Raw genomic sequence first — 44,816 nt, 5'->3', positions numbered from 1 at the left:
AGGTTTTACGAAGTAAAACCTACTTCGTAAGCGTGGACTTAGGTTTTACGAAGTAAAACCTACTTCGTAAGCGTGGACTTAGGTTTTACGAAGTAAAACCTACTTCGTAAGCGTGGACTTACTCCCGCTGATTCACGATTATAGTTGCGACATCCGCCGCTTGGGCGATGGTCACGAATATAGTGTATATTATGCCTATGCGTACTTTTGTGTGACAATCGCCTACTTACTTGCGCGCTTGCAGCCGCTTCAGCTCCGATGCGATAATCGTTGCGGAATTAGGCATAGCAAACGTCTTCGACGCCTCAGCCATTTGTTTCATGAGCTTATCGTCCCTCAGCAGCTTCTGAATGCGGTTCAGCAGCGCTGAACCTGTTAGATCCTTCTCCAGAATCATCTCGGCCGCTCCCGCGTCAACGAGKCTGCKAGCGTTCGCTTCCTGGTGGTTATTGGTTACGTTAGGCGAAGGAATTAAGATAGACGGCAGGCCAAGTGCTGTCATCTCCGCCAGCGATGATGCGCCAGAGCGGCTTACGACAATCGTCGCATCCATTAGCACCTCTGCCATATTGTTCAGGTACGGCACAAGTTTTACATTAGCAACACCGCCTGGACTAGCTTCTTCAATGCGGCTCGAAGTCGAAGCATAATAACTGTCCCCGGTCACGAAGACGAAATAAACGTCCGGTATTTGCCCAAGCTGAGGTGCCATCTCGACCATCGCCTCGTTAAGCGCCTTAGCCCCGCGGCTGCCTCCTACAACGAGCACGAAGCGGCTGCGAGGCGGAATGCCTAGCGAAGCCTTGCCTTTGCCTGCTGTCGCTCGTAGTACGTTCGTTGCGCACGGGTTGCCCGTATACAGTGTCTTCTTCGCCTTYGGGAACAGCTTCTCCGATTGCTTGAAGCTAACGCCGATCGTGCTCGCGTAACGAGACAGAAATTGATTCGTTAAGCCGGGAATCGCATTCTGCTCGTGAACGAGCGTCGGAATGCCCAGCTTCGCCGCAGCATACACGACGGGTCCGCATACATAACCGCCCGTTCCGACAACGACATCCGGCTTGAACTTTCGCAGCAGCGCCTTAGAGCGTCTGACGCCTTTTAAGAACCGCAGCACCGTCTTCACATTATCGAGTGACAGCTTGCGGCGAAAGCCTGTAATCTCTATCGCTTCAAAAGGAATTCCTTGCCCTGGTACGATGCGGCTCTCCATTCCTTTGTTCGTTCCGATATAAAGCAGCTGCGTGTCCGGATTGTCCTGCTGCATTTGCTTGCCGATTGCGACAGCCGGATAAATATGGCCGCCGGTACCTCCTCCGGTCAATACGATACGCATATGAACCTTCACCTCGAATAACGGGATATATTAAGTAAAATGCCAAGCGCGGTTAGCAGCAGCGTCAGCGATGATCCCCCATAGCTGATAAGCGGGAGCGTAATGCCTGTTACCGGCATCATCCCGATGACTACGCCAATATTGATCAACACTTGAACGCCGACGATGCCCGTAATGCCGACAGCGAGCAGGCTGCCAAACGTATCCGGAGCCGAGATCGCCGCGCGCATGCCGCGCCATATGAGCACAAGGAATAATAAGATTAAAGCAGCGCCGCCAATGAAGCCCAGCTCCTCGGCAACGATGGAAAATATAAAGTCGGTCTGCGGTTCAGGCAAGTAGCTGTATTTCTGACGGCTCATTCCAAGTCCGAGGCCGACCAAACCTCCCGGTCCAATCGCATAGAGGGACTGAATGATCTGATAGCCGCCTCCAAGCGGATCAGCCCATGGATCGAGAAAGCTCGTAATCCGCTGCAGCCGGTAAGGAGCAGCTAGGATCAGACCTACGAAACCAACTACACCTAGCATGGCAAGTCCGCCCAAATGCGCCATTCGGGCACCAGCCGTAAAAATAAGAATGATCGATGCGCCTAACATAACCGTTCCTGAGCCGAGATCAGGCTGCAACATGATAAGTCCGAACGCAAGACCTACGAGGCCAAGCGGCGGCATAAGCCCTTTCGTGAACTGCGTAATCGTCTGCTGCTTCTCCGACAGCCACTTGGCAAGAAACAAGACCATCGCCAGCTTCATGAACTCAGACGGCTGGATGCCGAACGAGCTAATGCCCAGCCAGCTGCGCGCGCCGCCGCGAACGACGCCTACGCCAGGGATTAAGACGATAATGAGCAGACCGAAGCATACGAGAATCGCTGCCGGCGCCCATTTCTTCCACGTCGAATAATGCGTATTCATAGTAAATAGTAACGCACCTACGCCTAGTCCGGCAAACAAAAGCTGGCGTTTGACAAAATAAAAACGATCGCCGTGCTCATGAAAAGCAAGCACGGCGCTCGCGCTGTAAACCATCACAAGCCCGATCGCCAGAATTAGCCCAATCGCTGTCAGCAGCCAAATATCCGGGGCAGAACGCGCTTTAACCATAGCGAACACACCTCTTAGCATGGGAAAGTAGGGACATGCCCCCTACTTACAAGGTATGCGCTGAATCTTTAAAAATGCGCCCTCTCTGCTCGTATGAGGCAAACATATCCCAGCTCGCGCAGGCCGGCGACAACAACACGATGTCACCAGGCTCAGCAAGAGCCGCCGCCTGCTTAACCGCTAGTCGCAGCGTCTGCTCGGCGTCCTCCACAGGTTCGGCGATTTCGACGTTGCCTAAACCTGCCAGCTCGGCAACGCGGGCCAGCTTGCCGCGCGTCTCGCCAAGCGCGACAAGCCCTTTCAACCGATCGCGGAAGATTGGCAGCAGCTCCATGTAGTCGGAGCCGCGGTCAAGCCCGCCCGCAATCAATACAATTTTACCCGGCAGCGATCCGATTGCCATCATTGTTGAAGCAGGATTGGTCGCTTTCGAGTCATTATAATATTTAACGCCGCCGGCCTCGCGTACGTACTCCAACCGATGCTCAACCGCCTTAAACTGCTGCAGGGGCTCTACAAGCCGCTTTATCTCAGCCCCTGCCGCTATGCTTGCAGCAACGGCCGCAAGCGCGTTAGCAACGTTATGACGGCCTGGAATACCTAACTCATCGACTGGTACGACTACGATGGCGTCATTGTCCGACTCCAAGCCTGAGCGGTATACGATCTTCCTAGCCACGGCCTCGCTCGAGGACGCCGCTTTCTCTTCTTCCCGGCTGAACGGAGGCTCCACATATACGCCTGTCTCCAGTCGTTCATATAACGAGAATGGCAGCAGCTTCGCTGCAAGTCCTTCTGAAATTTTGCGGCAAACGGGATCATCCCAATTAAGGACAGCGACGTCCTTGGCCGTCTGATTCGCGAATAACTTCGCTTTCGATGCAATATAATCGTCCATCCCGCCATGGTAGTCAAGGTGCGTCTCCGCCAGATTGAGCAATAGGCCTATATGCGGCCGGAAAGCGATTGTCCCCTTAAGCTGGAAGCTGCTAAGCTCAGCCACAAGCCAATGCTCTGGCGATGCCTCAAGCGCAGCCTCGCAGAGCGGACGGCCGATGTTGCCGGCGATAATCGGCGAAAGGCCTGCTGCTGACAGCAGCTCGCCAAGCCATGTCGTCGTCGTCGTCTTGCCGTTGCTGCCGGTAATGCCGATGATCGGCGCGGGTGAAAGCCAATAGGCAGCCTCAACTTCAGTAATAATCTCTACGTTATGCTCCAAAGCCTGCTGAACAGGTGCTGCCGTATATGGAATGCCTGGATTTTTGACTAACAGCGCGGTTTCAGCCGTTACGAGATCGTTCGGATGATAACCGCATAGCACAGAAATGCCCAAAGCAGCCAATTCGTCCGCTTCGGGGCATAATTCACGTTTTTTCATATCGTTAACGACAACCTCGGCGCCGAGGCTATGAAATACTTTGGCGACGCTAACGCCGCTTCTGGCCAAACCGAGTACGACGACCCGTTTACCCTCGTAAGCTGACGGATGATTCATAACAGACAGTCCCTTCTATGGATCATAGCGACGCCTTGTGACTAGGGCGCCGCTGAATCTTCTATGTTTAAATAACGAACAGCAAGCCAAGCGCTGCGAAAACTAGTCCGACAAGCCAGAACACCGTAACGACCTTCCACTCGGACCAACCGACCAGCTCGAAGTGATGATGGATCGGGCTCATCTTGAATATCCGTTTGCCGCGAAGCTTGAAAGAAGCGACCTGCAGGATCACGGACAGCATCTCAAGTACGAATACGCCGCCGATTATAATAAGCAGCAGCTCCGTCTTCGTCAGAATCGCCACTGCTGCGATACCTCCGCCGATGCCAAGCGAGCCCATATCGCCCATGAACACTTTAGCCGGATGTTTATTGAAGACTAGGAAACCGAGCACCGCTCCTACCATAGCCGCGGAGAATACAGCCGATTCATGCGACGATGTCTGCAGAGCAACAATGGTGAACGCGCCGAATGCGATTGCGCTTGTCCCCGCAAGCAAGCCGTCAAGTCCATCCGTGAAGTTCACGGAATTGCTTGCCGCGAACATCATAATGACGACTAGCGGGTAATAAAACCATCCGAGATCGACGCCCCAGCCTGTACCGGGAATGGACACCTCGGTACTATGACCCATRCTGTAGAGCAGCGCGCAGACGATAATCGAGAACAGCAACTGACCGAGCAGCTTCTGCCGAGCCGTCAAGCCGAGCGAGCGTTTGAATACGATTTTAATATAATCATCAAGGAAGCCGACGAGACCGAAACCGAGCGATGCGACAAGCAGCACCCAGAACTCATTCGTCTTATCCGCGAACTTCAGGAAGGCGATCATGAGCGCCACCATAATAATGATGCCGCCCATCGTCGGCGTCCCGCTTTTCTTCAGATGGCTTTGCGGGCCGTCCGTCCGAATTTGCTGGCCGAACTTCATGCGGCGAAGCACGGGAATGAACAATGGTCCTAGCAGAACAGCTAGCAGAAAGGAAGCGCCTATAGAGAATAAGATGACCATCATATCCATTTCCTCACCTCGTTTCTAAAGCTTGGACAATCTGTTCCATCTTCATGCCGCGAGAACCTTTGACGAGCACGATGTCTTCCGGCGCAAGCTGCTCCGCGAGCCAACCTGCAAGCTTTTCCTTATCTTCAAAATGAATGACCGACGCATCGGCGCCGCTTTTCGCAAACTGTGTTCTTGCACCGGCTGACGTATGCTCCGACAACGTTCCGAACGTAAGTACCGCATCCGCCTTGTCAGGCGTTATATACGCGCCTAGATCATAATGGAACTGATTCTCGTCAGGACCTAACTCCAGCATATCGCCAAGCACGATCCATTTACGGCGGAAGCCGTCCAGCTCCGCAATCAAATCGATTGCTGCGCGAGCAGCGGTCGGATTCGCATTGTACGCATCATTCAGCATAATAGCGCCGTTGAACGCTCGTACCGGCTGAATACGCATCCCTGTCAGCTTAATCGCGCTTAAGCCTTCTACAATGCTTGCAGTCGGAACCCCGAATAACCTGCCAACCGCAATTGCGGCTAGCGCGTTACTGACGTTATGCACGCCCGGAACAGGTACGCGAATGTGCTGCAGCTCGCTTGGTTCCCCATTATATAGAACAGTGAACGTAGAAGCTTCCGGTTCCAGCACGATATCGGTCGCCGACCACTCGTTCCCGCTGCCAAGACCGAACGTACGGCAGCGCAGCCCATCCGGCAACGTCATGCCGCTAAGCTCTGCCTTGAGCAGGGGCTCATCGCCATTGAAGAATAAGACGCTCGTGTCGCCGAGTCCGGCCGTAATTTCCAGCTTGGCCTTGGCAATGCCCTCTCTTGAACCAAGCTGCTGCATATGTGCGTCGCCGACATTCGTAATGATCGCTGCATCGGGCTGAGCGATCTTCGTCAGCAGATCGATTTCACCGAAGCCGCTCATTCCCATCTCCAGCACCGCAGCTTCAATCTCTTCTTCGAACTCGAGAACCGTCATGGGAAGACCGATCTCATTATTCAAGTTGCCTTCCGTCTTATGGACATGGTAGGTCGTACCTAAGATTGCAGCTGTCATATCCTTCGTTGTTGTCTTGCCGTTGCTGCCGGTAATACCAACAACGCGCACGGGCAGCTCGCTGCGGTACGCAGCCGCAAGACGCTGAAGCGCGACAAGCGTATCGCCCACGATAAGCAACGGTACATCTGCCAGCGCTTCCGGCACTTCATGTCCTTTTTTCCACAGCGAGGCGACCGCCCCGTTCTCCACCGCTTGCGCGGCAAAGTCGTGACCGTCGAACTGCTCTCCGATAATCGGCACGTACAGCTTGCCAGCCGAAGGAAGGCGTGAGTCTTTCGTCACGCCATGTATGATCATATCCTTGCTGCTTCCGGCGTATCTTGCTCCAGCCATCTGCGCTATCTGTTCAATCGTTCTTCTAATCAATGTAATAATCTCCTTATCGCGTCTCTCGCTACACTGCGATCATCGAATGGATGCTTGACGCCTTCAATCTCTTGATAGTTTTCATGACCCTTCCCCGCAATCAATACTACATCGCCTGGGCTTGCCATTTCAACCGCTTTTTCAATAGCGGCTTTGCGATCAGCAATTAGTTCGTACTTATTCGAGCCAATCATGGCCTCTCGCAAACCAACCTCTATATCCTTTAATATCATAAAACGATCCTCTGTGCGAGGATTATCTGATGTAACTAGCACATAATCCGAGTAAGCCGCCGCAATCGCCCCCATTATCGGCCGCTTCTTGCGATCTCTAGCTCCTCCGCACCCGAACACGCACAGTACTCGCTTCTCCGCGAACTGGCGGATAGCAAGCAGCACATTCTCAAGTCCATCGGGCGTATGGGCGTAATCCACGATGACGGCGAAGTCCTGACCCGCATGAACGGATTCGATTCGTCCGGGCACGCCCGGAATAGATTCAAGACTAGCTTTAATGCGCGACAGCTCAACACCCTCGATAAGAGCGGCCGATATGGCGGCAAGCGCGTTATATACGTTGAAGCGGCCCGCCATCTGGAGCGAAATGTCGATCTCGCCCCGGAACGTCGCGACATGAAACGTTGTTCTGCTTGCTGTAATGCGAACATTCGAAGCGCGCACATCCGCTTCATGATCAATACCGTAGGTCACGACATCCACCGAAGTCAGCCTCGTGAAATACGCGGAAGCTTCATCATCGGCATTAAGCACCGCATACGTTCGTTCAGATGCATCAGCCGTGAATGTATTGCCCAGCCTGGAGAAGAACAGCCCTTTGGCCGCCGCGTAACTCTCCATCGTCTGATGGTAATCGAGGTGGTCCTGCGTCAGGTTCGTGAATACCGCTGTGCGAAAACGGCAGCCCTTCACCCTGCCTTGGGCTAGCGCGTGCGAGGATACTTCCATCGCACAATAAGCAGTGCCTGCATCTCTCATCTCTGCGAGATAACGATGCAGCTCTATCGAATGGGGTGTCGTGCCTGACACCTCGAAGGCGCGGCCGCCATATCTCCACTCTATCGTACCGATCACGCCCGTCGCTTGCTGCTGGTCCTGCAATATTTGTTCAATCAAATACGTTGTCGTCGTCTTGCCGTTCGTACCTGTAACGCCGATCAGCTTCATTGCTCGGCTTGGATAGCCGTAATAATGATCAGCGATGACGGCTGCCGCATGTCTGCTATCCTTCACGATCAGTTGAGGAATATCGATATCCAGTTCTCTCTCTGCCACGATTGCGCATGCGCCGCGGCGTACTGCCTCTGGCGCGTGCAGATGTCCGTCCGTCTTGCTCCCCGATAAGCAAATGAACAATTGACCGTTCTCCACCTTGCGTGAATCGGAAGCAATGCCGGTTGGCGCTATTTCTCCGTCTCCTATAAGCCTTGCGGTAATGAGCAGCTCAGCTAGTTCGATAATACGCATCCGCAAAAGTCTCCTCCCTCGATGTAACTCGACAGGATTCAATATATGCAGGCGCGCGCCCAATCGTTAATTGATCGGCAGAATAGAGCAAACGCTCGTTAATTACTCGTTAACGATCCGTATAGTATAATCAATGCGAATGGTTTATATCATCCTCGTCGCCCAAATAGATTCGAATCGTCGATCCGCGCTCTACTCTCGTTCCTGCTGCAGGCGCTTGGCGAATGACCGTTCTGCCAGATCCGGCCGACGTCAGGTTGAAGTTCATGTTCATATCCTCGTAAATGTCCGATACCGTTTTGCCTACAAGATTCGGCACAGCGATAATCGGTGTCTCTCCAAGCTTATACGTTTTGTCGATCTGCTTATCTCTACGAGGAACTTCTAGAATCGTTAGCGCGTCCTCCATCATGTTTCTCACGATCGGAGCCGCTACAAGCCCGCCGAACTGAATCCCTTGAGGATTGTCGACCGCAACATAGATAACGATTTGCGGATCGTCAGCCGGAGCGAAGCCGATAAACGATACAATATGCTCATTCGGCGAATAACGTCCGTTAATGACTTTCTGCGCCGTTCCTGTCTTGCCGCCGACGCGATAACCGTCGATGAAGGCGTTGCGGCCCGTACCCTTGGCTACGACGCTCTCCAGCGCTTCCCTTACCTGTCTTGAGGTATCTTCGGATATGACCTGGCGCACAACTTCGGGTTCAATCGTCTGAACGGTCTCGCCCGTGCTCGGATTGATCCATGATTTTGCCACATGCGGCTTATATAGTGTCCCGCCGTTAATTGCCGCCGACACGGCTGCGATTTGTTGAATCGGCGTGACGGATACGCCTTGACCGAATGCGGTCGTCGCAAGCTCTACAGGGCCAACCTGGTTCAGCTTGAACAAAATGCCATTTTCCTCGCCGCCAATATCAATCCCCGTCTTTTGCCCGAAGCCGAAGTTTTTAATATACTCGAACAGCTTCTCTTTGCCAAGACGATTGCCTAACGTGACGAAGCCCGGGTTGCAAGAGTTTTCTACGACCTCAAGGAATGTCTGACTGCCATGGCCGCCCTTCTTCCAGCAGCGAAGTCTAGCGCCGCCGATCTCGATCGCGCCAGGATCGAAGAAGCGCTCATTCGTCAGATTAACCTTCTTCTCTTCCAATGCCGCCGCAAGAGTTATGATCTTGAACGTCGAGCCTGGCTCGTACGTCATCCAGATCGGCAAATTCCGGTTATACACTTCGGATGCAACTTGCTTATAATTCGCCGGCTCATAGGTCGGCCGGCTTGCCATGCCTAGAATTTCACCGTTTTTCGGATCCATTGCGATTGCAATGACGCTGTTGGCTTGCAGCCCGGTCATCGCTTGATCGAGCTCCCGCTCCATCACCGATTGAATGGCCTTGTCAATCGTCAATTGAAGCGTCAAGCCGTCTTTAGGCGGTATGTACGTATCTGAGGAATTAGGCATCTGCCGACCGGCCGCATCAGCAAGAAACGATACATTGCCCGCGACACCGCTCAGCTCCTCGTTGAACTTAGACTCAACGCCAGTAAGCCCTTGGTTGTCGATACCGGTGAAGCCAAGCACATGCGCCGCCAAGCTTCCGAAAGGATAATATCGTTTGTTGTCTTCGGCTACGACGATGCCGGGAATACTCAAATCGCGAATTTGCTGTGCCTTGTCCAGCGTCATCTTGCGGCCGCCCGGCTTCAAGCTTACAATCATCGTTCCCGGCTTCATTTTGTTATACAACGTTTCTTCGGACATATCCAGAAGCGGCGCAAGCGCCGTTGCGGCTGCTTGCCTGTCCTTAATTTGAGCCGGAATGGCAAAAACGGTTGGCGAGCTTATATTATACGCAAGCTGAACGCCGTTTCGGTCCCATATCTCTCCGCGCTTGGACGCATAAGGAATGTTGCGCCTCCAAGAGTCTTCGGCTTTACTGGCCAGCTTCTCGCCCATCCACAGCTGAACATAGCCAAGACGGACACATAATGCAATGAACAATACTCCGGCACACAGGAGCACGATAAATAAGCGTCTTCTCACCGTTACATTTGATACCTTCATTACATGTTCCCCCTTAAGCCCCGCTGATTAAGACGAGCGTACGCTAACGCTCATTCCCAACCTATTCGGGACAAGGGGGTTATAGAACAAGCTTTTGTGCCGCAAAGCCACATGCAGCAAGCTTGCAAGCTACTCCGAGGTAATCGAGTTCGGCTGTTCGCCGCCGCTTTCGTTACCGCTGTTGCCACTATTACTGCTTCCATTATCGTTTGCGCTATCGTTGCTCTCGGATGTACCTTCACCCTCAGCTTCGCCATCGTTGGTTGAATTCGAACTGCTCTGCTCGCCCGAAGAAGGCTCGTCACCTTTTGATTGATCGCCTGTATCCGATTCAGCAGTTCCATTTTCTTCTACGATCGCATCCGCCCCTGTCTGAGGCGCCAATACAATCTTAAGCGACCGCTTGCCGTTCTTCGTCTCTTCCTTCTGCGAAACGACGTAGCCTTGCCCCTCAGGGATAAGCTGAATGCCAAGCAACGTCGTAATCTCTAGCGCATCGCGCAAGGAGAGTCCTGTCATATCCGGCACTTTAAGCTTGTCTCGCTGTTCCGTTAGCAAGTAGACGCGCTGACTCGGGTTAACGACGCTGCCGGCTGCCGGAATTTGCTGCAGAACGGATTTGCCATTGCCAATAATTTCGAACGTAAGGTTTTTCGGTGCCAATGTCGCTTTCGCTTGTGCAAGCAGCAGATCCGTCACCTTAGGCACGACGATCGCAGCTTCCTTCTTAGCTTCTTCCTTAATTAAACTTGTATCCGGCATGATGCCCATATGACGCAAGCTCTTCAGCATAATTTCGCGGAATGCCGGCGCTGCAACAAAACCGCCGCCGACCGTGCTGTCATCTGGCTCGTCGACCACAATATACAAAACGATCTTCGGATTCTCTACCGGCGCGTAGCCGACAAAAGAAACGACGAACTTGTCCTCCGAATATTTGCCGTCGATCGACTTCTCCGCCGTGCCCGTCTTCCCCGCTATCCGATAGCCTTCGATAAACGCTCTTCTGCCCGTACCAATCACTTGGTCGGATACGACCTGCTCCAAATATTCGCCAACCTTGCGCGAGGTCTCCTTCGAGATGACCTGGCGAACGACCTTTGGTTCAAATACGGTCGTTTTATTCGTCGTCGGATCGGTTATGCTCTTAATGATTTGCGGCTGCATCAGCTTGCCGCCATTCGCAACAGCCGCTACGGCAGCCACCTGTTGGATCGGCGTTACCGCAACCCCTTGCCCGATCGCCGYAGTCGCTACCTCAATCGGATACTGCATGTTTATAACGCCCGTTCGCTCGCCGTTAAGCTGGATACCCGTTTTCTGGGCGAAACCGAACTTAGTCAAATAATCGCGCAGCTTCTCCGCACCCAGCTTCTGATAGCCTAGATTGACGAAGGCGACGTTACTGGAATGCTTAAGGCCGTCTAGATAAGAAATCGTCCCCCAGCCGCCGCGTTGAATATCGCGAATCGTATCGCCGTAGATCGTTACGCTGCCCGACTTATACGTTTCGTTCGGATTGAAAACCCCTTCTTCCACCGCGGCTGCAAGCGTCATGATCTTGAACGTCGAGCCCGGTTCGTACAACGATACGACGCCATGATTATTGTAATTGGCATAATTGCTGTCCCAGTACGAGTTCGGATTGAACTCCGGCATATTCGCCATCGCCAGTATCTCCATCGTATTCGGATCCGCGGCGATAGCCGTAATGCTCTTTGGATTGTATTTTGCAACTATTTCGCGCAGAGCTTCCTCCACATAATTCTGAATGTTGCTATCAATCGTCAGGGCAATATTCTGGCCATCCTTCGGCGCTTGGTACTCCACTTCCCCGTCAGACAGTTGGACACGCTTGCCATCCTTCAGGAACTTAATCTCGCCGTTTACGCCTTCCAACTGATCGTTGAAATAAGCCTCTACGCCAGATTTCGCCTTGCCTTCCCTATCTACGAAACCTATTAATTGCGAGGCTAGCAATTGACTAGGATAATACCGTTTCAGCTCATCCATCAAATAAATGCCAACATCATTCACTCCTTTTTTCTTATCCTTTGCCAGTTGCTCTTTCAGTTCGTCGCGCAACGCCTTGACTTGATCCGCCAGCGCTTTATCGATCTTATAGCCCTCCTGCCGCACTTCCCGCTGACTGTAAAATGTACCGTCCTCACGTTTTGCCGTCACGAGCTTACGCAGCTCGGACTCCGGCTTATTCAATATTTTATGTAGACCCGCTATCACTTCTTCTGTAATTCCGGCATCATTGATCGCCTGCGGGTTAACAGCAACCGTGTATGCCCGCGCATCCATCGCGATCACGTTGCCGTCGCGGTCTGTAACCGTCCCGCGCTTCGCTACAAGTGTCTCCTGAGCCGACCAGCGTTGCTTGGCCCTCTCATACCAATCTGCTCCCTCTACGACTTGCACCCAATAGATTCGGCTTATTAAAACGAGAAAAAGGAGGGTCATTATCCCTCCAAATGCCAAAGTCCTCAATTTAATTCTTTTCTTCATCGTTCAACCACCCTATTCACGCATAGCGGATTGTACGCCGTTTTCGTCCACGCCGGTCTTCACCGTAATACCGCTGTCGGTTATGCTTACCATGCCTTGCGTCTCGGCCATCTTGCGAATGCGCTCAGGAGCGCTTAATATCTCGACTTGCTTCTTCAGTTCTTCCATCTCGATATTCAGCGTTTTGTATTCGTTGTTCAGTTGCTTGATTTGAAGGTTCATATCGTAGATTTGCGCGTATCTGGAAATAATGACAAAGGCCACAACAACGCACATCAGGACAGTGAACAAATAGAGCAGCTTCTCTTGCATCGGTATCGTTTTTTTCTTAACCACTACACGTTTCGTTTCTCGGATAGCCTGTTGCTGCTGCTCCGTCTTGCGCTTCGGTTGTAGTGCCAAATTACCATTCACGTACGCCATCTCAAATCCCCCTCTAGCTTACAATTTTTGAGCGACTCTAAGCTTCGCCGACCTTGCCCGCGGATTCATCTCAAGCTCTCTATCGCTTGGTACAATCGGCTTGCGATTCACTAATTTCAGAACGCCTTCATTCCCGCATACGCATAAAGGAAAGTCTGGCGGACATGTGCATTTCTCAACATATTTCGCGAAAATCTGCTTGCAGATACGATCCTCCAGCGAATGGAACGTAATGACCGATGCCCGGCCGCCCGGACTTAAGCATCTAACCGCCTGCTCAAGCGCTTCTTCCTCTGCGCCCAGCTCATCGTTAACCGCTATCCTCAGCGCTTGGAAGGAACGTTTCGCCGGATGACCGCCGGTCCTTCTGGTCGCTGCCGGAATTGCCATCTTAATCAGCTCGGCTAACTCTCCGGTCTTCTCGATCGGAGCCTTTTCTCTTGCCTTCACGATCGATCTGGCAATATTGCGCGCGAACTTCTCTTCGCCGTAACGATCGAGTATACGGGATATGTCCCGCTCCTCCCACGTATTCACAATCTCATGAGCAGTCAAATCTTCTTCGCGATCCATCCGCATATCAAGCGGCGCATCGTGATTGTAGCTGAAACCTCTCTCCGCTTCGTCAAGCTGTGGACTTGAGACGCCAAGATCGAATAGGATGCCGTCGACCTGAGGTATCCCGTCCTTCACTGGCACTCCGCAGCCAAGCAACTGCTGCTCAAGCTCCCGAAAGTTGCTTCTGACGAGCGTTACTTTATCCATATATGGCGCAAGCCTTACGCGAGCGTTATCCAACGCCAGATCGTCTTGGTCGAATGCGATCAAACGTCCTCCGTCACCTAGCCGTGACGCAATTAACTCGCTATGGCCCGCTCCTCCAAGCGTACAATCGACATAAATGCCGTCCGGCTTAATATCGAGGCCATCAACTGCTTCTTCCAATAACACGGTAATATGCTGAAACACGTATCCGCCCTCCTCATCTTGTTGTCATCTCTAGAAGTTGAAATCGAAATCGACGAGCTTCTCCGCAATTTCGTTGAACGCTTGCTCTGATTGCTCATAGTAGCCGTCCCATGTTTGTTTGCTCCATATTTCCACGCGGCCGGACACGCCCAATACCATACATTCCTTGTCCAGCTTCGCGTAATCGCGCAGATGACTGGGTAGGTTTACCCTTCCCTGTTTGTCCAGCTCGCATTCCGTTGCACCGGAGAAGAAAAACCGGGTGAACGCACGAGCATCCGCTTTCATTAGCGGCAATGATTTAAGTTTCTCTTCCAGTACGGCCCACTCGCTCATCGGGTAGACGAACAAGCAGTTATCGAGACCGCGGGTAGCGATAAAGGTGGAACCGAGTGAATCGCGGAACTTTGCTGGGATAATAATGCGGCCTTTTTCATCGATGCTATGTTGAAACTCCCCCATAAACATAAGTCCGCTCCACCCCTCCCCACAAACTCTCCACTTTCCMCCACTTTTCCCCACTAAGATAAACTAGTTCGCCACCTAAAATAAAAATCCTGCTCTGTGAGCAGGATTTTTGCTAAATTGTTCAGTTTTAGTTATAGAGTCACGAATAGGACTAAATTAACTTAGGAACTAGTACCTATATCCCATATTCGTCAAKAAAGGAATATTTTCGACATCCCGATAAATTCGCGCCCTTACTCCCTTGATCGTCTACAAGGCAGGAGGCAAATGGTCGTCATCTGCCGGCGGATTGTTGCTGCCGCCGCTCGCCCGTCCCCGTTTCTTCTTCATGAACCATATGATCGGAGCGGCAATAATGGCGAGAAGAAGAAGTACGGGGATCGCTCCTGCGATGAATACAAGCAGCAGCTTCAATCCGTCAATTACCGTTTCGGCACTGCCCGTCAGCGCATCCGACATTTTGGCGCCAAGCCCCTTTTTCTCCCCGCTGGCTGTGTATAAGCTTTGATCCGTTTGGTAGAGACGGAGCTCTATAGTGGAATATGCCACATTATGATCCAGATAACGAAGCCGGCCTTTCAATACTTCGATTTCTTCCTGCACGGCGGACAGCTGATCCGAGAACTTAAGCAGATCATCGGCTTTCGTTGCCTGCTCCATCATGACAAGCAGCCTAGACTCCACCAATTGCTTCGCCTTCAGTCTTGATTCCGTATCGACATACTGCTCCGAGACATCCTTGCCGTTCACATTCGTTTCGAAGTGGCTATGCTTAATCTCACCGATCCGATCAATGAACGGCATGAAGCCGTCCGCGGGCACTTTAATCGTATACGTCGAACCAACCTCTCCGCTTTGCTTCGTGTCCTGGAACTGCAAGATATACGAACCGCTCTGATGAATGGCGTTCTTAAGCGCAGTTTTCGCTGCCTCTATCTCTTCTACCTCCATCGTCAGCGCCGCCGAATAAATAATCTTTTGGCTGTTTCCGTCTTCTTGAGCCGCTGCCCCACCAGCAAAGCCGATTCCGGACTGTACTGCTTCGCCGTCGGAATCGCCACCATCTTCCATAGGAGCTTTTGCAACTTCATCTGAGAAGATCATATCCCCACTGGCGGCGATCCCTTCTTCTGATGCTCCGTTGCCATCAGACTTCTGACTGCTGCTGTTCATATCGGCGGATGAGCAAGCCGTGAGCAGCATTAGCATAATGACCGCCAAAGGTGTGAACCAGCGCAAACCCTTTCTTATTCTCAGTACCATTGAAACTCCCCCTTGCTTATTTTTCCATACTGACGTGTAATGGCGGCAAAAGGTTTCCACGCTGGCACGTTAACCGCTTGAAACGCAAAAAAAGCCGCCGGGTTGCCCCGACGACCGTCTTGCCCTATCATCTATTCTTCTTTCCAGCTGTCCAGATACGCCTTCTGCTGTTCGCTCAGCGTATCAATGCTGAAGCCTAGCGATTCCAGCTTCAAACGCGCAACTTGCTCATCCAGCACGTAAGGAACCTTTTCCACATGATTGCCAAGATCCTTGTATTGCTCGTTCACATAACGAAGCGACAATGCTTGAAGCGCAAATGTCATATCCATAATTTCCGCAGGGTGGCCGTCGCCAGCCGCAAGATTCACGAGTCGTCCTTCGGCAAGCAGATAGATGCTGCGTCCGTCCTTCAACTTATATTCTTCGATATTTTTACGAACGGTACGAATGCTGCTCGATAGCGCCGCAAGTTCCGGTTTGTTCACTTCTACGTCGAAATGTCCGGCATTGGACAAGATTGCGCCGTTCTTCATTACTTCGTAATGCTCGCCGCGAATAACATCACGGTTGCCTGTTACGGTAACGAATATTTCGCCGACTTTAGCCGCTTCACTCATTGGCATAACAGCGAAACCGTCCATGTAAGCCTCGACCGCCTTAATGGCATCGATTTCCGTTACAACGACGTTCGCGCCAAGTCCCTTTGCACGCATTGCAACGCCTTTGCCGCACCAGCCGTAGCCGACAACAACAACCGTCTTGCCAGCAACAACGAGGTTCGTCGTACGATTGATGCCATCAAACACCGATTGGCCTGTGCCGTAACGATTGTCGAACAAATGCTTGCAATATGCGTCATTAACCGCCACCATCGGGAATGCGAGCGAGCCGTCCTTCTCCATGGCCTTCAAACGAATGATGCCTGTCGTCGTTTCTTCCGCGCCGCCGCGCAGATTAACAGCGAGATCCTTGCGCTCGGAATGAAGAATCGTTGCCAAGTCGCCGCCGTCGTCAATAATGAGATCCGGTTTTGATTCCAGCGCCTTAATGTTGAGCGCCTTGAACTCCTCAGCAGACGGATTGTATTTAGCGAATACCGTAATTCCGTCCTCCACAAGCGCTGCGCACACATCGTCCTGTGTCGAGAGCGGGTTGCTGCCCGTAATCGTAACTTCCGCACCGCCGGCTTGAACGACTTTGGCCAAGTAAGCCGTCTTCGCTTCAAGATGAAGCGCGATCGTTACTTTCAGCCCTTTGAAAGGTTGGTCCTTCTCGAACTGCTCGCGAATGCGGTTTAGCACCGGCATATGGGCGCTGACCCAATCGATTTTGAGATGGCCTTCCGGCGCTAAAGATATATCCGTAATAATGCTTTTGTCTACAGTGCTCATTTCGTTTCGTCAGCCTCCAGTATTATAGATATACGATTTCATGACCGCCTGAACGGCTATAAGGCGCTTCAAGCAATTTATCCAACCAAATAAGACCGTATCTATTCCAATAGATTACCATGTTAAGCACGCGTTCTTGCGGCTTACCCGCCGGCTTAATGGACAAGCCGATCCGGTCTAATTGCCTAATAGACGCTTCGAACTGTTTATTGAACGTATCCACCGTCTTCGAGCCCATATATTCAATCTGCTCTACGATTTTCTGCATATTCGTGTCACCTAGCTTCGCAAGCGATGGAGCTACTGATGTCGCCAGATCAAGCAGCGGCTTATATAGTTCAATGAACGCTTGCTTCGCGCTATCGAACTGCCCTTCAATCGAGAGACCGTCCTGCTGCTTCAGCCACTCCGCTTTCCGATCCTCGAACTGCTCCATCACATCGGCGAAGCTCAACTCATACTTCTGCATATGCTTCGCGACCGTTCCCTCAATTAAAGTAAACGACATGCGCGGAACGATAATCGGCATCTCCATGCCGAGCGTACGGAATGCACCGCCGGTCAACGCCCAATAGGCGATCTCGCCTGGGCCAAGTACCGTCGCAAGCACCGGGAACAGAAAATCCTGCATAATCGGACGCGTCAATACGTTATTGCTGAATTGCTCTGGACGGCTCTCTGCAAGCTGCAGCAGCTCATCCTTCGTCAGCGATATCGATTGCTTGCGATCTTGGAACGAGCCGCCATGCTTATGCAGCAGCGTACGCTCATCCCCCTTATCCGCTTGGAAAAGGAACAGGTTCGCACTGCCCGCTACAACATCGGCCTGCAGCGAATAACCCAGCGCCGTTACTTGATCAGCAGCAGCCGCATACGCCTGCTCCAGCTCATCGTTTCTCTCGATTATTTGCTTGAATAGAGGAGCTTCAACCTGGCGCAGCGCCGGGTCGTCGGCATCCAGTAGCACAAGTCCCTCGTTGCCGAACAGACGGCTAAGAATTGCAGCGAACATATCCGACAACGACCCCGAATGTTGCGCCATTTCGCGCAGCTCTTCAACGATCGGTCCCTTGAACTCGGAATACGGCAACGCTGCCTCAAGCTCTTGCAGCAGCTGCTCCCATACCTCTTCCGTGATTGTCGTCCGGCTTACACAGGTGCGAGCCCCTTCCGGTCTTGCCAAGCTCAGCTTGCGCAGCTCCTGCTCCGCAGTCAGCACATAAGCATGATTCGCTTCATCCCAATCATGATCTTCGCCGGCAATCCAGAACACGGGCACAATCTTTCTTCCCAGCTGCGCGCTCGCCGACTTGGCGGCGCCGATAATAGATACAGCTTTATGTATAACGAGAAGCGGCCCTGTCCAAAGTCCAGCCTGTTGGCCGCCTATGACGACCGGCGCCCCTTCCGCAATAGCGGCAATATTCGAAGCGGTCTCTGAAGACGGCTTCAACCCCGCCTGATAAGCCGTTAATACGTTGGCAACATCCGTCGCATTCGCTCTTACATTGGCGCTTGCAGCAAGTCTATCGAGCCTCGAGGCCCAGTCCTGCTCATTTCCGGGATGATAGCCGTACAAATCATGAACACGTTCATCTGTCCGATATATGAATGCTTCTGTCAAAGGCTGAGCACTCGTCAGCTTATACGTTTCGTTATTCATAGCGCAGCCAAAACCCTCCTAATTGCTTGTCGTCCGTGCTCCAATTGTACACAAAGGATAAGCCGCCCGTCAAAACAAAAACGCCTCGCGCGCCAGCGAGGCAACTTACGCATTTATATTTTGAAAAAAGCTTGCCCCAGTCCAATGAACATGAGCAGGATATACACTAGTGCCATAGAGAAGAAGCCAAGCCTCCAGATGGTGCGAAAAATTTTTTTCGCGTCAACAACTCCGCGCTTGCGGAATTGCGCATTTCCAAGCAAACCCGCTCCAAGAACCATGACGAGAAGAATTCCGTAAAGCCCGAAGCTGCTCCCGAACTGCTTGTCGAACAATACGGCAACGATGCCGATTAGAAAAACCGTCGTTACGTCCATAGCGAGCCGTACCGCCTTCTTTGTATCCTTCGCATAAATCTTATACGCGAAAAAGACGATGATGAAAGGAATGACCGGGAGTATCGCTAAATAACCGTATATATGTACARTACTATTCCATATCGTATCCATCCTAGCTCTCTCCTTTCGGAATCGTCCTTGCCTGCATCGCTCCAATCATCGCAATGACGGCTAGGTTCAGCGGCGCATCTACTCCTTGCCGCTTTGCAAGCTCCACGATGCCGCCGTTAATGGCATCGATCTCCGTCGCCCGCCCTGCTCTCACGTCGCTTAACATGGAAGATACATTCCCGCTAGTCCGGCTGCACACATCAAGCACACGTTGCCAGCCTTCTTTTATTGGCTTCATTCCCGCCTTCATCAGAACCTGCTCCGATTCCTCATAAAGTGCCCGCATGAGCAATTCACGCTGCGGCTGGAGCGGCAAGTCGCCATTCTTAACGTCGAATATGGATGTGAGCGGATTAATGACGGCATTTACCAGCAGTTTATTATAGATCCGATCCAGCATCTCTTCGGAATCATTCGACAGAAAAGCGGTAAATCCTGCCGTTTGAAGCGCATTCAGCAACATTTTTTGCTCATTTACGCGACTATTATCCCATTTGCTCCTGTTCTCATCTACGGCCCCGAACCAGAGCTCTCCTTCGCCCGTATGGCTTACGGCACGCAAGTCCAATCGTCTGGCGCCTGCCGATATGACTGCGGCATAGAGCGGCACCTCAGGGAGCGTCTGATAAAGCTTCTGCATATGCCCAATTCCGTTCTGCAGAGCAAGTACGGCTGTGAAACCTTGTCGTTCGCGAGCCGCTCCGGCAAGTGATGCAATATGTGAGAGCAGCACATCGTTCAGATGCGTTTGCTTCACTGTGACAATGATCCATCTCGAAGCGTGCCCGTCGTCCGTGGAAGTGTCTGCATCGGTATTCTCAATCCAGTTGCTCTCTATATTTACGACCTGCTCCGTTCCATCTAGCCGATGAAGCAGCAGTCCCTGCTTTGCTATCCGATCTGCTTGTTCCCCCGACCTTGTCCATATCGTCACTTTGGCGCCCGCTGCGGCGAGCATCGCGCTTATTAATAGTCCAATGGAGCCCGCTCCGACGACATGTATATGCACGTTAATGCCCCTTCCGAAATTCCAAAATTCCCCTCTACCGCTTCCGTTACATGGTAACAAACGTCCCGGCAACRAGCAAGAGGCTTGCCGCTATTCGCTCGGCAAGCCTCTTCCCAGGTCCATCCTATAAACTTATTCGATACGTTCCAAATTGCCGTTCGCGTCCATCTTGAAACGCGGTTTAGCTTCTTCTTCATTCGTCAATACAGTCAATCGCCTAGCGCGGTCCATAATTTGAATCAATGTCTTGTAATCGTCATTGACCGCACGGTAATCATGTTGGACGTTATTAACCTCGCGAGACAATCTCTCATTCTCGTCCCGTAGACGATATAACTCTTCGTCCCTGTCTTTCAGTTCTTTCTCAAACAGCTTGATTTGACGCGATAAATCCTGATAGGTCGTCTTCCAGCCGCGCAAAAAACGAATAACTGCGTCTACCGACAAACCTTCTTCCATAGAAACGGTATCGCGTCCAAGACCTAGACTGCGCTCCTCCGTCTCATATACCGCTAGCGATGATACATGCGGCGTTGCCACTATCGTTTGTTTCTTCAAATAATTGCGCTTCTGGCGCTGCTGTTTCGCAATTTGAATCGCTTCCTCGTATTTCTTGCGAACACAGCTGTTCCAGCGGAATCCGCATGCTGCGGAAGTGCGCCCGATACGCTCGCCTACTTCTTCAAATGCTGCGAGCTGGGTACTACCCTCTCGAATATGGCGTAGTGTAACCTCGGCGAGAATTAAATCATCGTCCGGACTCCACGCATCTTGTCTGACTGCTGTCATGCAACCATAACCTCCTAACGTAAAGGCGCTTACTTATCTCTATGCCCTTGGTAGAGTTCATAGAATCTAWTGGATACTAATTTGTATAACCATTTTTTCAAACAATCATACATGTTTGCCGCCATATTGGTGCAAACTAAAGACAGACCGAAGGCTTCGGACAAAAAGTTTGCGATTTCGTCACGCTTGAAGGTTTACACTCCTTTGGGCAAACGTTATAATGATTCTAGAAAATCGGGTCTTAGCGGAAGGGGGATGTTATCATGGCGCGCATGTATCGAGTACTTGGTTTTTGGACCTTGGTAATCGGACTAATGGCTTTCGCAGGCCACATGACGGAGTTTGCGTTATTGTTTTTCGCTCAAGCCGTCGCTTTTGTCTTTTTGGGGTACTTGAATTTCTCCGAGAAAACTTACATAGTGATGTTCTGGGGATATATGGTCATTGCTTTTGTAGGCTTCACGTATTGGTCCGTATTCAAAATGGATCTACCTTTCTAACCAACAAAAGAGAACACAAGCGTAAACGGCTATGCTGCCCTCTGGCGGCGTAAGCTGCCGTTTCGCGGATGAAATATAAGCTTAGTATAAGAGTACAATTTTATACTTTCTTATATTTGAACGAAGAACGACGCCTTCCATATGGACAGGCGTCGTTCTTTTATTATTTTTCAAGCACCAGCACCTTGAACGCTTCACTCATCTGATCGCTAAGCAGCAATTGCCTCACCGCTCTATTCATTCGAGCCTCGGCGCTGAACGGATCGCGTCCGTCATGCTGCTGCAGAACCTCCATAATTCCGTTATCGAGCAGAAATTGTTTTTGAGTCGCATAATAAACCGTCCGCCACCCTTGACGTTCAGCGGCATCCCGTATTTGCGTGTAATTAACATGCGAAGTGATGTCCTGCTCGCCGGGAAAAAGAAGCGGATTATCGCTGGCTTGATGTTTCCGATAACAGAGCAGCGTTCCGTTCATGCGGTGCTCTGACGCATACTCCTGCGCCTCATGACCATAATCGATCACGACAAGCCTTCCTCGCTTAAGTTGTCTTCCCAGCTTGCCCAGCCAAGCCTCGGCGTTCAAATTTACCTCTGTTATCTGTCCCTCGCGAAGCTTTATGCCGCTCCGAGCGAGCGACTGCTCAATACGTTCGTCCGTAAGCGACATTCGAACATAACGAAAGCCATTCACCTCGTTACAAGCAACACCAAGCTCAACGAGCTCTCCTCCATATAGCTGCACGCGATGAACGGGAAAGGCGTCCAGCAGCTCATTAGCCAGAACCATGCTCCATCCGCTCCATTCATCCATAGCCCATGCCTGAGGAGAGGAGAGAATGCTTATTTGCCGTGCGCCAGCTTCCGCCAATTGCAGCTCTGCTGCAGCTGCCGCCGCTTCCCGGTGCACTGGATTATCATCCACGAGTACGTGACTCACCTGATGAGCCCATTCCGCATCGAAGGATCTGCATGCGCTCACTAGTTGAGTTGACAACCGCCCGGTCCCGGCTCCCCATTCCACAAGCTGAAACGGCGGGTCTCCAAGCTCGCGCCTGTAGTTCACCGCATAGGCCGCCAGTGACCTTGCCATAACGCTTCCAACTGCTGAGCTTGTATAAAAGTCCCCTTCCTTGCCGATCCGAACAGCCCCGCTTCGATAGTAGCCATACATCTCGTCATAGAGGCAGCTATTCATATACTCGCGGAAGCTTATGCAAGGCATCGTTCGTCGTATACCGCCTTCATCCGTAATCCAGCCTTGTAAGGCTGATTGGTATATGTTCTGCTCAATTCGACGTTTCAGTTCGTTATCGCTCATTGTATGTTTCATCCTTTTCCAGATGTAAGATATAATAGAATTGATTGCCGCATAAAATGAATGCTGAGGAAGGAGGATGCCGGTGAGACAACCCGCCATTCGAAGACGTATCGCCTTGACAGGCGTTGCCGCGCTGATCGCGGCGCTGCTGTTAATCCGACTCCCCGTTTCGGCCGAGCCTCAGCTAGAGCTGGATGACGACGTCCACTCTGTTCTTGAGAAAAGCTTATCCGTTGTCGAGATTGATAAAGAGATCGGCCGCATTCAAGAGGAGAAACAGACATTGCTGGCGACGATGACCGACACCGAGCAGCAATTGGCTGCTCAGCAGGAGAAGATTGAGAGCAAGCGCGAGCAGGCAGGAAGTGTTCTGCGTGCCTACTATATGGGAGAACGGGATTTTCTATTTACGGCTTTACTGTCGGCTAATTCGCTGCCTGATCTCTTTCAAATTATCGATTATGTAGACATCCTGCTTACACATGACAAGCATACCTTGAACAGCTACGCGGAGCAATACGAGAAGGTAAAGGCAGGGTATGAGCAGCTTAAGGATCGGCAGGCCGCACTCAGCGATCTGGAGGATCGGCTTCAGACGCAGCGAAGCCGAGTGCTTGCACTTGAGGCGCAGTTAGACGAGCAGCTTGCAGGAAGGTCCGACGCCGAACGGCTTCGTCTAATGATGAACGAGCTGACCTCGTTTTGGGAGACGGCCGGGCTTAAGGAAGTAAAACAATATTTCCGCGAGCTGTCGAAAGCGATGCAGAAACTGCCTTCCTGGGTACAGGACAACAAATCGTATTTGGAAATCGAAGGTTTCAACTATACGCTCCGCGTGCCGCAGGACGATCTAAACGCCTTCCTGCGCGAACAGAATGATATGTTCGAACGATTCGCTTTCACTTTCGCAGATAACAAGGTGACGGCTACCGGCAAGCGCGACAACATGGAATTAAGTATTACCGGCACTTATACCGTACAGGACAAACCTAAGAACGGCATTATCTTTCATGTTGAGGAACTGCTCTTCAACGGATTCGCGTTGCCCGATACGACACGGTCATCTCTAGAAGAAGAATTCGATCTTGGCTTCTACCCCGGACTTATTATTTCGTTCCTAAAAGCCAAATCCGTCGAAATTAAAGACGGCGAACTCATCGTCAAGCTGAGCATCAATCTCTGACCCTTACCTTTAACAAAAAAAACAGCGGCTCTCCGTATGTACGGAACAGCCGCTGTTTTATTTATACTTGGCGATATAGTCGCCGAATGCGAAAAACTGCGGCGAACCGTCGATATGAGCTTCCCATTGCGATTGCCAATCCAGCCATTGATCAGGCCAGTTCGTATCGATGGCTGCGGAGCTTTCCGCATTAGTCAAATCATTCATAATCCCAACCCACCAAGAAGGCGGAACGATAGCTTGCTCCGATTGGTAGGTGTTGCTTAGACCGAATAGCGATGACCGGGACGGCAATACACCCGAATCCTCATAGAACTGTTGTTGCGCGTATGAATCCGTCATCTCCTCTATCCATAACAGCGCCTCGTCTTCCGCCTCAGTCCGAGAAGAGACTGCGAAGCTGCGCGCATTAAGCCAAGGACTGACGATCGCATCACGGTCAATCTTCAAGCGGCTCTGAACGGACTCGGTTAACTCCAAGTAGTCGGACCACGGGAGGATCGCGGCAAGCAGCTCATTTTTATTAACCGCATCGCCGATCAAATAACTGCTCCCTTGCGCGCCAATCTTACTAATTCGCGATTCTGCAAGCTGAAGCCAGTTCAATTGCCCGACGAGCGACGCATCCGACTTCAACAGGAACTCGCTATTTGCCCTGCCCTTCGGATCGAAGGTATGCAGCCAGACGAGCAACTGCTGCAGATTGCCCGGCACGAGGTTAACAAGCTTCGCCTCCGGCTTCAGCTCGTTCAGCTTAAGCGCTGTTTCCTCGAAGCTTTGCCAAGTGCTAGGAGGGACGGATAAGCCCGCTTCCGCTAGCAGCTGAGAGTTCCAGAAGACGAGATACGGATTATAGTCCTTCGGCACGCCCCAGACATAGCCATTCCACTTAAGAGGCTCCAGCAGGCCGGACATTTGGTCAGAGAGCGCGTCCCCGGTCAGCAGGCTGTCGACAGGCTTTAGATACCCTTGCATCGCGAACGGCCTAATCCAAGGGCTCGGAAGCAGCATCACATCCGCCGGTGTTCCTTGTCGGCTCTGCTCTAGCCATGATGAATAAGCTTCACTCTCATTCGCTTGATTCAACAATTTAACCTTAATATGTGGATATTTCATCATAAAAGTTCGATTCAATTGACTAAGCGTCATGAATTGCTCAGCGTTAACGGAAACGTTTACAATTAGTTCAATAGAAGTATCAATCGTCTGTTCTCCGCCCGGGGGCTGATCGACTGACTTGCCGTCCGGTTTGCCCGTGCTTGTCGGATCGACGCCAGGGGATAACGGAATGTCTAGCAAAGCAATGATGAGGATAGCTCCGATCACAAGGGGCATCCATCTTCTCAGGGACACAGCTTTCTTCCTCTCCGGCTATTTGATCTCCACACATAGGATAGCAATAAATCCATAATTTGTCCAAAGCCCTTTTTTGCCACTAGGAGAAGATGCCATTGCCTCTTTCTGCTATAAAATGAGAAAAGTGGAGGAGCAGGGCAAACCCTGCACTCCTCCACTTCACAAACACCAGCTCCATCTGCAGTCGTCTACAGCAAGTCGGCAGCGAGCTGCGCAAGCTTCGAACGTTCGCCTTTCTCCAGCGTCATATGGCCGCTAATGCCTTCGCTTCTAAAGCGCTCAACGATGTGTGTAAGGCCGTTGCTTATAGAATCGAGATAAGGATGGTCAATCTGCTCCGGATCGCCCATAAGGACGATCTTGCTGCCCTCACCGACACGCGAGACGATCGTCTTCACCTCGTGTTTCGTTAAGTTTTGCGCTTCGTCAATAATAATGAACTGCCCTGGTATCGATCTTCCGCGAATATACGTTAACGCTTCGACTTGAATACTTCCGAGTCCCATTAAAATTTTGTCGATGTCTCCGGACTTCTTCGTATCGAATAGATATTCGAGGTTATCGTAGATCGGCTGCATCCAAGGACGAAGCTTCTCCTCCTTCTCCCCTGGCAAATAACCGATATCTTTGCCCATCGGAACGACGGGACGCGCAATGAGCAGCTTCTTATACTTATGCTCATCCTCTACCTTGAGCAGCCCGGCTGCAAGCGCGAGCAACGTCTTGCCCGTCCCTGCCTTACCCGTTAACGTGACGAGCGGAATATCGTCATTAAGGAGCAGCTCAAGCGCCATTCGTTGCTGAGCATTGCGCGCCGTAATGCCCCATACGGGATCGTTGCTAAGGAAGAGCGGTTCAAGCTTCACCCCATCCTGGCTCACCTTGAGAAGTGCGGATTTGGATGTGCCCATCTCGTCCCGCAAAATAACGAATTCATTCGGATTCAATCTAATATTCAGATGCATATTGTTAATCGTCAAGAAACGGTAGGAGTAGAATTCGTCAATGACCGCGGGATGAACGTACAATGTCATATAGCCTGCATAGAAGTCTGACGAGACGACCACTCTGTCGGACAAATAATCTTGAGCCTGCAGGCCAAGCACATCCGCTTTAATACGGACAAGCACGTCTTTGCTGACGAGTACAATACTGCGCTTCTCCGTTTCATTGTCTTGTTCATTATGATAATTAAGCGCTACGGCCAATATTCGGTTGTCATTGGACATTTCTCCGAACATTTCCTGTACGCGAATGAAGCTGCGATGGTTCAGCTCTACCTTCAGCAAGCCTCCTCCAGGAAGCACGATGCCTTCATGCAAATGACCGTTCTCGCGCATCTTGTCGAGCAAGCGGGATATCGTCCGGGCGTTGCGGCCAAGCTCGTCGGCCAGCCTCTTCTTCGAATCAATTTCCTCTAGTACAACCGCGGGAATAATGACTTCATTATCATCGAAAGCGAAGATCGCTTGCGGATCATGAAGCAGCACATTAGTATCAAGCACGAATATTTTTTTCATGAGAACCCTCCCGGCGTAGGAAATTCATTAGAAGCTTAGCGAGCCTTGCTAATGGTTTGCGTTGTACATAGTGTGAGCAGCGATCGGTTACACTAGGGCAGACAAGTGTCATTACACTAAGCACGCTTAAAAAGAGGTGGAATTCATGTTCAAATGGCTCGCTTCTGCGTTCATTATTGCGATTGTAGCGACAGGCTGCAGCACCGTCGCACGTAATGAAACATCACCCTCTCCACAAAATAATGGCCGCGTGGAGGCCCAGCAAACCGATCCGCGCAAAAAAGAAATAAAAAGCTCCGAACAGGTTGCGAAGCATTTGGAGCAGCTTGCTGAGGGCGTCGACRGTGTCAAAAATGCCCGTTGCGTCGTATTCGGAAATACGGCAATCGTCGGCATTGACGTGGACGCCAATCTCGAACGCTCTCGGGTAGGCACCTTAAAATATTCGGTTGCCGAAGCTTTCCGCAAGGACCCTTACGGAATCGATGCGCTCGTGACGGCAGACATTGATCTTAACCAACGCATTAATGAGATCGGCGACGACATTCGAAGAGGAAGGCCAATTGCCGGCTTTGCTGAAGAGATGGCCGATATTATCGGACGTATCGTCCCGCAGATGCCAAGAGATCTCATGCCAGATTCTGGCGATGGTCAGCAAGAGCCGAAGTTGAAAAATAATAAAAAGCAATAAAGTTCTTTGAAACAACTTATGAAGATTTTGCAAATACGGTCCAAAAGACGCAAAAAGCCTAGTGAATGCTCACTAGGCTTTCTCTATGGCGGCGGATACTTGTACTTCCATTCTATCTGCTGCAAATTTATCGTCTGCAATGATATGGAACTCTTTGCCTGCGGACAAGCGCAAGCCGCAACGCATAGCATCACGGTCCTTCTCATTCGCTAAATACCAAGAAGGATCAGCGTTCGCTAAGAAGGAAAGGCTGCTTCTAACCTCGTTCTCTCGTCCGAATCGTACTGGAATAGGTATCACCATCGCATAGCCTCCCTTAGATAGGAAATTGGTTTGCGTAGCATTATTATACCCAGTTTATTAAGCCGAGTCTACGGTTATTCAGCCATTTTTGCTTGCAGAGCGGTACGCGCTTCATCCAGCTTTTGCTCATCCAAATATACGTAAGGACTTTTCCAATTACCCTCAAGCGGAATGAACGTAATATCCCCGCCACCCATGCCGAAATAACTTGCAATCATTGCTTTAATCTCTTTGGAAGGCATATCCATCGTCATGTTGTCGCCAACCGCCTCAATGACTTTGTCGATCTTCGAAATCCCGCTTAACGACTTCATCTTGTCGGCAAGTGCCCCTAACACTTCCGATTGTCGTCTATTGCGGTCAAAGTCGCTCGACATGTTCTTGCCGTCATTCGATTGACGATACCTTACGAAATCAAGCGCATTATCGCCATTCAGCTCCTGCAGACCTTTCTGTAGGTCAATGTCCGTGCCGTCCGCGTTGCTCTTGTATTTCATTCGCATATCAACATCTACCTCTACGCCGCCAAGCGCATCGACGACATCGACGAAACCTTGGAAGTTGATGACTGCCGAATATTTGACGTCAATGCCGAAGAATTCGCTCATCATCTCGCGCGAATGGCGTTTCGCCTCCGCGTGAGCAGCTTCCTTCTCCATGCCTTCCTTAATTGCCGTATTATAAAATGCCGCATAATAGCCGTTAGCCTTGCGCGTCTTGTAGCCGTCCACATCGATTCTCGAATCGCGCGGGATCGACACAACTGTCGCCGTCTTGGACGTTGGATTGAATGCCGCAACCATCATGACATCCGTGTTCAAACCTCCGCCGTGAGAGCGCGAATCAAGCCCCATGATCACGAGGCCGACAGGCTTCACCTTAACCGATTCACCTTTAGGTATGACTACAGTGTTGTTGTCTGCCCCAATCTGTTTGATCGCGTCATCCGTCTTGAACACTAAATAAACAAGAGCCGCCGCAACGAGAAGCAGCAGCCCGAACAGCAGAACGAAAAACGTTTTTAGAATCGAACGTTTCTTCTTCGGTTTCTGCTTTTTAGGTTGATTGGACGGCGTTTGACGCGAGCTCGATCTTGGAGGCAATGAAGTCGATCCTTGACTCATAGTATCCACCTTCAAGCTTAGTTGTATTTGGGATTGGATTCGATGTCCGACAGCAGTTGCTCAGCCGCTTCACGCGGAAAGAGCTGCAGCTTCGAGCGTCCATCCTTCTCGTACCTCAGATGAATCATCGTATCGTCCGTCTTCATGATCTCGAAACGGTCGAGCTGATGATCCTCTACYAATATTTGCGCAAAAAAGGCAAGCGTATCGGCGGCCGCTCCATCTTCGGGTCTAGCCGCTGATACGATCTGAATTTGCAGCCAATTGAATAGAGCGTCCTCAAGCTTCATTTGCCAGGCTCCGCCTTCTGCGAGGATGCATCATCCGGCCTATTGCCTTTCCATTTGTCGTAGAGTTGGCGGCCCCGAAGCATAAGCATCATAAGAACGGCAATACCCATGCATTGAATAATCGGCAGCTTATCCACCTGCAAGATCATCAAGACGAAAGAACCAAATGCAATGAGCGCATAAACGAGTATTTCCTTAAACAACGGCAGCTTCTGCTGTGCCCGGAACACCTTGTTGAAAATATAAATTGTAAATCCGAGTATAAGCAGATAAGAAACGAGTTTATGGTCGCTTAGCCATTCCTGCATAATTCGAACTTCCTCCTTAAGTACAAGCTAAGGTTTTGCATGATGCAAAACCTTAGCTCCATCTTCATTATTAAACGCCTGCTTGAGCTGTTTTGCGGTGTTTCTCCGCACGCTCGCGCTCGCTCTTATTCAAGATCTTCTTACGAAGACGAATCGACTTCGGCGTAATTTCGCAATACTCGTCATCGTTCAAATACTCAAGCGCTTGCTCTAGAGAGAATAGGCGCGGAGTTTTCAGCGTAACGGTATCGTCCTTACCTGCGGAACGAATGTTGTTAAGCTGCTTCACTTTACAGATGTTGACGATAATGTCGTTCTCGCGCGTGTGTTCGCCTACGATCATACCTTCGTAGATTTCTGCACCCGGCTCCAAGAACTGGATACCGCGATCCTCTACGCCCATCATGCCGTAGAATGTCGATACGCCGTTCTCGCTTGCCACGAGCACGCCTTGGTGACGTCCGCCGACATTAGAGCCCGCAAGCGGACCATAGCTGTCGAATGCGCTGTTCATAATGCCGTAACCGCGAGTCATTGTTAGGAATTGTGTACGGTAGCCGATCAAGCCGCGTGCTGGAATAATGAACTCCAGACGAACTTGGCCATTGCCGTTGTTGATCATGTTGACCATCTCGGCTTTGCGGGTTCCAAGGCTCTCCATAACCGCGCCCATGYTTTCCTCAGGCACGTCAATTAGCAAGCGCTCGTAAGGCTCTCTCTTCTGACCGTCAATTTCCTTAATAATAACTTCCGGCTTGGATACTTGAAGCTCATAACCTTCACGACGCATATTCTCGATCAAGATGCCGAGGTGAAGCTCGCCGCGACCGGATACGATGAACGCGTCCGGGCTGTCTGTTTCTTYAACGCGAAGCGCTACGTCCGTCTCAAGCTCCTTGAACAGACGCTCGCGAAGCTTACGGGATGTAACCCATTTGCCTTCACGTCCCGCGAACGGGCTGTTGTTAACAAGGAACGTCATTTGGAGTGTTGGCTCATCGATCTTCAGAACAGGAAGCGCCTCAGGGTTCGTTGGATCAGCGATCGTCTCGCCGATATTGATCTCACGGATACCTGCGATAGCGACGATGTCGCCAGCGCCTGCTTCAGCAATCTCAACACGCTTCAAGCCTTGGAAGCCGAACAGCTTCTCGATTCTTGCTTGCTTCGTGCCGCCTTCGCGCGTCATAACGGCAACCGGTTGACCTTGACGAATAATACCGCGGTTTACGCGGCCAATCGCAATACGTCCCAAGTATTCGTTGTAGTCGAGCAGAGTTACCAGAAATTGAAGCGGTTGTTCTACGTCTTCCGTAGGCGATGGGATATGGCTGACGATCGTTTCGTACATCGCTTCCATGTTCTCATCTTGTTTCTCAGGATCAAGACTGGACGTACCCATCAACGCCGATGCGTATACGACAGGGAATTCAAGCTGCTCGTCATTCGCGCCAAGCTCGATGAACAGGTCAAGCACTTCATCAACCACTTCAGAAGGTCTTGCATTCGGACGGTCGATCTTGTTCACGACAACGATCGGAGTCAGCTTCGATTCAAGCGCTTTGCGCAATACGAACTTCGTTTGCGGCATGCAGCCTTCGAAAGCGTCGACTACGAGCAATACGCCGTCAACCATTTTCATAATCCGCTCAACCTCGCCGCCAAAGTCGGCATGTCCAGGTGTATCCACGATGTTGATCAGGTAGTCTTTGTAATTGATTGCCGTGTTCTTCGCTAGAATCGTAATACCGCGTTCACGTTCCAGATCGTTGGAATCCATTGCTCTTTCTTGTACCGCTTCATGCTCGCGGAAAGTACCCGATTGTTGAAGCAGTTTGTCGACCAATGTTGTTTTACCATGGTCAACGTGGGCAATAATGGCGATATTCCGTAAATTCTCTCTTGCTTGCATAACTTGTAATCCACTCCATTTTGTTTTTATTTATTACCTTACCAACGCCTGCGACTTCCTCTGCCGATCGTCATCCATGCGCCTGCCCCGATCAATACGACAGCAATTGCATAGATTCCCCAGCTCCACATCAATACAAGAACCATAAATACGGCCGAAGCGGCTGCAAGCGCAATAGCCGCCCTGAACACAACCTGTTGCCTGGATGAACCGAACAAATAATATTCGTAAAGGCCTGCTGCTACGCCGAAAATGAACAGCGGCCACAAATATTTCAGATTATCCCATCCAAATAAATTGCAAACGACGAACAACAGGGCATAGACGACAAGCATCCCGCCTGGGACAAGAGCAGCTGCTGGTAGAAGTCTGCCGAAATAAAGCACATGCAGCAGAACTCCCGGAATTAAGACGAGCAGCGGCCAAAAGATAGCCCCCATAAAGCTGAATACTCCTAATTTGCCCAACAAAATAACGACCCCGGCTAACAGCAAAATAATTCCAGCGGAATATTTGTTATTAGGCATTCTCGTTCCGCTCCTTACGAGTCATTCGCAGATGTTGACGAAAGACGACAGTTTTTATCTATACTAGTTTAATGGAACGGCGACGAAAATACCAGTGTGAACAATACCTGTTCACAAAAAAAACCGTTCAAGCCGTCTTTGGCTCCGAACGGTAATGACAACAAAGCCTGTTACCACTGCTTTCTGCTGACGGTTGCGAGTGCAATTACGAGCGGGATACACAGCAGCGGAATCGCCTCAGCAAGCACCTTCGAGCCGTGGAATAGCAGGTTATTCAGTCCCGGATCATGCATAAGCATGTCGCCTGCCGCATATCCGAGCAGCGCTGCGCCAATGTATGAAAGTGCCGGAAACTTCTGCAGCAGCACGCCCAGCATTTGGCTGCCCCATATGATCATCGGGATGCTGATTGCAATGCCAAGCAGAATGAGAATGAGATCGCCATTCGCAATCGCTGCGATCGCGAGCACATTATCAAGGCTCATAATGAAGTCAGCAGTGACAATGGTCCAGACGGCTTGTCCGAGATTCCCCGCCTTTTTGACAGCATGTCCGTCATGCCCGCTCCCCGCGTCCGCAAGCAGCTTCACGGCAATATATAGAAGCAATATCGCTCCGGCAGCTTGCAAATACGGAATTTGCAGCAGCTTGATGGCCACGAGCGTAATTATAATCCGCAGTCCGACGGCTGCAAGCGTTCCCCACCATATCGCCCGCTTCCGCTGATGAGGCGGCAGCTGTCCGCTCGCCATCGCAATTACAATCGCGTTATCTCCGCTTAACAACACATTTATCAAGACGATCTGCAAAAAAATAAGTACGCTGTCCAATGCTCATTCCCCCTCTTATCAGTGGTATGAACAAGCTATGGCGAATATGTCCATGATTGATGAATATACTTTCCACAGGGCTGAATTCAGGCGGCAGGCGCCGCAGCAAGATAACAAGTTGGAGGGGGCGGTCAAATGGATCTGTTCTCGGTCGATTTCTGGTCGGCGCTCGCCACGATCATTTTCATTGACCTGATCCTCGCTGGCGACAATGCGATCGTCATCGGACTTGCAGCAAGAAATTTGCCTAAGGAGCAGCAGCGAAGGGCGGTCATTTGGGGAACTGTTGGCGCAGTCGGCATTCGAGTTATTGCGACATTGCTTGTCGTACAATTACTGGCCGTTCCATGGCTGAATTTACTTGGCGGGCTTCTGCTTATATGGATTGCTTACAAGCTGCTTGTTCAGGAGGATGCACACGATAATATTCAGGCAGGCAATACGCTGTGGCAGTCGATTCGCACAATTATTATTGCCGATGCGGCAATGGGCATCGATAATGTTATCGCCGTCGCCGGCGCGGCGCATGGCGATACGCTGCTCGTCATTATCGGCCTGCTCATTAGCGTGCCAGTCGTCGTATGGGGCAGTACGTTGTTCATTAAGCTTATTAATCGCTTCGAGTGGATCGTGTATATTGGCTCAGGCGTCCTCGCCTATACGGCAGCCAAAATGATTACGCACGAGAAATCATTCGCCGAATATTTCGAGCGATATCCGCTTGTTAATTGGGCTTTCATCATCGCTATTATCGTAATCGTTATAGGAGCAGGCTGGCTTACGAATCGCAGTCAGAGGAAAAAGATCCAAAACCTACAAAGCGATAAATAATCCCGAATAAAGTCAAAGAGCCCCGCCATTAGGCGGGGCTCTTTGACTTTATCGTTACGCCTGCGCTTGCGCTTGTGTGTAACGGCGTATTTGATCTTACAGCGCGTAATGAAGTTTGTTTCGGTATCTGTAAGTGCAATACGCTCTTATAGATACCGAGTGCAAGAAGCCATGCTAGTTAGAACCAGTCGTCCTCGCCTTCGGTATGGACCGTCTGTACGCCGCTCGGGGTAAGAACGAGCACCTCTGTCCCTTCAATGGCAGCATCAATCATGTCCCCAAGCTCCGGAATGAGCGATTCGACTTTTTCTACGATGCGCAAATTCGGATTCGTGCTTGGCGACTTCGGCAGGAACAGCGTACAGCAATCCTCATAAGGCAAGATCGATGTCTCGAAGGTGCCGATCTTCTCCGCCTCGCGAATAATTTCTTGCTTGTCCATCATCACGAGCGGCTTGAGAAGCGGCAGCTCCGTTGCCCGCCCAATGACGTTCATGCTAGCAAGCGTCTGGCTGGCGACTTGACCGAGGCTTTCACCCGTTACGATACCGCCGGCCCCATTCCGCTCAGCCAACTTATCCGTAATCCGAAGCATTGCGCGGCGCATAAGGGTAATAATGATATTATCGCTCTTCTGCTGTGCCAGCCTCGTCTGAATGTCGGTAAACGGAACGAGATGAAGCTTGAGCGGCGCGCCGCTGTAATAAGACAACCGCGTTGCTAAATCAACGACCTTATCCTTCGCCTTCTCGCTTGTGAACGGATAGCTGTGGAAGTGAACCGCTTCGATCTCCAGCCCTTTGCGCAGCGCCATCCACCCTGCAACGGGACTATCGATGCCGCCTGACAGCAGCAGCATGGCCTTTCCGTTCGTTGCAAACGGGAAGCCTCCGCCTGCTTGAATCACTTCCCAGAAGACGTAGGTGCCTTCCTCCTGAATATCCACCTTCAATTCGACCTCAGGCTTGCGGACGTCGACTTTCAGATCTTCAATGGCCCGCAGCACATGGCCCCCTACGAGATGATTCATCTCTTGGGAGCTATGGGGAAACCCTTTCCACGCACGCTTCACGCTTACTTTGAAGGTTGCTGGCGGCTTTTCTATAGATTGCATAAGCGTCAAGGCAGCAGCCCGAATCGCTTCCAGCTCCGACTGTACACTGACGACCGGGCTGATCGTCGTAATGCCGAACAGATCCTTCAAGCGATCTGCAACGGGCTCATAGGGCTGGCCGTTCAACAAGACGTACAAGCGTCCGAACGACTTGAAGTACGAGACGCGCTCGAACGGCGTCAATGCCTGCTTCACCTGCTGAAGCATCCGCTTCTCGAACTGATTGCGGTTGCGCCCCTTCATCGTCAAGTCGCCGTAGCGCACAATAATTTGATCGTATAACAAACTTAAGTCAATCTCCTCTCGAGCGGCTTAAGCTCCGCGACAATCTGCCGCAGCGCCTTGCCTACACTATCGATGTCCTGGGTACGGTGTTCATCGCCGAAGCTGAGCCGAATGCCGCTAGAAGCATGCTCCGTGCTCGCTCCAAGCGCAAGCAATACCTGGCTTGGCTTATTGTCCTTCGACGAACAAGCCGACTTCGTTGAAGCCATTATACCATGCTGCTCCAGCTTATGGATGACGACCTCCGGCTTCATGCCGGGATAAGAGAAATGGACGATGTTCGGCGCAAGCGGCGCGCCGCCATTCAGCTTCAGTTCTGGAATGGAAGCCACGATAGATACAAGCTGCTCTCTTAATTCCGACATGTTTGCTCGTCTTACGGATTCGGTCTCACGAGTCATCCGAAGAGCTTTCGCTGCAGCGACAATCGCCGGTACATTTTGCGTTCCTGAACGCATGCCCTCCTCCTGAGAGCCGCCTGTCAGCAGCGGGTACAGCGTTATTCCGTTTCTTACATAGAGCAAGCCGACGCCTCTCGGCCCGCGGAACTTATGCGCCGATCCGCTGACAAGATCGATACCCCACTGTTCAATATCAATTGGCAGCTTGCCTATGCTTTGCACCGCATCAACATGGAAGAATACTTTCGGATATTGCTTCAGCCATTGTCCGATCTGCTCGATTGGCTGAATTGTACCGATTTCATTATTCACATGCATAACACTGACCAGAACCGTTTCATCTGTCAATGCCTCTGCGACCTGTTCCACGCTCACATGACCGCTGGCGCTGACCGGCAAGTACGTAACGTTAAAGCCCTCTTGCTCAAGCTGCGCAAAGGTTTCGGACACAGAAGCATGCTCGATTGCGGTCGTGATCAGATGTTTGCCTCGCCCGCTATATTGTTTGGCGATGCCTTTGATCGCCATATTATTCGATTCGGTACCGCCTGAAGTAAATATCCACTCGCCGCCGCGCGTGCCGAATTGCTCCGACACAAGCGAGCGTGCCCGCTCGATCAGCTTGCCCGCTGCCGTGCCTCTCTGATGCAATGATGACGGGTTCGCATAATGCGCCTTCATTACTTCCATCATCGTCTGAATGACCTCATCATAGGGCGGTGTAGACGCGCAATGGTCAAAATACAGCATCGTTATTCCCTCCTTCTCACGCTCTTCCTACAATAAAAACAAAAAGATCAGCGACAGCCGCTCGCAGCTAGCGATGCGGCAACTGTCGTGATCTCAAGCAGGAGCGACTCCGCCTCCAAGCTGCGGCATGCACAATCGTTCCACGGATAAATTAATTAAATTATTGCATAGCTTGAAGCACTTTTACAACATAACGTTGGGTTTCTTCCGGCAAGCTGTCGATAGCTAATTGAAGCTCTTCGTTCGTTCCGATGCCCAAACGGTCGATTCTGCCCGGTCCGGCATTATACGCGGCAAGCGCGACTTGCTCATTGCCGTTATACTTGCCCAAAAGCAGCGACAAATACTTCGTTCCCCCGTTAATGTTCTGCTCCGGGTCGAACACGTCGCCGACGCCAAGTCCTCTAGCTGTTCCATCCATCAGCTGCATAAGCCCTTTCGCTCCTGAGGAAGATACCGCATCGCTTTGGAAGCCGGACTCGGTCTTAATTACCGCTTCGATCAAGGATGGATCGACGCCGAATCTAGCCGAGGCTTGCTGGATTAGCGAATCATATTGTCCAGAGCCCGTCCATTCTGCATCCGGAAAGCTGTCGGAAAGGCCAAGCTCGGATAAGCTGCTTAGACCGCTAAGGCTGCCAAGCGACGATAGCTGCGATAACAGATCGGTCGGAAGCGTCGAAGCAACATCTGTGCCTGTCTCCGTCGCGCCGCTCATATATTGCGATAATAACGTATCGAATAAGGAAGGTGTGCCGTCCGTCTCCGTCTTCGTAAGCGGATTGGAATTCGCTTTAAAGTCAACGCTCGGAGCAAGCTGAAGCTGCAGTAAAGCTTTCATCTGTCGTGGGTCAATGCTCATAATTACCTCCCTAGCTATGTACCTTCATATGTTAAAGGATATTTACGTATGTCTGTTATATCGGTTTTTATTGTATCGCTTTTTAGAGCGAACCGCCAGTTGCAAATAAAAATCGCCGCTCAAAGCGATCACGCTTCGAACGGCGACTTGATTACTTGAAGATTTTGACACGCTCTTCGATCGGCTTGTATTCCTTCTCTCCTGCAGGTGAGGTTGGTTTGCCGAATGGCAGCTGTGCAACCAGCTTCCAAGAATCTGCAATGGACCATGCCGCCTTTACCTGATMGTCAATGAGCGGATTATAATGTTGGAGAGATGCTCCGAATCCTTCATTCTCGAGCGCTGTCCACACGACAAATTGATGCATGCCGGATGATTGCTGGGACCATAGCGGAAAGTTCTCCGCATAAGCGGGAAAGCTTTTCATAAGACCGTCAATGACTGTCTGATCCTCGAAAAACAATACGGTGCCATAACCGTTCTTAAAGCTATCCATCTTCTGCTGGGTTGGCTCGAAATTATCGGCAGGAACGACGCCTTGCAGCGTACTCGTCGTAAGATCCCAGAGCTTATCATGGTTTGCCCCGAGCAGCAGAACAATTCGCGCACTCTGCGAGTTGAAGGCAGATGGCGTATGCTTAATGGCATCTTGCACGATCTGAGCGATCTTCTCGTCTGAAATATCGGATTGCTTGCTTATGCCGTAAATGCTGCGACGGTGCTTTACGGCTTCCATGAAAGCAGCCGATGTCCCCGTCTCATTCATTGCGGTGTTAGCTGTCATTGCCTCTCCTGCCTTTCGGTTGAATGGTTTAGGACGACAATTTATTTTCCCCAGCCTCTTCGCCATTAGTCTAGAAAGGATAGGCATTCCTCACAGGATTAGATCCGGTCTTTAATGCCTTTCAATCTATAAATCCTGCGAACCAGTGCCACACTCCATAAGAGCAATACACACAGCATTGCAACAACGACCTCCAGTTGCAAAATATACCAAGGCCATGGCGCAAGCATATCCAGCAATGATGCCGTTCCAGGCTTACGCGCCAAAAACATAAAGTTCGTATAGCCCGTCAAATAATTCGTTAACGCCGCCGGAATCGCCAATACGTGCAGCCAGACCCATGCGCGCAAGACGGACTTATATGTCGGCTTGTATCGTTCAATGACAAGGATAAACAATCCAGCGGCAATGATGCCAATATGCGCAATGAAGAAATGGAAGTACCTAAAGTGCGGGAAACCCCAATCGAGATTCGGCGTTATTAACGCTTGCATCGCTCCCAGGATCCCAAGGAAAATGACAATGTCATACAACCGTTTGCTGCCGGTCAAGAGCAGCACGGCCGAAATAAGAAGCGTAATACTGCACAGCTGAAGCGGAAGCGATCCGAATGACCACTCGTCTTCGATGATGTAAGAAGCCTGGAGCGCGAMTTCACAGCTTATAAGCACCACTGCCAACGCGATGCGGAAATATCGGTTAACAGCAGGCACGCGAAGCTTCTTGCGCATCAAGAAGATGCTTGCGAAGACAATAATCGCCGACAGCAACGCAGCGTAGTGCGCGGTGGTAAACATTTCGAACGACATGGCACACGATCCTTCCCTTTACGGATCTCAACTTTGTACTTCTTTCCTTATTTTTGCAATATTAGGGCAAAAAAAATAGTACCAAGTTTATTTGGTACCATCCTCCTTATTTAACAGCCCTAAATCCTTTACTTTCTTCGCCGCTTCCTTCGATCCGGGCAGGTGCAGCTTCTTTAATATATGGTTGACGTGATTTTTTACTGTTCGCAGCGACACGAAGAGCTTATCGGCGATCTGTGTCTGCGAATAACCTTGGTCGATCAAATTCAGGAGCTGCATCTCCGAAGGTGTAATCAAATCTTCGACCTTCTTCACCTCGAACTCACGCTCGACAAGCTTCAGCCTTCGGAATTCCTCCCGCATCTGCTCGGCTGCCGCTGCGCTAATCGTCGACTGCTTCGCGTAAGCTGCCCTAACAGCTGCCGGCAACGTCTCAAAGTCCGATTTGATCTGATAATCGATCGCGCCAGCTTGGAATGATCGAAAGATGAGTTCCTTCTCTTCCATGGATGTCAGCATGATGACGCGGGCCCCTGTTCGCCTGCTAGCCTCGTCGGCAAGCTCAATTCCTTCAGGCCGCCCTTCCATCATAATATCCATCAAGATCACATCTGCGGCATCCATCGTCTGTGACTGAATCATTTGACGAGCTTGCTGCGGATCGGATTCGGTCCATACGACCTCGATATCCTGCTCTTTGTTCAAGAAGGCCGTCAAACCTCGAAGCCAATCCAGATCATCTTCTATTATCCATACTTTAATCGACGGCATGAGCTTCCGCCCCCTTCTTCATGAGCGATTCTGTCTTCGCTGCCTGAATCGCTTTCTTAGGAAACGCCATAAGCACCGATGTGCCTTGCCCCGGTCTGCTCATCACATGAAGCGCTCCCCTATGCTTTCGCATCACTTGGAACGCATATGGCAAACCTAATCCGAAGTTCGAACCGCTGCCGGCTTTCGTTGTATAGAAAGGTTCAAACGCTTTGGCTATTTGGCTTTTGTCCATTCCCGCACCTGAATCACGGACTTCAATGACAAGCTCGCGTTTCTGCTCGCTTAATGTAATGCGCAGTTCGCCCTCGCCCTTCATTGCCTCCACCCCATTTACAACAAGGTTGCCAAGCGCTTCGCCAATCTGAGCCGAATCGATCATTGCGTTCCAACCTTCCGCAAGCGCAAGCTGGAAGCTCGCACGGGGATAGAGCGCCTCAATGGGCTTCACCGTTCGGATCACAACATCCGCGATCTGCTCCCGCTGAGGCTTTAACGTCAAGTCCTCCGTACGCCGATGCACTCTTCCTACCATATCCTGCATATGCTTCGACGCTGACAGCACCGTCTCAATATCTGCCAGCAGCTCCGCTTGATTCGTCTCGATTGCATACGCCTTCATTTTCTCGGAGAACAATCGCATCTTTGCAGCATCGTTCTTGATTGCATGGTTCAAGATCGCCGTGCCTGAAGTGACTGCACGATACGTCGTATCGAATCTTCGCCGGTCAATCAGCACTCTCACTCCCATAAAGCCGTAAGTGAACAAACCTACGACAAATACGGTCGCGCCTAATCCTACGAACCATGTATTATATACCCACATTCGAAGCATCCCCATACTTGGAAGCACATAATTCATCACCATGCTGAACAAGACGGGCGGCAATACAGCCGAACATACGATCCAGTGCTTTCTGGACAAAGCCGCGTAAGGCTGACGCTTCAGCAATATGAGCACTGTTCCGAACAAGATATACGGAACGGCCCACCATACAACTAGCTTGAACGTAATCGGATACATTTCGTTGTAAAACGGCGTGAATAGGATACAGCACAAAATGGGGAGTGCAAGGAGCCATTGCACCAGCTTATATAAAGCGAGAGGCATWCGAATGCGATGATAGGCTATTGCGAATAATAGGAAAAAATACGGCAGACCGTAATAAGACGTCAAGGACGATACGGCCTGCACGTAATAGAGCATCTGCTGGCCGCTGATGCTCATTCCAGCCTCTGTCGCCGCCGGAATCCAGCTTAAATCAAGAACGGCCGCCAGCGCACCTGCGCCGCCGCTGAATGCAACGGCGCCTAATCGACGATTAATGTCCGAGCGGCGATCGGATAACCATAAGATGGCCGCTATGGCCCATAATKCGATTAGAACGAACAGCATGCGTTAGCTCCTTTGCGTATCTGATACTATGAACTGATCTCGATCGTTACCGGCGACCATTCTCCGATAACCGTCTGGCCGTGCACGGAGACACTGCCTTCAGGCGTGAGATCTTTCTCGGTCATAATCCCGAGCGCGACTACGAATTGATTGAACTTAACCGGAACGTTCTGCTCGCGGCGCACTTCTCTGCCGTTTACATAAAACACGACTTCGTCCTTGGCTTGGTTGTATACGATCTTATACGTATTGAACTGTCCGGCATCGAAGTCGGTATCTTCTTTAAATACGCAGAAATACCGCGTCTGATCGGTCTCGGGCACCTTCACACCTGGAAACGGCAATACGGCATACACGCTTGCATACTTGTCCGGCGATGCGAAGAAATCAAGCGCCCCGCCTGTTGTGAAATCGAGCAGGTTCAAGGATACGAAGCCGTCGTACAGATCGTCCTTAGCCGTATTTTGCGCGCGTGCTCGTATTTGAAGCTCGAAGCTGATCTCTCCGCCCTCCGGCACGATAACCGGTTCTGCCGAGTAATACATATGCTTGGCGTTGTCCAGAATTTGGATACGGTCATGGCTTCGGCTGAGCGGTGCCCGTACATAGAGCAGTCCATTGCGGACGATAACTACCGCGTCAGGCTCGCGATATTGCCAAAAGCTGCCGTCAGGCAATGGAAAACCGCCCATTTTCCAAACTTCGCCTTCGTTTAGAATCGTATGAAAGTCGCCTAATACCCATTGCTTGTCCATGATGTGTACCTCTTTCTTCGTTGTGTAATGATATTATTGGATGATGCCTTGAATGAATAACGAAACGATCATAATAACGCCGCATTGCATAGTTGCATTCAAAGAGCCGCCCATTAATGGCAAATACGCCTTCGATTCATTGCGAGTTCCCAGCTTACCGTATACGAAATAAAGCGGAATAGCCGTTAGAATGCCCAGCAGAGYATAAACAGGAAGCGCTTCTTGAATGACGCATATTGCGAGCGCACAATAAGCCAAATACATAAGCACCTGCGAGAAAAGCAGCGCTTTGCGCTCGCCCCAAACGACAACTAGCGTCCGTTTGCCGGCTTCGCGATCAGCCTGCCAATGCAGGAAGTGATGGTTGAACAAGATGAGCGTCGTCAAGAAGCCGATCGGCAGCGACAGCAGCAACGCCCGCGTATCGAGCAGCAGCGTCTGTACATAGTACGAGCCGACTACCGGCAAAATACCGAATGAAAAAAGAATAGCAAGCTCGCTGTAGCCTTTGCCGCGATAACCGAAGCGAATCGGCGGCGCTACATAGAAGTAGGCCAGCAGCGCGCCAAGAACGGCGAACACCATAACTTCCCAGCCGCTGTAAATACTAAGAATGATACCGCACACCGCTGCAATAAAGAACAGCAGCCAAGTGACGAAAGCGAACTTTTTGACGCTCCATGTACCGTTGGTCAAATAACCCGAGTTCGTCGAGATGGCATCCTTGTTAGCATGAGCAGCCTCATCCGTCCCATTGTAGTAATCCCATAGATCATTGATCATATTGGAGAACAGATGCGCGCATGCCGCGCCAATCAAGGTCAATAAGAAGAGCCATACATCGAACACGCCATCCCATACATAAGCAGCCAACGATCCCATAACGATTGGTATGAGCATGACCGGAATTACGCGAATTCGTGAAGCTTTCAAAAATTGTTTCAACATATCGAATCATTACCCTCTCTGCTGTCGTTATTACAATTGAACCACTACCATTCGATTGTCGTCAACAGTCCGATCAATGAGTACGACGCTTCCAAACTTGATTTATCTTTTGCGCAAGCTGGCCCTGACAATAATCATTGCCGTTGCGAGCATCGAAAGCCCTTGCCAGCCTTTCACTTTCGGCTTCTACCCATTCGCTTGTGAAAGAATTGTGAACAACCAGCTTCCTTCTCCGCTTCTTCTCATTCCACAGCGTAAAGAACGCACTGGCCCCGATCAAATATTGGAATCGATTCCAGTCTGTTTTGTTGCTCAATACATATTCGGCTGTGCTCTCCAACAGTTTAGCCGCTTTGTTCAAGTCCGTTGCAGAATAATAACCGATCAGTCTGCCGTATTCTTCTAAGTAGCCGGGGCCTTTCAGCATCCCCGCGCCTTTGCGTGCAAGCTTGGCCGCCTCTTCCTGCTGATCGGTCTCAAGCAGCGGCATGAGGACATGGCTGTACGTATTTTGCGGGATCGAACGGCAGGACATCTTGCCGCTTAATATCGGCTTCAATGTCTGAAGCCCCCTCTTATAACGACCGGATGCTAAGTGGAAGTAGCCGAATAAATTTTGCTCGCAAGCCCGGCAATCGGACATTTGGTCATATGGCGCTTTTTTCCACTGCTCATAATATGTTTGGGCAAGCTCGGCATGCCCGCCCGCTAGCGCATAAAGATGAATTTTCGAATAATAAGGCCGCAGGCTGTGTCCGTATTGTAGGCATTTTCGTTTAAAATCATCAAAGATGTTTTCGATCTGAGCAGCTCCAAATTGCGGAAACCGCCATATGATGCCGACCAGCCACTTGTAATGCCAAATGATCTGGTGACTGTCGTATAGATCCGGCTGTTTCTCGAATTGCGATAAGCACCAGGCGAAGGAGACGATGAAGCGTTCCTCGAAGCCAGACACTAACGCCGCCTCCGAATACGTCATTCTAGCGTGATAAGCTTCTTCCTTCGACATGTACAGATCGGCGATGCGAACAGCCTCTTCCAGCACCGTCACCTTCTGCTTGCCGTCCGGCAGGCTCCAAGCCTCATTGCGCAGCTCATCGTATCGTTGCTTCATCCCTGATGGCCACCTGCCTGACCAAGTCCGATCGAGAGAGAACGCATGAATGACTCGTTCATCAGTTGCATCTCCTCCGAGCTCATTGGATAATGCCCTAGCAGCAGCGACTGGGTATACAACGTCTCGATACTTAGCCTCTGCATCTCCGGGTTGCCGCATGTAATGGCCTGCTGCACGATCGGATTATTGTAATTAAAGCAAAGCCTTGCATAAGGCACATCGTGGATTTGATGAATGACAACATCTAGAACACTGTCGAACAGCTCATTCGACTCGGCTCTCGTCTGCTCCGCCATGCGCAAGAAGTTGAATTCTTCATTCGTATTATATAGAACGGCAAGCTCTTTGGGCTCGAACCGCTTCACCGCGCTGCGGCATTGGAATCGCTCTAGAAGCTTGTCCGCAAGCGCTAGGAAGGGCGAAGCTAAGCGAAGCTCAAGCGCCGTTAAATCTTGGAACAGATTAGAGAAGTTAATCGGATCAAGGACCCCTACCTGGATCTTCTCGTCATACTCCTCCAGCTTGCGCACAAGTTCAAAGTCATGCACGTAGCCGCCATTAATGACCATTACGTTCTGCGCCTTCGCCACGCGAACCACTTGACGGAACTCGTCTAAAGTCGACGAAACAACGATATTGGAGCTGTGTTGCAAAATATCTCCCATGCGCATCATGCCGTAAGGCGTCTCGAACGAGAGATGGCGAATGAACAGCTGGTACAACTCGTTATCCTCTACAGCCAAAGCCTTCAGCGAAACGTAATGAATCTTCACGATTTTCTCGAACAAATCGGGATCAGTCAGAGCCAGCATCATCAGATGGCGCTTCAGACATTGTCCCAGCTCATCTCGGACGGTATAGAACAGCTCGTTCTCAATAAACGACTCCCGCGATGCGGTAGGCTTCAGCCCTCCCACATTCACGATGCATGTGACGAAAAAAGCCCATTCGGGCAATATTTGACTCATCTGATCGGAGAGCAGCATCCGTTTCACATATACTTTATGCTTCTTCTCTGCTTGCAGACTTACCGCATAGGGCAAAATATAGGCCGTGCCTTCCGCTTCACCAATCAGCGACTTGATCGGAACGGCCTCTAGAAACCGGTGGCCGAGCTGAGCCTCGCCATATTCCAGCGCATGCTGAGGGTCCAATTGCCAAGGCGGCAGCGCACCGTTAATATTTCGC

At 51.0% G+C, this 44,816-nt stretch carries 42 protein-coding genes; 4 read left to right on the top strand and 38 right to left on the bottom strand.

The genetic code is table 11. The features are described from left to right. Positions 1-226 precede the first annotated feature (226 nt). The 17 genes from murG to AB4Z33_RS21840 all read right to left on the bottom strand — a co-directional run bounded on the left by murG (position 227) and on the right by AB4Z33_RS21840 (position 20,937). Positions 227-1,336 carry an undecaprenyldiphospho-muramoylpentapeptide beta-N-acetylglucosaminyltransferase gene (murG, locus tag AB4Z33_RS21920; protein WP_442051926.1) on the bottom strand — a complete coding sequence of 370 codons (1,110 nt, stop codon included), beginning with the start codon at positions 1,334-1,336 and terminating at the stop codon, positions 227-229. A gap of 8 nt (positions 1,337-1,344) precedes the next feature. Continuing rightward, on the bottom strand, positions 1,345-2,442 hold the full coding sequence (spoVE, locus tag AB4Z33_RS21915; RefSeq protein ID WP_442051925.1) for a stage V sporulation protein E: 1,098 nt from the start codon (positions 2,440-2,442) through the stop codon (positions 1,345-1,347). Between the two features lie 46 nt (positions 2,443-2,488). After that, positions 2,489-3,937 (bottom strand): UDP-N-acetylmuramoyl-L-alanine--D-glutamate ligase, encoded by a 1,449-nt coding sequence (gene murD / locus AB4Z33_RS21910; RefSeq protein ID WP_442051924.1) that lies wholly within the window; start codon positions 3,935-3,937, stop codon positions 2,489-2,491. 67 nt (positions 3,938-4,004) lie between these two features. After that, the gene (gene mraY / locus AB4Z33_RS21905) at positions 4,005-4,961 is read right to left on the bottom strand and encodes a phospho-N-acetylmuramoyl-pentapeptide-transferase (RefSeq protein WP_442051923.1); all 957 of its coding nucleotides are present in this window, start codon (positions 4,959-4,961) and stop codon (positions 4,005-4,007) included. A 4-nt stretch (positions 4,962-4,965) separates the two neighbouring features. Then, entirely contained in the window at positions 4,966-6,381 is a 1,416-nt protein-coding gene (locus AB4Z33_RS21900) for a UDP-N-acetylmuramoyl-tripeptide--D-alanyl-D-alanine ligase (RefSeq protein WP_442051922.1), read from the bottom strand. Then, positions 6,378-7,865: a UDP-N-acetylmuramoyl-L-alanyl-D-glutamate--2,6-diaminopimelate ligase gene (locus tag AB4Z33_RS21895; RefSeq protein ID WP_442051921.1), complete on the bottom strand. Its 1,488-nt coding sequence runs from the start codon at positions 7,863-7,865 to the stop codon at positions 6,378-6,380. Before AB4Z33_RS21895 ends, AB4Z33_RS21900 begins: the two co-directional genes overlap by 4 nt. Positions 7,866-7,995: 130 nt before the next feature. Further along, a complete protein-coding gene (locus tag AB4Z33_RS21890; RefSeq protein WP_442051920.1) occupies positions 7,996-9,936 on the bottom strand; it encodes a stage V sporulation protein D in 1,941 nt (646 codons plus the stop codon). Positions 9,937-10,065: 129 nt separating this feature from the next. Further along, complete coding sequence (locus AB4Z33_RS21885; RefSeq protein ID WP_442051919.1) at positions 10,066-12,405, bottom strand: penicillin-binding protein; 2,340 nt, start codon at positions 12,403-12,405, stop codon at positions 10,066-10,068. Between the two features lie 57 nt (positions 12,406-12,462). Next, complete coding sequence (gene ftsL / locus AB4Z33_RS21880) at positions 12,463-12,873, bottom strand: cell division protein FtsL (RefSeq protein WP_442051918.1); 411 nt, start codon at positions 12,871-12,873, stop codon at positions 12,463-12,465. A gap of 18 nt (positions 12,874-12,891) precedes the next feature. Beyond that, positions 12,892-13,842 (bottom strand): 16S rRNA (cytosine(1402)-N(4))-methyltransferase RsmH, encoded by a 951-nt coding sequence (gene rsmH, locus AB4Z33_RS21875; RefSeq protein WP_442051917.1) that lies wholly within the window; start codon positions 13,840-13,842, stop codon positions 12,892-12,894. Positions 13,843-13,872: 30 nt separating this feature from the next. Beyond that, positions 13,873-14,310: a division/cell wall cluster transcriptional repressor MraZ gene (gene mraZ / locus AB4Z33_RS21870; protein ID WP_442051916.1), complete on the bottom strand. Its 438-nt coding sequence runs from the start codon at positions 14,308-14,310 to the stop codon at positions 13,873-13,875. A gap of 249 nt (positions 14,311-14,559) precedes the next feature. After that, a complete protein-coding gene (locus AB4Z33_RS21865; RefSeq protein ID WP_442051915.1) occupies positions 14,560-15,573 on the bottom strand; it encodes a DUF4349 domain-containing protein in 1,014 nt (337 codons plus the stop codon). 131 nt (positions 15,574-15,704) lie between these two features. Beyond that, entirely contained in the window at positions 15,705-16,967 is a 1,263-nt protein-coding gene (locus AB4Z33_RS21860; RefSeq protein WP_442051914.1) for an adenosylhomocysteinase, read from the bottom strand. Positions 16,968-16,989: 22 nt separating this feature from the next. Then, positions 16,990-18,630 (bottom strand): bacillithiol biosynthesis cysteine-adding enzyme BshC, encoded by a 1,641-nt coding sequence (gene bshC / locus AB4Z33_RS21855; protein WP_442051913.1) that lies wholly within the window; start codon positions 18,628-18,630, stop codon positions 16,990-16,992. Between the two features lie 113 nt (positions 18,631-18,743). Next, positions 18,744-19,139, bottom strand: a complete 396-nt coding sequence (locus AB4Z33_RS21850; RefSeq protein ID WP_442051912.1) for a DUF3397 domain-containing protein — start codon at positions 19,137-19,139, stop codon at positions 18,744-18,746. 1 nt (position 19,140) lies between these two features. After that, complete coding sequence (locus AB4Z33_RS21845; RefSeq protein ID WP_442051911.1) at positions 19,141-20,148, bottom strand: ketopantoate reductase family protein; 1,008 nt, start codon at positions 20,146-20,148, stop codon at positions 19,141-19,143. Positions 20,149-20,280: 132 nt separating this feature from the next. Further along, a complete protein-coding gene (locus AB4Z33_RS21840) occupies positions 20,281-20,937 on the bottom strand; it encodes an RsfA family transcriptional regulator (RefSeq protein ID WP_442051910.1) in 657 nt (218 codons plus the stop codon). Between the two features lie 263 nt (positions 20,938-21,200). Between AB4Z33_RS21840 and AB4Z33_RS21835 the strand changes: the two genes are divergently transcribed. Further along, on the top strand, positions 21,201-21,437 hold the full coding sequence (locus AB4Z33_RS21835; protein WP_337098605.1) for a DUF2626 domain-containing protein: 237 nt from the start codon (positions 21,201-21,203) through the stop codon (positions 21,435-21,437). A 163-nt stretch (positions 21,438-21,600) separates the two neighbouring features. Here AB4Z33_RS21835 and AB4Z33_RS21830 read toward each other — a convergent pair whose 3' ends face one another. After that, entirely contained in the window at positions 21,601-22,758 is a 1,158-nt protein-coding gene (locus tag AB4Z33_RS21830; protein ID WP_442051909.1) for a class I SAM-dependent methyltransferase, read from the bottom strand. A gap of 82 nt (positions 22,759-22,840) precedes the next feature. Here AB4Z33_RS21830 and AB4Z33_RS21825 point away from each other — a divergent pair, with 82 nt between their 5' ends. Continuing rightward, the gene (locus AB4Z33_RS21825; RefSeq protein WP_442051908.1) at positions 22,841-23,941 is read left to right on the top strand and encodes a coiled-coil domain-containing protein; all 1,101 of its coding nucleotides are present in this window, start codon (positions 22,841-22,843) and stop codon (positions 23,939-23,941) included. A 57-nt stretch (positions 23,942-23,998) separates the two neighbouring features. Here the strand turns inward: AB4Z33_RS21825 and AB4Z33_RS21820 are convergent, their stop codons facing one another. After that, entirely contained in the window at positions 23,999-25,267 is a 1,269-nt protein-coding gene (locus AB4Z33_RS21820; protein WP_442051907.1) for an ABC transporter substrate-binding protein, read from the bottom strand. Positions 25,268-25,485: 218 nt separating this feature from the next. After that, complete coding sequence (locus tag AB4Z33_RS21815) at positions 25,486-26,817, bottom strand: PhoH family protein (protein WP_337098601.1); 1,332 nt, start codon at positions 26,815-26,817, stop codon at positions 25,486-25,488. A 145-nt stretch (positions 26,818-26,962) separates the two neighbouring features. On the opposite strand from AB4Z33_RS21815, the gene AB4Z33_RS21810 reads away from it, so the two are divergent. Continuing rightward, positions 26,963-27,508, top strand: a complete 546-nt coding sequence (locus AB4Z33_RS21810; protein WP_442051906.1) for a YhcN/YlaJ family sporulation lipoprotein — start codon at positions 26,963-26,965, stop codon at positions 27,506-27,508. Positions 27,509-27,580: 72 nt separating this feature from the next. Here the strand turns inward: AB4Z33_RS21810 and AB4Z33_RS21805 are convergent, their stop codons facing one another. The 7 genes from AB4Z33_RS21805 to AB4Z33_RS21775 all read right to left on the bottom strand — a co-directional run bounded on the left by AB4Z33_RS21805 (position 27,581) and on the right by AB4Z33_RS21775 (position 32,802). Continuing rightward, positions 27,581-27,811 (bottom strand): hypothetical protein, encoded by a 231-nt coding sequence (locus AB4Z33_RS21805; protein ID WP_442051905.1) that lies wholly within the window; start codon positions 27,809-27,811, stop codon positions 27,581-27,583. 74 nt (positions 27,812-27,885) lie between these two features. Further along, on the bottom strand, positions 27,886-28,935 hold the full coding sequence (locus tag AB4Z33_RS21800) for an LCP family protein (protein WP_442051904.1): 1,050 nt from the start codon (positions 28,933-28,935) through the stop codon (positions 27,886-27,888). Between the two features lie 17 nt (positions 28,936-28,952). Then, a complete protein-coding gene (locus tag AB4Z33_RS21795) occupies positions 28,953-29,225 on the bottom strand; it encodes a hypothetical protein (protein WP_442051903.1) in 273 nt (90 codons plus the stop codon). Continuing rightward, the gene (locus AB4Z33_RS21790) at positions 29,222-29,533 is read right to left on the bottom strand and encodes a YlaH-like family protein (RefSeq protein WP_442051902.1); all 312 of its coding nucleotides are present in this window, start codon (positions 29,531-29,533) and stop codon (positions 29,222-29,224) included. The genes AB4Z33_RS21795 and AB4Z33_RS21790 overlap by 4 nt, the downstream gene beginning before the upstream one ends. A 70-nt stretch (positions 29,534-29,603) precedes the next feature. Beyond that, positions 29,604-31,445 (bottom strand): translational GTPase TypA, encoded by a 1,842-nt coding sequence (typA, locus tag AB4Z33_RS21785; protein WP_442051901.1) that lies wholly within the window; start codon positions 31,443-31,445, stop codon positions 29,604-29,606. A gap of 38 nt (positions 31,446-31,483) precedes the next feature. After that, positions 31,484-31,972: a hypothetical protein gene (locus AB4Z33_RS21780; RefSeq protein WP_337098594.1), complete on the bottom strand. Its 489-nt coding sequence runs from the start codon at positions 31,970-31,972 to the stop codon at positions 31,484-31,486. A gap of 170 nt (positions 31,973-32,142) precedes the next feature. Next, on the bottom strand, positions 32,143-32,802 hold the full coding sequence (locus AB4Z33_RS21775) for a TerC family protein (RefSeq protein ID WP_442051900.1): 660 nt from the start codon (positions 32,800-32,802) through the stop codon (positions 32,143-32,145). 135 nt (positions 32,803-32,937) lie between these two features. On the opposite strand from AB4Z33_RS21775, the gene AB4Z33_RS21770 reads away from it, so the two are divergent. Continuing rightward, positions 32,938-33,633 carry a TerC family protein gene (locus tag AB4Z33_RS21770; protein ID WP_442051899.1) on the top strand — a complete coding sequence of 232 codons (696 nt, stop codon included), beginning with the start codon at positions 32,938-32,940 and terminating at the stop codon, positions 33,631-33,633. Positions 33,634-33,811: 178 nt separating this feature from the next. Here AB4Z33_RS21770 and thiI read toward each other — a convergent pair whose 3' ends face one another. The 11 genes from thiI to AB4Z33_RS21715 form a co-directional block, all read right to left on the bottom strand. Next, complete coding sequence (gene thiI, locus AB4Z33_RS21765) at positions 33,812-35,032, bottom strand: tRNA uracil 4-sulfurtransferase ThiI (protein ID WP_442051898.1); 1,221 nt, start codon at positions 35,030-35,032, stop codon at positions 33,812-33,814. A 2-nt stretch (positions 35,033-35,034) separates the two neighbouring features. After that, positions 35,035-36,183 (bottom strand): cysteine desulfurase family protein, encoded by a 1,149-nt coding sequence (locus tag AB4Z33_RS21760; RefSeq protein WP_442051897.1) that lies wholly within the window; start codon positions 36,181-36,183, stop codon positions 35,035-35,037. Positions 36,184-36,343: 160 nt separating this feature from the next. Then, positions 36,344-37,045 carry a lytic transglycosylase domain-containing protein gene (locus tag AB4Z33_RS21755; protein WP_442051896.1) on the bottom strand — a complete coding sequence of 234 codons (702 nt, stop codon included), beginning with the start codon at positions 37,043-37,045 and terminating at the stop codon, positions 36,344-36,346. Between the two features lie 151 nt (positions 37,046-37,196). Then, a complete protein-coding gene (locus tag AB4Z33_RS21750) occupies positions 37,197-37,829 on the bottom strand; it encodes a nitroreductase family protein (RefSeq protein ID WP_442051895.1) in 633 nt (210 codons plus the stop codon). A 98-nt stretch (positions 37,830-37,927) separates the two neighbouring features. Then, positions 37,928-38,638, bottom strand: a complete 711-nt coding sequence (locus AB4Z33_RS21745) for a YwaF family protein (protein ID WP_442051894.1) — start codon at positions 38,636-38,638, stop codon at positions 37,928-37,930. Between the two features lie 87 nt (positions 38,639-38,725). Beyond that, positions 38,726-39,409, bottom strand: a complete 684-nt coding sequence (locus AB4Z33_RS21740) for a response regulator transcription factor (RefSeq protein ID WP_442051893.1) — start codon at positions 39,407-39,409, stop codon at positions 38,726-38,728. Then, positions 39,396-40,805, bottom strand: coding sequence for an ATP-binding protein (locus AB4Z33_RS21735; RefSeq protein WP_442051892.1), 1,410 nt, complete (start codon positions 40,803-40,805; stop codon positions 39,396-39,398). Before AB4Z33_RS21735 ends, AB4Z33_RS21740 begins: the two co-directional genes overlap by 14 nt. 26 nt (positions 40,806-40,831) lie before the next feature. Continuing rightward, positions 40,832-41,560, bottom strand: a complete 729-nt coding sequence (locus AB4Z33_RS21730; RefSeq protein ID WP_442051891.1) for a DUF6081 family protein — start codon at positions 41,558-41,560, stop codon at positions 40,832-40,834. 33 nt (positions 41,561-41,593) lie between these two features. Next, on the bottom strand, positions 41,594-42,508 hold the full coding sequence (locus AB4Z33_RS21725; protein WP_442051890.1) for a prenyltransferase: 915 nt from the start codon (positions 42,506-42,508) through the stop codon (positions 41,594-41,596). 73 nt (positions 42,509-42,581) lie between these two features. Next, on the bottom strand, positions 42,582-43,625 hold the full coding sequence (locus tag AB4Z33_RS21720) for a hypothetical protein (protein WP_442051889.1): 1,044 nt from the start codon (positions 43,623-43,625) through the stop codon (positions 42,582-42,584). Continuing rightward, positions 43,622-44,816: HSP90 family protein (locus AB4Z33_RS21715; RefSeq protein WP_442051888.1), on the bottom strand; the 1,195-nt coding region annotated here is incomplete at its 5' end. The genes AB4Z33_RS21720 and AB4Z33_RS21715, both read right to left, overlap by 4 nt.

Origin of the sequence: Paenibacillus sp. 2TAB19 (assembly GCF_052115185.1) — a bacterium.
Lineage (GTDB): Bacteria > Bacillota > Bacilli > Paenibacillales > Paenibacillaceae > Pristimantibacillus.
Note: the sequence above shows the minus strand (reverse complement) of the source record. Positions and strands in the feature narration are given on the sequence as shown.

Excerpts from the sequence above, each read along its gene's own strand:
- spoVE (WP_442051925.1), bottom strand. The coding sequence starts at position 2,442 with ATGGTTAAAGCGCGTTCTGCCCCGGATATTTGGCTGCTGACAGCGATT.
- murD (WP_442051924.1), bottom strand. The coding sequence starts at position 3,937 with ATGAATCATCCGTCAGCTTACGAGGGTAAACGGGTCGTCGTACTCGGT.
- AB4Z33_RS21895 (WP_442051921.1), bottom strand. The coding sequence starts at position 7,865 with ATGCGTATTATCGAACTAGCTGAGCTGCTCATTACCGCAAGGCTTATA.
- AB4Z33_RS21890 (WP_442051920.1), bottom strand. The coding sequence starts at position 9,936 with ATGAAGGTATCAAATGTAACGGTGAGAAGACGCTTATTTATCGTGCTC.
- ftsL (WP_442051918.1), bottom strand. The coding sequence starts at position 12,873 with ATGGCGTACGTGAATGGTAATTTGGCACTACAACCGAAGCGCAAGACG.
- mraZ (WP_442051916.1), bottom strand. The coding sequence starts at position 14,310 with ATGTTTATGGGGGAGTTTCAACATAGCATCGATGAAAAAGGCCGCATT.
- AB4Z33_RS21865 (WP_442051915.1), bottom strand. The coding sequence starts at position 15,573 with ATGGTACTGAGAATAAGAAAGGGTTTGCGCTGGTTCACACCTTTGGCG.
- AB4Z33_RS21860 (WP_442051914.1), bottom strand. The coding sequence starts at position 16,967 with ATGAGCACTGTAGACAAAAGCATTATTACGGATATATCTTTAGCGCCG.
- bshC (WP_442051913.1), bottom strand. The coding sequence starts at position 18,630 with ATGAATAACGAAACGTATAAGCTGACGAGTGCTCAGCCTTTGACAGAA.
- AB4Z33_RS21840 (WP_442051910.1), bottom strand. The coding sequence starts at position 20,937 with ATGACAGCAGTCAGACAAGATGCGTGGAGTCCGGACGATGATTTAATT.
- AB4Z33_RS21835 (WP_337098605.1), top strand. The coding sequence starts at position 21,201 with ATGGCGCGCATGTATCGAGTACTTGGTTTTTGGACCTTGGTAATCGGA.
- AB4Z33_RS21830 (WP_442051909.1), bottom strand. The coding sequence starts at position 22,758 with ATGAGCGATAACGAACTGAAACGTCGAATTGAGCAGAACATATACCAA.
- AB4Z33_RS21815 (WP_337098601.1), bottom strand. The coding sequence starts at position 26,817 with ATGAAAAAAATATTCGTGCTTGATACTAATGTGCTGCTTCATGATCCG.
- AB4Z33_RS21805 (WP_442051905.1), bottom strand. The coding sequence starts at position 27,811 with ATGGTGATACCTATTCCAGTACGATTCGGACGAGAGAACGAGGTTAGA.
- AB4Z33_RS21800 (WP_442051904.1), bottom strand. The coding sequence starts at position 28,935 with ATGAGTCAAGGATCGACTTCATTGCCTCCAAGATCGAGCTCGCGTCAA.
- AB4Z33_RS21790 (WP_442051902.1), bottom strand. The coding sequence starts at position 29,533 with ATGCAGGAATGGCTAAGCGACCATAAACTCGTTTCTTATCTGCTTATA.
- AB4Z33_RS21780 (WP_337098594.1), bottom strand. The coding sequence starts at position 31,972 with ATGCCTAATAACAAATATTCCGCTGGAATTATTTTGCTGTTAGCCGGG.
- AB4Z33_RS21770 (WP_442051899.1), top strand. The coding sequence starts at position 32,938 with ATGGATCTGTTCTCGGTCGATTTCTGGTCGGCGCTCGCCACGATCATT.
- AB4Z33_RS21760 (WP_442051897.1), bottom strand. The coding sequence starts at position 36,183 with ATGCTGTATTTTGACCATTGCGCGTCTACACCGCCCTATGATGAGGTC.
- AB4Z33_RS21755 (WP_442051896.1), bottom strand. The coding sequence starts at position 37,045 with ATGAGCATTGACCCACGACAGATGAAAGCTTTACTGCAGCTTCAGCTT.
- AB4Z33_RS21740 (WP_442051893.1), bottom strand. The coding sequence starts at position 39,409 with ATGCCGTCGATTAAAGTATGGATAATAGAAGATGATCTGGATTGGCTT.
- AB4Z33_RS21730 (WP_442051891.1), bottom strand. The coding sequence starts at position 41,560 with ATGGACAAGCAATGGGTATTAGGCGACTTTCATACGATTCTAAACGAA.
- AB4Z33_RS21720 (WP_442051889.1), bottom strand. The coding sequence starts at position 43,625 with ATGAAGCAACGATACGATGAGCTGCGCAATGAGGCTTGGAGCCTGCCG.